Source organism: Ensifer sp. GW823-FHT05D09 (assembly GCF_058795755.1).
This window is the reverse complement of record NZ_JBXAIA010000010.1, coordinates 226,903-275,987: the sequence shown is the minus strand read 5'-3', so window position 1 is coordinate 275,987 and position 49,085 is coordinate 226,903. Positions and strand designations below refer to the sequence as shown.

At 62.7% G+C, this 49,085-nt stretch carries 36 protein-coding genes and 1 tRNA gene (1 of these 37 running past the window's edge); 19 read left to right on the top strand and 18 right to left on the bottom strand.

Annotated elements, in window-relative coordinates; translation table 11 throughout:
* On the bottom strand, positions 1–7,631 hold a 7,631-nt coding region (locus AC1Q80_RS25480), incomplete at its 3' end, for a peroxidase family protein (RefSeq protein WP_492362220.1).
* A gap of 445 nt (positions 7,632–8,076) precedes the next feature.
* Between AC1Q80_RS25480 and AC1Q80_RS25475 the strand changes: the two genes are divergently transcribed.
* Positions 8,077–9,570, top strand: coding sequence for a sensor histidine kinase (locus AC1Q80_RS25475; RefSeq protein ID WP_492362219.1), 1,494 nt, complete (start codon positions 8,077–8,079; stop codon positions 9,568–9,570).
* 139 nt (positions 9,571–9,709) lie between these two features.
* On the opposite strand, the gene AC1Q80_RS25470 is transcribed toward AC1Q80_RS25475, so the two are convergent.
* From AC1Q80_RS25470 to AC1Q80_RS25460, 3 genes are all read right to left on the bottom strand, one after another.
* The gene (locus AC1Q80_RS25470) at positions 9,710–10,390 is read right to left on the bottom strand and encodes a response regulator (RefSeq protein ID WP_173423536.1); all 681 of its coding nucleotides are present in this window, start codon (positions 10,388–10,390) and stop codon (positions 9,710–9,712) included.
* A gap of 451 nt (positions 10,391–10,841) precedes the next feature.
* Complete coding sequence (locus AC1Q80_RS25465; RefSeq protein WP_492362218.1) at positions 10,842–12,014, bottom strand: CobW family GTP-binding protein; 1,173 nt, start codon at positions 12,012–12,014, stop codon at positions 10,842–10,844.
* Positions 12,015–12,026: 12 nt separating this feature from the next.
* The gene (locus AC1Q80_RS25460) at positions 12,027–13,103 is read right to left on the bottom strand and encodes a D-alanyl-D-alanine carboxypeptidase family protein (RefSeq protein WP_173423538.1); all 1,077 of its coding nucleotides are present in this window, start codon (positions 13,101–13,103) and stop codon (positions 12,027–12,029) included.
* A 185-nt stretch (positions 13,104–13,288) separates the two neighbouring features.
* On the opposite strand from AC1Q80_RS25460, the gene AC1Q80_RS25455 reads away from it, so the two are divergent.
* A complete protein-coding gene (locus AC1Q80_RS25455) occupies positions 13,289–14,452 on the top strand; it encodes a M20 aminoacylase family protein (RefSeq protein WP_115421169.1) in 1,164 nt (387 codons plus the stop codon).
* Between the two features lie 22 nt (positions 14,453–14,474).
* Positions 14,475–14,939, top strand: coding sequence for an Lrp/AsnC ligand binding domain-containing protein (locus tag AC1Q80_RS25450; protein WP_077502818.1), 465 nt, complete (start codon positions 14,475–14,477; stop codon positions 14,937–14,939).
* Positions 14,940–14,996: 57 nt separating this feature from the next.
* Here the strand turns inward: AC1Q80_RS25450 and AC1Q80_RS25445 are convergent, their stop codons facing one another.
* Positions 14,997–16,046, bottom strand: coding sequence for an NAD(P)-dependent alcohol dehydrogenase (locus AC1Q80_RS25445; RefSeq protein ID WP_492362217.1), 1,050 nt, complete (start codon positions 16,044–16,046; stop codon positions 14,997–14,999).
* A gap of 219 nt (positions 16,047–16,265) precedes the next feature.
* On the opposite strand from AC1Q80_RS25445, the gene AC1Q80_RS25440 reads away from it, so the two are divergent.
* Positions 16,266–17,207, top strand: coding sequence for an AraC family transcriptional regulator (locus tag AC1Q80_RS25440; RefSeq protein WP_492362216.1), 942 nt, complete (start codon positions 16,266–16,268; stop codon positions 17,205–17,207).
* An 11-nt stretch (positions 17,208–17,218) separates the two neighbouring features.
* Here AC1Q80_RS25440 and AC1Q80_RS25435 read toward each other — a convergent pair whose 3' ends face one another.
* A complete protein-coding gene (locus AC1Q80_RS25435; RefSeq protein ID WP_077502819.1) occupies positions 17,219–17,701 on the bottom strand; it encodes an Lrp/AsnC family transcriptional regulator in 483 nt (160 codons plus the stop codon).
* An 80-nt stretch (positions 17,702–17,781) separates the two neighbouring features.
* On the opposite strand from AC1Q80_RS25435, the gene AC1Q80_RS25430 reads away from it, so the two are divergent.
* Positions 17,782–20,838 (top strand): aminotransferase class III-fold pyridoxal phosphate-dependent enzyme, encoded by a 3,057-nt coding sequence (locus AC1Q80_RS25430; RefSeq protein ID WP_492362215.1) that lies wholly within the window; start codon positions 17,782–17,784, stop codon positions 20,836–20,838.
* A 212-nt stretch (positions 20,839–21,050) separates the two neighbouring features.
* Entirely contained in the window at positions 21,051–22,061 is a 1,011-nt protein-coding gene (locus AC1Q80_RS25425; RefSeq protein WP_209791731.1) for an amino acid ABC transporter substrate-binding protein, read from the top strand.
* Between the two features lie 477 nt (positions 22,062–22,538).
* Here the strand turns inward: AC1Q80_RS25425 and AC1Q80_RS25420 are convergent, their stop codons facing one another.
* From AC1Q80_RS25420 to AC1Q80_RS25405, 4 genes are all read right to left on the bottom strand, one after another.
* Complete coding sequence (locus AC1Q80_RS25420) at positions 22,539–23,426, bottom strand: branched-chain amino acid ABC transporter permease (RefSeq protein ID WP_173423542.1); 888 nt, start codon at positions 23,424–23,426, stop codon at positions 22,539–22,541.
* Between the two features lie 26 nt (positions 23,427–23,452).
* Positions 23,453–24,190 carry an ABC transporter ATP-binding protein gene (locus tag AC1Q80_RS25415; protein WP_234903143.1) on the bottom strand — a complete coding sequence of 246 codons (738 nt, stop codon included), beginning with the start codon at positions 24,188–24,190 and terminating at the stop codon, positions 23,453–23,455.
* A gap of 91 nt (positions 24,191–24,281) precedes the next feature.
* A complete protein-coding gene (locus AC1Q80_RS25410; protein WP_209791729.1) occupies positions 24,282–25,445 on the bottom strand; it encodes an ABC transporter substrate-binding protein in 1,164 nt (387 codons plus the stop codon).
* A gap of 34 nt (positions 25,446–25,479) precedes the next feature.
* Positions 25,480–27,357, bottom strand: a complete 1,878-nt coding sequence (locus tag AC1Q80_RS25405) for a branched-chain amino acid ABC transporter ATP-binding protein/permease (RefSeq protein WP_492362214.1) — start codon at positions 27,355–27,357, stop codon at positions 25,480–25,482.
* A 179-nt stretch (positions 27,358–27,536) separates the two neighbouring features.
* Here AC1Q80_RS25405 and AC1Q80_RS25400 point away from each other — a divergent pair, with 179 nt between their 5' ends.
* Genes AC1Q80_RS25400 through AC1Q80_RS25380 form a run of 5 tightly spaced genes read left to right on the top strand, consistent with a single transcriptional unit; the run spans position 27,537 to position 32,663 of the window.
* Complete coding sequence (locus AC1Q80_RS25400) at positions 27,537–28,418, top strand: MurR/RpiR family transcriptional regulator (RefSeq protein WP_492362213.1); 882 nt, start codon at positions 27,537–27,539, stop codon at positions 28,416–28,418.
* A gap of 43 nt (positions 28,419–28,461) precedes the next feature.
* A complete protein-coding gene (locus AC1Q80_RS25395) occupies positions 28,462–29,124 on the top strand; it encodes a cysteine hydrolase family protein (RefSeq protein ID WP_492362212.1) in 663 nt (220 codons plus the stop codon).
* A gap of 36 nt (positions 29,125–29,160) precedes the next feature.
* On the top strand, positions 29,161–30,507 hold the full coding sequence (locus AC1Q80_RS25390; RefSeq protein WP_492362211.1) for a glutamine synthetase family protein: 1,347 nt from the start codon (positions 29,161–29,163) through the stop codon (positions 30,505–30,507).
* 15 nt (positions 30,508–30,522) lie between these two features.
* Entirely contained in the window at positions 30,523–31,344 is an 822-nt protein-coding gene (locus tag AC1Q80_RS25385; protein ID WP_492362210.1) for an N-formylglutamate amidohydrolase, read from the top strand.
* Entirely contained in the window at positions 31,344–32,663 is a 1,320-nt protein-coding gene (locus AC1Q80_RS25380) for an aspartate aminotransferase family protein (protein ID WP_492362209.1), read from the top strand. Before AC1Q80_RS25385 ends, AC1Q80_RS25380 begins: the two co-directional genes overlap by 1 nt.
* A gap of 21 nt (positions 32,664–32,684) precedes the next feature.
* On the opposite strand, the gene AC1Q80_RS25375 is transcribed toward AC1Q80_RS25380, so the two are convergent.
* Together AC1Q80_RS25375 and hutC are read right to left on the bottom strand one after the other, a co-directional pair.
* Positions 32,685–35,612 (bottom strand): aminotransferase, encoded by a 2,928-nt coding sequence (locus tag AC1Q80_RS25375; RefSeq protein WP_492362208.1) that lies wholly within the window; start codon positions 35,610–35,612, stop codon positions 32,685–32,687.
* A 62-nt stretch (positions 35,613–35,674) separates the two neighbouring features.
* Positions 35,675–36,418: a histidine utilization transcriptional repressor HutC gene (gene hutC, locus AC1Q80_RS25370; RefSeq protein WP_173423801.1), complete on the bottom strand. Its 744-nt coding sequence runs from the start codon at positions 36,416–36,418 to the stop codon at positions 35,675–35,677.
* A 138-nt stretch (positions 36,419–36,556) separates the two neighbouring features.
* On the opposite strand from hutC, the gene hutF reads away from it, so the two are divergent.
* The 6 genes from hutF (at position 36,557) to AC1Q80_RS25340 (ending at position 42,893) form a co-directional block, all read left to right on the top strand.
* Positions 36,557–37,930, top strand: coding sequence for a formimidoylglutamate deiminase (gene hutF, locus AC1Q80_RS25365; RefSeq protein ID WP_492362207.1), 1,374 nt, complete (start codon positions 36,557–36,559; stop codon positions 37,928–37,930).
* Between the two features lie 35 nt (positions 37,931–37,965).
* Positions 37,966–39,000 (top strand): ABC transporter substrate-binding protein, encoded by a 1,035-nt coding sequence (locus AC1Q80_RS25360; RefSeq protein WP_492362206.1) that lies wholly within the window; start codon positions 37,966–37,968, stop codon positions 38,998–39,000.
* A 154-nt stretch (positions 39,001–39,154) separates the two neighbouring features.
* Positions 39,155–40,012, top strand: coding sequence for an ABC transporter permease (locus AC1Q80_RS25355; protein WP_077502802.1), 858 nt, complete (start codon positions 39,155–39,157; stop codon positions 40,010–40,012).
* A complete protein-coding gene (locus tag AC1Q80_RS25350) occupies positions 40,005–40,832 on the top strand; it encodes a quaternary amine ABC transporter ATP-binding protein (protein ID WP_492362205.1) in 828 nt (275 codons plus the stop codon). Before AC1Q80_RS25355 ends, AC1Q80_RS25350 begins: the two co-directional genes overlap by 8 nt.
* Complete coding sequence (locus AC1Q80_RS25345) at positions 40,825–42,312, top strand: HAL/PAL/TAL family ammonia-lyase (protein WP_492362204.1); 1,488 nt, start codon at positions 40,825–40,827, stop codon at positions 42,310–42,312. The genes AC1Q80_RS25350 and AC1Q80_RS25345 overlap by 8 nt, the downstream gene beginning before the upstream one ends.
* Positions 42,309–42,893: a HutD/Ves family protein gene (locus tag AC1Q80_RS25340; protein ID WP_492362203.1), complete on the top strand. Its 585-nt coding sequence runs from the start codon at positions 42,309–42,311 to the stop codon at positions 42,891–42,893. Before AC1Q80_RS25345 ends, AC1Q80_RS25340 begins: the two co-directional genes overlap by 4 nt.
* A gap of 30 nt (positions 42,894–42,923) precedes the next feature.
* Here AC1Q80_RS25340 and AC1Q80_RS25335 read toward each other — a convergent pair whose 3' ends face one another.
* Positions 42,924–43,364: an acetyltransferase gene (locus AC1Q80_RS25335; protein ID WP_492362202.1), complete on the bottom strand. Its 441-nt coding sequence runs from the start codon at positions 43,362–43,364 to the stop codon at positions 42,924–42,926.
* Between the two features lie 264 nt (positions 43,365–43,628).
* Positions 43,629–44,084 carry an SgcJ/EcaC family oxidoreductase gene (locus AC1Q80_RS25330; protein WP_492362201.1) on the bottom strand — a complete coding sequence of 152 codons (456 nt, stop codon included), beginning with the start codon at positions 44,082–44,084 and terminating at the stop codon, positions 43,629–43,631.
* A gap of 791 nt (positions 44,085–44,875) precedes the next feature.
* Between AC1Q80_RS25330 and AC1Q80_RS25325 the strand changes: the two genes are divergently transcribed.
* Positions 44,876–45,034, top strand: coding sequence for a hypothetical protein (locus tag AC1Q80_RS25325; protein ID WP_173423559.1), 159 nt, complete (start codon positions 44,876–44,878; stop codon positions 45,032–45,034).
* A gap of 211 nt (positions 45,035–45,245) precedes the next feature.
* On the opposite strand, the gene AC1Q80_RS25320 is transcribed toward AC1Q80_RS25325, so the two are convergent.
* Positions 45,246–45,683, bottom strand: coding sequence for a hypothetical protein (locus tag AC1Q80_RS25320; protein ID WP_492362200.1), 438 nt, complete (start codon positions 45,681–45,683; stop codon positions 45,246–45,248).
* 214 nt (positions 45,684–45,897) lie between these two features.
* Between AC1Q80_RS25320 and AC1Q80_RS25315 the strand changes: the two genes are divergently transcribed.
* Positions 45,898–46,959 carry a DMT family transporter gene (locus AC1Q80_RS25315; protein ID WP_492362199.1) on the top strand — a complete coding sequence of 354 codons (1,062 nt, stop codon included), beginning with the start codon at positions 45,898–45,900 and terminating at the stop codon, positions 46,957–46,959.
* Positions 46,960–47,141: 182 nt separating this feature from the next.
* On the opposite strand, the gene AC1Q80_RS25310 is transcribed toward AC1Q80_RS25315, so the two are convergent.
* The 3 genes from AC1Q80_RS25310 to AC1Q80_RS25300 all read right to left on the bottom strand — a co-directional run.
* Positions 47,142–47,218 (bottom strand) — tRNA-Met (locus tag AC1Q80_RS25310).
* 134 nt (positions 47,219–47,352) lie between these two features.
* Entirely contained in the window at positions 47,353–48,549 is a 1,197-nt protein-coding gene (gene mnmA / locus AC1Q80_RS25305) for a tRNA 2-thiouridine(34) synthase MnmA (protein WP_173423562.1), read from the bottom strand.
* Between the two features lie 289 nt (positions 48,550–48,838).
* Positions 48,839–49,085: the 3' portion of a helix-turn-helix transcriptional regulator gene (locus AC1Q80_RS25300; protein ID WP_492362198.1), read on the bottom strand. 503 nt of this gene lie beyond the right edge of the window; 247 of the gene's 750 nt are visible here — the last part of the coding sequence; the start codon falls outside the window, past its right edge; the stop codon is at positions 48,839–48,841.

Sequence of the window (49,085 nt, the reverse complement as noted above, 5' to 3'; positions counted from 1 at the left end):
CCGCGCCCGTCGCCGACCACATAGTGATCGAGCAGCTTGATGAAGGGGTTGGTGTCGAGAAGCAGCGCATGGGTGCTGCCCATGAAGTTGGACGTCATGGCCGGCAGCATCGCTTCGTTGATGACCCCGTTGGTCACCAGCCCGGCAAAGTAGGTCTGGAACGCCACCTGCCCGCCCGGCAGCGAAGCCGAATGGAACACGGTGTTGTTCTGCCAGTGATGCAGGATCAGTTCGCGCAGCGTCGGCAGCAGCGAGAAGTCGTCGTTCGACGGGTCGGATGCTCCCTTGAACAGATGCGAGCCGAGACCGCCCGAACCGTTGCCTTCCCGCAGGAACTGACCGACCAGCTCATTGGAACCATAGGCCTGGTTCTGATCCACGAAGGGCGAGGTCTTGTTCAGGTGCTGCGGTACGCCGTCGACGATCGAGTTCACCGTCCCGCGGGTAAGATCGGCCGGGTTGCCCGATCCCGGTGCGCCGTTGCCCGGAGCGCCGATCTGGATCGTGCCGTTGCCGCCCTTGCCGAGGAAGTCGAGCCCGTGGTCGAAGTACTGGCCGAACGCCATGAAGAAGATGTTGGCGTCCTTATCGTTCTTCGGCAGATCAAGTTCCTGACTGCCGAGGATGTTGCTGATGTTGCGCGGGTCGAGCCCCGAGAAGATCGGATTGATGTTGTTGTTGCCGGTCGTCGGGTTGTAGGCACCGTAGTGCGCATCGGTGATGCGAATAAACGGCGTGTCGGCCGAACCCCAGGTTGGATTGTCTTCGTTGTTGCCGTGACCGGAAAGTGTCCGCACGCCGGAGAAGTCGTTGGTGTCATCGTCTTCGTCGAAGGCCGGAAGCCCGTTGACCAGGTTCTTGAGGCCGGCAAGGTCGTTCGCGGTGTATTCGAAGCGACCCGAGACACCTTCGTCATTGCCAGGTGTCGGCGGTGTATTCTGGAATTGCGGCGGCACCGCACCGGCAAACGTGATCGAGTGCGTTCCGTTCGAGAACGTCTTCGTGCCGTTCGCATTGGTGGTCATCGTGTAGTCGGAAATGTTGCTTCCCGGCGCCAGTTCCACCACGTCCTGTGGCCTGAGGTTGCCGACGATCGTATCGTTGCCGCCATTGGTGCGGAACAGGATACGGTGCGAAGACTGCAGCGCGCTGAAGTCTACGGTGTCGTCGCCTGCATCGCCATTGATCGTGATCGTGTTGACGCTGAGGCCGGTCGGCGAGAAATCGCCGATCGTCTGCACAATGTCCGGGCCAACACCCGTATTGATGACGATCTCTTCGATGTCGTTGAGTTCGGCAATGACCGAGGCGTTGTTCGTGCCGTTGCGGGTAATGACGATTTCCGTCGCCGCGTTGAGGGTGCCCACGGCGTTACCGGCGGCAAACCATTCGGCGCGGGTGTAGATCCGGAAGGTTTCGTTGGAAGTGTCGCCGTTGATGACCACGGTGTCGCCGCCGGCATCTTCGCTTTCGCCGTTGATGACGTCGCGACCCTCGAGAACATCGACGGTGATCGTGTCATCGCCCGCACCGGCATTGATGGTGTCGTTGCCGCCCTGGCCGTTGATCTGATCGGCAAAGGTCGACCCGGTCAGGGTATTGCCTGCAGCGGTGCCGTTGATGGCAGCGGGAGCCGGCGTATCGGCGAGGATGAAGTCGGCGATGCTGATGTCGTTGGGATCAACGGCATCGACGAGGATCGTACCGATCGTGGTCGTGCCGGTGGCATCCCGAATGGTCAGCAGCGTGTCGTCCGTTCCAACAACAACAACACGGGTTTCCAGCACACGGGTCGCAAAGTCGGCTGCCGTAATGCCCAAAGCGCTCAGATCGATGAGGTCCTGGCCCCCGGCAGGGTTGGCATCGAACGCGTTGATGACGTCATTGCCGAAATCGATCGTGTCATAAACGTAGATATCGTTGCCGTTGTTGTCGTTGAAGGTGTCGTCACCGGCACCGCCACGCAGCTTGTCATTGCCATCGTCGCCGTCGATCGTATCGTTGCCGTCACCGCCCGAAAGCGTATCGGCTCCGTTGTTGCCGAGCATGGCGTTGGCGAGCGCATTGCCGACGCCGGTAATAGCACCGGCACCGTTCTTGGTGAGGTTCTCGACGTTGGCACCGAGTGTGTAGTTGGCGAGCGTCGTCTGGACCGTATCCGTTCCGGCGGAACCGACAGCGGTTTCGTCGACCGCGTCACCGACATTGTCGACGACGTAGGTGTCGTTGCCGGCACCGCCGCTCATGGTGTCGGCACCAGCGGCGCCGTCGAGCGTGTTGTTGCCGGTATTGCCGACGATGATGTTGTTCGCGGCGTTGCCGGTACCGTTGATGTTGCCGGCGCCGGTCAGGGTGAGGTTCTCGACATTGGCGGCCAAGGTATGGGTGACCGAACTGTTGACCGTGTCGGTACCCCCGTTGACTGCTTCAATCACGGTGTCGCCGGCCGCGATGACGTAGGTGTCGTTGCCGGCACCGCCCGTCAGCGCATTGGCGCCGGCACCGCCGGTGATCGTATCGTCAAAGGCGCTGCCGATGACGTTTTCGATGTCGATCAGCGTATCGTTGCCGTCGGCACCGGTGGCCGTTCCGGTCGTCAGGTTGACGGTGACCGCACCACTGGCCCCGGCATAAGACGCCGTGTCCGTATCGCCGGTCCCCCCGTGCAGCAGGTCGTTGCCCAGCCCACCTGAGAGTACGTCATCCTCGTCCTGACCGAAGAGCGAATCGTCGCCTGCGCCGCCGGCGAGCGTATCGTTGCCGTCGTCGCCGTACTGAACGTCATCACCCGCCGTCGCAAAGGCTGTCAAATTGTCGGCGACGTTGCTGCCCGTCCTGATGGTGAACGTCTCGTCATAGGTGTTGAGGAAGTCGTCGGTCGAGCGGATGACCAGCGTGTAGGTGGTGTTGGCCGCCATCGCACCGACGCGGCTGACAACGCCGGCCGGTGAAACGGTGAAGCCAGCACTGCTTCCGGCCTGCAAGGAATAGGTCCAGGCCGTGCTGTCATCATCAACCGTCGCCAGGTTCGCGATCGCTCCCGTGGGCAAGTCGGTGTTGTTCGGGTTGATGGCGTTCCAGCGAATGTCTGTCGGCGCTTCGTTGGCGAGAAAGATGCGCGTACCGTCGGCGAACTCCGCCCATTCGACATTGCGCAGTCTGTCGATGCCGTCCGAGACGAGATTGCGCTCGGTCAGCGGATCGATGACGTTGCTGACGTTGATTTGCGAGATCGTCGTCGAGCCATCGGCATTGCGGACAACCGTATAGTTCGCGTTGCCGTTGGCGTCGAGGAACGTGTCGTTGAAGAAGGCGGTGTCGACATCGCCGATACCGTCGTCCTCAACGATCTCACGAACGATGTGCAACTGCGTCGGCACGATCGTGCGGGAGATCATCAGGTCGAACAGCGACTTGCCGATCCAGCCCGCCGGAACCGGCGAACCACCGGGGTTTTCCGTGCCGGTAAAGACATGCTTGAGGCTGTCGACAGTGCCGATCTGGTTCAGCGGCGTGTTCTCGGCACCAGCCGCAGTGATGCGAATACGCACGTTCAGCCAGGCATCGCCGTCGAGGAAATCATCCCCGCCATTGCCGCGCAGACTGTCGGAGCCCCCACCGCCGAGCAGGATGTTGCCGGAGTTGAAGGCCGTCAGCGCCTCAAGTTGGGCTGCCGTCGCGCCAACCGGCGCGGCAGTGATGAGGTTGCCGAGCAAGGCGCGCAGACCTTCGATGCGGTTGACGCCCGCCTGAGACAGCTCGTCGTTGAAGAAGATGCCTTCCGTGGTCGCAACCGTGTCGCCCGGCAGGATGTCTCCTTGAACGCGGTCGTCACCAAGCAGCGTGTCGTTGTGGTCCCAACCGGAGAGAGCCTCGGTCTTGTCGAAGCGGTTGCGCAGGATGTCTTCCGCCTCGGTGGTGAAGATCGGGATGCGCATGTCGGCGTAACCATTGAGCGCCATGCCCTTGAAGATCGCCCAGTCGAAACCGAACATGCCCTCATTGCGCATGACGCTTTCGCCCTGGACCATGATGTCATCGCCGGATTCACCGTCGAAGTCGTGTTCCTCGTTGCCGGAGAACATGACGTCGTGACCCTTGATCGCCGAATTGAAGAACAGTTCGGAGTTGTCGCCGGCCGTAGTGTCGAAGCCGCCACCGGCCTCGATCCAGTCGTCGCCCTCGTTGCCCATCAAGAGGTCGACGCCTTCGCCACCAAGGATGAAGTCGTCACCCGCGCCGCCGAACACTTCGGTATCGTCAACACCGACGAAGACGACGTCCTTGCCATCGCCGCCCATCAGGATGTCGATGCCGTTGGAGTTGGCGATGACGTCGTTGCCTTCCTCGCCCTTGATGAAGTCGCCGGTGTCGCCGCTGTCGGTCAGGATGTCGTCGCCGCCGCCGCCATTGACGAGGTCGACGCCGGCGCCGGATTCAACGCGGTCATTGCCGTCGTCGGCCCAGATCGCATCGTCGCCGAAGTCTGTGATGATCGTATCGGCGCCATTGGTGCCGCCGACAACGATATGTTCGCCACCGGTGAAGCGCAGGTAGTTCGTTTCGATTGCCGCCGTGCGGGGATCATCACGCACGACCTTGCCGAGCCCGATCGCCTCGAGCGCCGGGTCGTTGCCTTCCGGGTCTGGCCCGGCCTGGTTGGCCTGGTTGACCTCGAGCACGAAATCATACTTCGCAAAGGAGTCGACGCCGATGTGGCGTTCGATGATGTCGTCGGCTGTGCCGCGGATGCCGTCGGCCCCAGGCTGCGCCAGTTCGGTGTTGGCCATCATCATCTTCGAGAAGGAATTCTGCTCGAGCTGGTTCAGCATGTTCTGGCCCTGCGTGCGACTCAGGTAGTAGAACCGGTCGCCGTCCTGCAGGTTTTCCATCTGGGCTTCGAAAATCGCATTGAAGGTCGAGCCAAGCATGCCGCCAAACGGCATCTTCTTTTCGGCCAGACCGCCGATCCACAGATCGATCAGGTTCAGACCGCTGTTTCCGATGGTCCATTCGCCGGTGCTGTTCAGGAAGTCGAGGCGATCGGCGGGCACGAGGATCGTGCGCGTTCCGCCCGGTGCGTTGGCATCCGCAATCACCTGTTCTTCGCCAAAGACGATTGCCATTGCAGCGGCACGCTTGCCGGCAAGTGTTGTTTCATCGTCCACCAGATCATGCAGGCCGTATGCCGCGATGAAGTTGACCACCGAGATCGGGTTCTTGAGGTTGGCGGCAAAGTCCACCCAGCTGTCATAGGGCGTGAGGAAGGTCGAGCCGGTTGCCGCATAAAGCTGGGCGCGGGCTTCGTTCAACGAAGGTATGCCGGTGTCTCGACCGCGGGCGATGTTGATCGTCGCCAGGTCGAGCGGAAGACCGAGCAGATTGTTGCGCAACGATCCGACGATGAATTCGTCGATTTCGTTGCCGCGCTCGACAGTCATGCCGCGCACGACCGCCGCGGCGGCCGCATCGTGCGAAATCGTGCCGTCGAGGTCGAACTCGACAGGATTGAGGAAGGCTTCGATAAGCCCGACTTCCGGATTGATGACAACGCCATTTGCATCAAGACGCGGCATTTCGTCGGTCAGCATCGAATGGCCGAAGCGATAGACAGTGTTGGCGAATTCGGAGAAGATCGCCGGGTTGATGTCGGTGACGCTGTTGAAGACGAAGGGGTCGATCGCCGGCTGGATCTTGCGTGCGAACTCTTCGAACACCAGGTGCTGGTACTGCATTTCCGTGGCGAAGCGGGCGGCCTGGAAAATACGCTCACCGTCCCAGCCGAAGGAATCGAGAAGTTCCGCCCGCTCAAGCGGGTCGGCCGGGAATGTGGCCGGCAACGCGTCAAGGTCCGCCTGAGTGATATCGACAGACAGCCACTCGTTGATGAAGGCGAGATCGCCACTTTGCAGAATGGTCATCTTCTGCATGTCCGTCTGGCGATTGTGCTCGGAATGGAAGATGTGGTGCACGGTCGTCAGACCGATGTTTTCGTTGCCGCGGCCGTCACCGGTGATGAAGTGGCGGTTGAGGAGTTCGTCGTCATACTCGGTATTGCGGCCGGTCTGGGGATTGAACGCCACGTCATTGCCGGTTTCGCCGTCGGCATCGGCGACCAGATTGCCCTGAGCATCAAAAACGGGGACGGCATTGTGGGCGATATCGTCCAGGAAGGCATGGCCGATACGCAGCGCGCCTGCCGCAAAAGTGTTCACAGGATTTAAGGGATCGCCCTGGATGACGATGTCGTCGGACGTATTGGGGATTCCGTCGCCGCCGAGACCGGTGACCAGCAATGGGTATCCGTTCGGTCCGCGAATGAACTCGCCATAGGCATCAGTGCGAATGAGCGGAATGTTGAAGATATCGGCATCGGTCAGCTGGATGCCGAGCACGTTTGCTGCCTGCGCCTTGATGTCGGCCCAGGTGGGCAGCCCGTTTGCCGACCCGTCAAGCAGGCGACCAGTTGCGTGTGGCGGTGCACCGACGACACCACCGGCAGGTTCATACTCCCTCAGGAAGAACTGATGCGAAGCATGCGACGTATAGGTCTGGTTCTGATCGACGAACGGGGTCGTGGTATTGGTATGAGAATCGCCGTCCGGCGTTGCGCGGGTCAGGACCATGAAGCGCAGGTGTGCCGGCAGGTCGTCGGCGGTTCCAGCCACGCCATCCGTTCCCAGCACCAACGGATCGTCAGCCTGTAGCGGTATGTAGACGGTCGCTCCACCCTTGGTGATCAGGTCGAGACCATGGTCGAAGAACTGACCGAAGAAGGTCATCCAGGCGTTGAAGGGCGCGGAAAGGCCTTCGTCCGGTGCAACGTTGGGAATGGACAGGTTGCCTTCATCACCGATGACCAGCCCCAGCTCCGTCGCAACGGCCTCCAGCGCCGCGGACGGATCCGCGGCAACCACTTCCGCCAATGCCAGCGCTTCCTCGGCAACCGTCACGGCATTCGCTGCGTCCTGAATGGCGTCGATGCTGGCGGGGTTGCCCGGCGTGTAGTTGGCGACAGCCAGATCGAGGGCGGCGTTCGCGGCATCGAGGTCACCTTGCGCAGCAACAAGGGCGTCATCGGCCTGCTGTTGGGTAACCCGGGCGGCAAGCAAACGCTGCATGTCACCTTGCGGGTCTTCCGAACCGGCAAAGGTCAGGGCCGCGATGATGGCTGCCGGATTGTTGATCGACATGTCGACGATGAGATTGGAGATGATGCGCGGATCGGCATCAACCACATTGGCGTTGGGTGCGCCGTAGTTGCCGCCGGTCAAGATGCCGCCGGGCGCTGGCCCGTTGACGTCGATGCTGTCGCCATCGGTGTCGTTGCGATACTCGGCGTCCAACAGCCGCGGCATGGCCTGGTCGGCGGAACCCCAGGTCTCGCGGCCGGGCACGATGTTGTTGTAGGTGCCGTCGACGGTGCGAAGGCCGTTCGGAACATGCGGGTCGGGGATCGCGAGCTGCGCACCGGGCGTGCCTGCCGGAACGACATTGCCGGCCGCGTCGACGTAGATCTCCCTGAGGTCCAACGCATTTGCGCCTGAATGCGCGGTCGAGTTGCCTTCTGCGATCTTGATCTGGCGCAGAATGAACATCATGTCCTGAAGATTGAGCTTGAACGCGGCCATTTTCCCCTCCGTCGAGACACAGCGATCCCCCCGGAAGGACACATGTCTTTCCGCCAACAGAGGTCGCGTCACTGATACTGGCCGGCATTAACGCATCGAAGCCTCGGCCGGCGTAGAGAACAAGGTCGCGTGATTTTCGCGACTAAAGGACGGCCCAACCGGAATACTTTGGTCCCCACCGTTCTCGGACCTTAGTCTGAGCAAGATTTCGCATGCCGGCGTTGCGCGAATGTCTGCAACGCTTTGGCAGCCGGCTCGGGCAGTCCTGCCTGTGCCGCGGGTCCTTCCCGGTTGGAAAGTTAACCGTAACCATTTGATTGACTACAGAATTCCCTTGCCTCAATTGCGACTTTTGGCTTCTTTTGACGGACGATGCCGGAATTGGCGGAGGCATTTTTAAGGAATAGAGCATATAAGATCGCAGAAACGCGATCGGACAAGTCTCATGGATGCCGGCGGGAACAACACCGAAATGGCCAAGCGCATCTTTCCGCTGAACCTGAGCAGTTCAGCCACTCTGCAAAAGCTGGCGTCGACATTCCAACGGCTCCGGCTTGAAGTTCGGTTCATCATCATCGCCTCGTTTATCGTCGTGGCGCTGATGATCGCGCTCGCGATCTGGACGACAAGCCGCCTTGAGAGAACCGTGTTCAACAGCGTCGGCTCGCTCGGCGCCGCCTATCTTCAGACGTTCGTTGCACCGCTGATCTCCGAGGAAGACATCAAGAGTGGCGTCCTTCCGCCCGTCGTAGAAGACAAGCTGAAGCAGCTTCTCGGCACCAGCGCTCTCGGTCAGCATGTGCACGAACTGAAAATCTGGGGCCCCGACGGGGGCCTGATGTATTCGACGTCAGGCAAGCAGATCGACGAAGAGGTTGTCTTTGAAGAGCTGCAGCGTGCCTTGGCGGGAGAAATCGTCGTCTCTCGCACCATGATCGAGAAGCATGAATATACCGGCGAAGAGCAGCGCGGCATGTACATCGAGGTCTACGCGCCCCTCGTGCGCGATGAGGCCGGCAAGGTGCTGGTGGTCGGCGAATTCTACGAGCGCCCGGATTTCCTGAGGGGTGAGCTGTCAACCGCCTGGCGCGAGACGGTCACCATCGTTCTCCTCGTTTCGGTGCCGATGCTGGCGCTGCTCTTCCTGATCGTGCGTAGCGGCAGCCTGCTCATCGATCGGCAACACGCTGCCATCCGCCACAGTCTTGGACGGGCACTTGAACTGTCCAACCAGAACCGTCGGCTGCGCGCAGCGGCAGAAACGGCCCGGCTCGAGGCCGGCAAGCTCAATGAGATGATCCTCGACCAGATCGGATCCGATCTGCACGACGGCCCGGTCCAACTGCTGACCTTGCTCAAGTTGAAGCTCAGCGACATGGCCTCGCCGCCGACCGGCGGCCAAACCGCAGCGGCCATCAAGCCGCAAGAAATCGACAGGCTGGTCAGCACGGTTACGACGGTTCTTGAAAATCTGAGGAACATTTCCTCCGATCTCGTGCTGCCGGAACTCGACGACATGTCGCTGAACGATACGATCCTGCTCGCGGTAAGGCGGCATGTGGATCTCATAGGCCGCGATGTCGATGTGGTCGGGCTGATCGCATCGCAGAAGGTGGATGCACACCTGAACATCTGCGTCTATCGCTTCATCCAGGAAGCGTTGATGAACAGCGAACGGCATGCGCCGGGCAACGGCCAGCATCTGCGCTACGGCACGCGCCACAACCGTCTGTTCATTACAGTGGCCGATGTGGGCGACGCACCATCGACATCAGTGACCCCGCGCAGCACGGCGCGGACCGGGCTCGGTACCATCACGCAGAAACGCCGCATTCGCGCCTTTGGCGGCCGCATGCGGATGATCCGCCGGCCAAACGGCATGGTGGTGACCGCGGTTCTGCCGCTCGATCACAGCGGCGGCCCGTTCGATCGTCCATAGATTTGGTTGATTGTTCGTCGACTTGCACAATCGCCGTCACGGCTCAGAACGCCGCATTCGCGCGGAATGCGGCGTTCTGGTGCTTTGTTTCTGCAGCGTCTTGTCCGCCTTCGGTGAAACCACTCGAAGGCAGGATGCTCTAGTTGATGCGCCGTGATGCGCCGCGCTCGGCAGAGCCGTCGGGCAGGACATCCAGGCGCTGCGCTGCCAGCACCACTTCCACACGGTTCCTGACATCGAGTTTCTGCATCAAGACCGTCATATAATGTTTGACGGTCTTTTCGCTGATATCAAGACAGGCCGCTATCTCGCGGTTCGTGCTGCCACGCATGAGATGGCGAACGATCTGCTCCTCGCGCAGGCTCAGGCGTCGTTGTGCCTGAGACCGCCGGCGGATTTCCGCTGTTTTCATGGCCATGATGACCTTGGTCGCGAACCCCGCCGTGATGAACGTCTCGCCGTCATAGACGGTGCGTATGGCCTCGTGAAGGTCGCTGGCGCTGCTGCCTTTCAGCACATAGCCAGAGACTCCGTAATTCAGGACTTGTATCGCGGTTTCAATGCTTGAATTTGCGGTGAAGACGATGATCCGCGTGTCTTTGTATTTTTGCGCAACCAGCTCGATAGCCGCAATGGCGTCGCCGGGCATGCTCAAATCGAGCACGAGAACTTGAGGTGAAAATTCTTCAACTATTTTCAAAGCATCGACCGCGTTTTCGCCCTTCGCGACGATCTCGAGGTCACTTTTTCCAGAATATAAACTGACCAGCCCTTCCAGAAGGATCGGATGGTCGTCAACAAATGCAACTGATATCGACATGGTCGTTGCTCTCCCTCCGCAACGAACATGCTAGTTCATCAGGTTCGCGTTTAAAAGAACACACTTAACTTCTAGTTAATTTAGAAAGTGAACGGATACCGCGGCGGCACGAACGAAGATACGGGTGGTACGTCTGAAACACAGCCGAAATATTCGCGTTGTGATCTAAGAAATAGACAAGCACCCTTTAGACGGGAACCCGTAAAATCCAGACTATTACAATCTTTACAATTGCTTATGCGACCAAAGGGTCACTCGGCTGGGCGCAACCCGGGAGGAGGGAAACGCGAGGCAGCGTTTTCTGGAGAATCTCGGTACATTTTAAGTAACGCCAGAATATTAGCCCAAAAATGTTTGCCGTCGCCGCCAATGATCACCCGAAAGTACTACGGATTTTAACCTTATTGCACAGCATTGGCAGAAAGACGCCGCCGACTGCAGCGTTAAAATCCTAGAACTTCATGCCGGGGACAACCAAGGGATTGTCCGAAAGCGCCTGGGCATCGGGACGATCGATTCGCGGCTTTCCGGTGAAGGCATCGAAAAGGTCGCGCACGAAAGCTTCGCTCAGCCCCTTGGTGATCAAGACCATGCGTGTCCGCCGATCGACCGGATCCGGCCAGGCGGTCAGCCGCTCCGGGGTATGAAAGACGTTCTGCACGCCGTGAAGCACCAGCGGTCGCTCCGGGTTGTCGGAAACGGAGACGATCGCCTTCATCCGCAGCAGTTTTTCGCCATGGGCCGAGCGCAGGAGATCGATGAACATGTCGAGCGCCATCGGTTCGATCGGCCTGTCATGCAGGATGCTGAACGAACGAATGTCCGCACCATGACGGGTCACATCGTGGTGGTGGTGGTGGCCATGGTCGTGGTGATGGTGATGGTGATGGTGATGGTGATCCCCACCATGGTGATGGTGGTCGTGACCATGGTGGTCGTGGTCGTGATCCGCCTCGTCCTGCAGCCAGCGGCCGACATCGGCGATCTTCGAGGCCGGGTCATAGAGGCCGCAGGCAAAGAGTTCGCCCTTGCCCGCCTCGGGACCGTCTCCGTCGATGAATGGCGCACGCGGATTGATCCCGCGCAGGCGCGACCGCAGCTCGTCCAGTTGCTTGCCATCGGCGAGGCCAGCCTTGCTGATGACGATGCGATCAGCGACCGCGACCTGCTTCAGCGCTTCCTCGTGGTTGGCAAGCGTCTGCAAGCCATTGACCGCATCGACCACCGTCACCACACCGTCGAGGCGGAAACTCTGGGCGATTATCGGATTGCCGATCACCGACTGCAGCACCGGCGCCGGGTCGGCAAGCCCGGTCGTTTCGATGACGACGCGCTTCAGCGGCTTGATGCGCCCCGTCTGCATCCGGTCCATGAGGTCGGCAAGCGTATCCACCAGTTCGCCGCGCACCGTGCAGCACAGGCAGCCGTCGGAAAGCTCGATGACGCCGTCGCTCGAGGCTTCCACCAGGAGGTGATCGATCGAGACATCGCCGAACTCGTTGATGATCACGGCCGTGTCCGAGAGATCCGGATCCTTCAGCAGACGGTTCAAAAGCGTCGTTTTGCCCGCACCGAGAAAACCGGTCAGGATCGAAACCGGCACCGCCGGCAGTGGGCTAACCATGGAAAACTCCGATCAGAGGCTCGGCCGCGGCACCGGGATCGGCACATTGGCGACGTCGCCCTGGCCGGCCGGATCAGAGCCGGCCTTGGCCAGTTTGTCGCCGCTGCCGGGGATGAGGCCGGCAAAGGCCAGCTTCAGCGGGCGGTTGATCTCGTGGATGAACGGCGAAAGCAGCTTCTGCCGTCCAGCTTCGTCGCGACCTTCGCTGCGCACCTTGGCGGCGGCCTGCGAGCAGATCTGCTTGCTGACGTCGGCAACCAGGTCGCGCGTTTCTCCATAGGGCGCTATCTGCACCAGCGATGGCTTGGCCGCTCCCGAGGTCGTCAGCGCCATCTGCAGCAGCCGCGCGGATTCATCGGCGCGGGCGCCGAGGCTGTCCTCGCCAAGCACGACCGAAACGACGCTGCGGCCGTCGCGCGTCGCCGAGGAGACCTGGTTGAAACCGGACGCGCAGATGAAGCCGGTCTTCATGCCGTCAGCGCCTTCGAAGCGGCCGATCAGCATGTTGTAGTTCGGGTAGTCCTTCTTGCCGGTGGTAAATCCTTCCAGCGAGAAATAGGACGCGTATTCGGGAAACTCGCGCTTCAGCGTAATCGCCAGCACCGCAAGGTCGCGCGCTGTGGTGTACTGGCCCGGCCCCGGCAAGCCGTTGGCGTTGACGAAATGCGACGACGTCATGCCGATGCGGCGCGCCTCGGAATTCATCCGGTCGATAAAGGCGGGCTCGGAGCCACCAACGGTTTCGGCGATCGCCACCGCCACGTCGTTGGCCGACTTCACCAGCATCATCTTCAGGGCGCTGTCGAGCGTCATCGCCTGGCCGGGCTTGTAGAACATCTTGCTCGGCGGCTCGGAGGCGGCGTTCTTGGTCATCACGACCGGGCTCGTCAGCGCCAGCTGTCCCGATTTGATCGCCCGGAAGGCGGTATAGGCCGTCATCAGCTTGGTCAGCGATGCCGGATACCATTTCTGGAAGATATCCTGGTGCTCGTAAACCTTCAGTGTATTGACGTCGACGACGAGCCGCGGATTGGCAAATGCCGGCAAAGCCATGAGAAGGCTCGCGCAGGTGCCAGCCACGACACCCATTGCCTTTGCCTTGCCACGCGTGAAAAATCCTGCTGTCACTACCATAGACCTCGAAATTCCGCTGTTGCCTCGTCTCGTTCGGCTATTTAGCCTATATGGCGAGGAGATGGCAAAGCCCATTCATTGGCTGCTGCGCCAATCCACCGCAGATAGATGTGATCGAACAGACCGACAGGACGTATCTCATGCCGATTCTCAACCGTGCCGCCGAACTGCAAAACGAAGTCACCGAATGGCGGCGTCATCTGCACAAGAACCCCGAGCTCCTGTTCGCGGTGGAAAATACGGCAGCCTTCGTCGAAAATAAACTGAAGGAATTTGGCGTTGACGAAATCGTGACTGGCCTTGGCCAGACGGGCGTCGTCGGCCTCATCAAGGGCAATCTCGGTCCCGGCCGCACCATCGGCCTTCGTGCCGACATGGATGCGCTGCCGATCACCGAGACCACCGGCAAGCCCTGGGCGTCGGAAACATCCGGCAAGATGCACGCCTGCGGCCATGACGGCCACACCGCCATGCTGCTTGGCGCGGCCAAGTACCTGGCCGAGACCCGCAACTTTGCCGGCAGCGTCGCTGTGATCTTCCAGCCCGCCGAAGAAGGCGGCGGCGGCGGCCACGAGATGGTCAAGGACGGCATGATGGAGCGGTTCGACATCGCCGAAGTCTACGGCATGCACAACATGCCGGGCATGCCCATTGGTCATTTCGGCAGCCGCGTCGGCGCGATCATGGCCTCGACCGACGAATTCACCATCACCATCAAGGGCCGCGGCGGCCATGCGGCCCAGCCGCACAAGACGATCGACCCGATCGTCATCGGCACCCAGATCGTCACTGCGCTACAGACCATCGCCTCGAGAACCGTCGATCCGCTCGCATCCGTCGTGGTCTCGGTCACCACGTTCAACGCCGGCTTCGCCCACAACGTGATCCCGGAGGAAGCTGTGCTCGGCGGCACCGTGCGCACGCTGAAGCCGGAAGTGCGCGATATCGGCGAGACCCGCATCCGGCTGATCGCCGAAGGCATCGCCGACGTCTATGGTGCCACCGTCGACGTCTGGTACAGCCGCAACTATCCCGTGACCGTCAATCATGAGGACGAAACGGCCTACGCGCTGAAGGCGGCAGCCGAAATCGCCGGCGAAGGCAACATCAGGCCGTCGCTCGACCCGATGATGGGCGGAGAAGACTTCTCCTATATGCTGCTCGCCCGCCCGGGCGCGTTCATCTTCATGGGCAACGGCGACACCGCCGGGCTGCACCACCCCGCTTATGATTTCAACGACGAAGCGATCCCGCACGGGATCTCCTATTGGGTGAAACTCGCGGAAACGCGACTTGCCGCCTGAGGCGCGGGCGGGAGGCGGCACCATGCATCAGATCGACAAGATAGACCGTAGAATTCTCAACATCCTGCAGGCGGACGGCCGGATCACCAATCTGGAGCTTGCCGATCGCATCGGCCTGTCGCCAACGGCGACCAGCGAGCGGCTGCGCCGGCTGTTGAAGGAAGGCTATGTTTCGGGCTTCGGCGCCCGTCTCGATCCGCAGAAGCTCGGCTTCGGCCTGCTCGTCTTCATCGAGGTGATGCTCGACAAGACGACGCCCGATGTCTTCGACCAGTTCGCGACCGCCATCAAGCAGGCGCCGGCCGTGCTCGAATGTCACATGGTCGCCGGCGGCTTCGACTATCTCGTCAAGACCCGCTTCGAGGATATGGCGGCCTACCGCAACTTCCTCGGCCAGGTGCTGTGGACGCTGCCGGGCGTCAAGGAGACCCGCACCTACGCCGTCATGGAAGAGATCAAGAACGACGGGCCGCTACCGCTCGTTTGAACAAAAACAAGAATGGTCCCGGGACCCGATCGGCTCCCGGGACCATTTCCGACAAGCTTATGCCGCGCTAAGCGAAGCCATGTCGATGACGAAGCGGTAGCGCACGTCGCTCTTGACGACCCGCTCATAGGCTTCATTGATCTCTTGGATCTTGATCGTTTCGATCTCCGAAACGATGTCGTGCTCGCCGCAGAAGTCGAGCATTTCCTGGGTTTCCTTGATCGAACCGATCATCGAGCCGGAAATGCTGCGGCGCGCGGGCACCAGCGAGAAGGCATGCACCGGCACGGCATTTTCCGGGATGCCGACCAGCACGAAATTGCCATCGACCTTCAGCAGGTTGACATAGGCGTTCCAGTCGATCTCGGCCGCCACCGTGCAGATAATGAGGTCGAACGTGCCCTGCAGCGCCTTGAAGGTTTCCGGATCATTGGTGGCATAGTAGTGGTCTGCACCGAGCTTCAGCCCGTCTTCCTTCTTGGAAAGCGTCTGGCTGAGAACGGTAACATCAGCGCCCATGGCGTGGGCAAGCTTGACGCCCATATGGCCGAGACCACCCATGCCGACGATCGCGACCTTCTTGCCGGGACCGGCCTTCCAGTGACGGAGCGGCGAGTAGAGCGTAATGCCGGCGCACAGCAGCGGTGCCGCCGCATCGAGCGGCAGGTTTTCCGGGATCGACAGCACATAGCCTTCCTTGACGACGATGCTGTCGGAATAACCGCCCTGCGTTGCCGTCTTGCCGTCCGCCTCGACGCCGTTATAGGTCACGACCAGACCCGGCATGTAATGCTCGAGATCGAGGTCGCGCGTCGCACAGGTAGTGCAGGAATCGACGAAGCAGCCGACCCCGGCGCGGTCGCCCACCTTGAACTTGGTGACCTTGGAGCCGACGGCGGTGACGATGCCGACGATTTCGTGCCCAGGAACCATCGGGAACACCGAGTTGCCCCATTCGTTGCGTGCCTGGTGAATGTCGGAGTGGCAGACGCCGCAATATTTGATGTCGATCACCACGTCGTCGTCGCGCGGCTCGCGACGTTCGAAGGTGAAGGGCGTAAGCGGTTTCGACGCGTCGGTCGCCGCATATCCTCTTGCAATGGCCATCAGTCTGTCCTTCAATTTTGGGAGATGCGAAAAACCGAGCGTTACCGGCAGATCGCAGGCAGGGACTATGCGTTCGCCATCGACAAAAGCGTTATCGCGATCCTGCAAAGTTTTTGCCCGATCCTGCAAGAATGAAAAATGCATAATGGCAAGTACGCTCCGAAGCCCTATCTGAGCATAACCTCACACAATGCTAAGCTGCTGGAAAGAACAAAGAATATGACAGCCACGCGACAGACTGCGAGACAGGACATGATCGACGTCATTGCCCGGATCACCGGGAAAGACGGCGATCACCGGACTGCGATCCCTGGTTTGAGCATTCATCGTCATTCCGGCGATGCGCCGGTCAACTGCGCCGCGTACAAGCCGAGCCTTGCGGTCATCGTGCAGGGCGCCAAGCGCGTGGTGCTGGGCGACGAGACGCTGATTTATGGCGCATCCGATTATCTGCTGACGTCGATCGACCTGCCGGTGTTGTCGCAGGTCTGCAAGGCTTCGGCCGATGAACCCTATCTCAGCTTCGCCTTCCAGATCGATACGGCCAAGATCCCGGCATTGCTCGATTTTCTGGCGCAGGGGCCACTGCCAACGACCGCCTCGCCGCGGGGAATGACGGTCAGCAAGATCACGCCTGACCTCGAGGACGCAGCCCTCCGGCTCCTGCGCCTGCTCGACCGTCCCGACGACATTCCGGCACTGCTGCCGCTGGTCGAGCAGGAGATCCTCTATCGCCTGGTCACCGGCCCACACGGCTATCGGCTTCGCCAGATGGCAACCGCCGAGAGCCAGCCTCACCAGGTCGGCCGCGCCGTCGCCTGGCTGAAGGAGCACTACTCCCGGCCATTGCGCATCGACGACCTGGCAAGCCGCGTCTCGATGAGCGTCTCGTCGCTGCACCACCATTTCAAGGCGATCACGGCCATGAGCCCGCTGCAGTACCAGAAGCAGTTGCGGCTGCAGGAGGCGCGCCGGTTGATGCTGGAGGAGAGCCTCGATGCCGGAGATGCCGGCCATCAGGTCGGCTACGAAAGCCAGTCTCAGTTCAGCCGCGAATATGCCCGCCACTTCGGCGAGCCGCCACTGCGCGACATCGGCCGTGTGCGCCGCACCCTGGTCGAGCGCTTCTCCGGCGGAGCGGAGATGCTGAGCGAAGGCTGAGCACCGGAATATCAGCTCCGCTCGATATCCCGCCTGAGCACGATCGACGTGGTCAGATCCTCGACATTGTCCATGGTCGCGACCTCGTTGCGCAGCTCGTTCAGCGCGTTGATGGATCCGACCTCGACTTCGACGACCAGATCGAGCTGGCCGCTGACGGACGAAACCTTGCGCACGGACGAGAAGCCTGCAAGCCGATCGAGCACGCCGATCGATGGCGTGCGCTGCAGGGTGACGAGCAGAAACGCCTGGATCTGCCCCTCATCCAGCTGGCCGATATCGGCGCGGTAGCCGCGGATGATGCCCGCCTTTTCGAGACGAGTGACCCGCTCCGTCGTCGCACTTCTGGAAAGCCCGATCCGGCCCGCCAGCGACTTCATCGGGATGCGCGCCTCGCGCGACAGGATGCTCAGGATCGTCCGGTCGATCGCGTCGATGTCCTGCATGATTTCCGCCTCCGAGCGCGCCGACAAGATGACGGTTATTATAAACATAATGCCGGTGCAACCGGCATATTGCCGGATGCATGCCTGGGCCGCTCGTGCAACTCTGCCTGCAAGACAAAGGGCTCCCAATGAACGACATGCTGAAGACGACACCAGACTTTTCCATCGACCAGGCATCGGCGCTGCTGAAGCAGCACTATGGCCTTTCCGGCACGCTCTCGCTGCTCGCGAGCGAACGGGACCAGAACTTCAAGGTCGAGGCAGAGGGTGGCGCCACCTATATCCTGAAGATCGTCAATGCCGCCGAGCCCGAGCTCGAGAGCGACTTCCAGACGGCGCTGCTGAGCCACGTCGCAACCTTCGCCGGCGAATTGCCGGTGCCGCACATCCGGGAGACCCTGGCCGGCACCAGCCTTGCCGAAACCACCAGCCAGCACGGCGTGCACCACCGGCTGCGTCTCGTCAGCTGGGTATCGGGCGTTCCGCTTGCCGAAACCGGCCGCAGCGCCGCAGCGCTCCAGTCGCTCGGCCATATGCTCGGCCGCTTCGACGCTTCGCTGAAGGGCTTCATGCATCCGGGCGCGCTGCGCGACCTCGACTGGGACATCCGCAACGCCGGCCGTTCGAGGGACAGGCTCGCCCATATCTCCGCCCCTGAAGACCGGGCGCTGCTGGAACGTTTCCTCGCCCGCTTCACGCAATCGGTTGAGCCGAAGCTGGCGACGCTGCGCTCGGCCGTCATTCACAACGACGCCAACGACTGGAACGTGCTGGTCGACAAATCAGATCATGACCGTATCTCCGGCCTGATCGATTTTGGCGACGCGCTTTATGCGCCTGTCATCGCCGAAGTCGCGATCGCAGCCGCCTATGCCGGGCTCGACCATCCCGATCCGATCGGCGCCACTGCGGCCATCGCCCGCGGCTTCCATGCAGAATATCCGCTGCTCGAAGAAGAAGTCGATCTGCTCTTCGACCTCATCGTCATGCGGCTCGTGACGTCAGTGACCATCTCGGCTTCGCGCCGCGCGCACACGGCCGACAATCCCTATCTCGCGATCAGCGAAAAGCCGGCCTGGACACTGCTGCGCAAGCTCGACCGGATGAACCGTCGCTTCGCCACCGCGATCCTGCGCAAGGCCTGCGGTTTTGAGGCAGCGCCCGGAACGCGCGGCGTTGCCGCCTGGATCGCCGACAACCGCAAGACGCTTGCCCCGCTTCTGCAACGGCCGGCCGCCACCTATCCGGCAGCGCTCGTGCCCTATGGCGATCCTGATCATCCGATGACGGTCAAGTCCGCTGGCGAACAGCCGGATGAAGCCCAGTCCATCTGGGAAGACTATTGCCACGAAAACGGCATCGACCTCGGCATCGGCCCCTGGGGTGAGGCCCGCACGGTTTATGCCGGCGAGATGTTTGTCTCGCGACTGATCGAAAACACCCGCCGCACCCACCATCTCGGCCTCGACCTGTTCATGGCCGCCGGCACCAAGGTCTTCACGCCAGTGGCCGCCACTGTCGTCAGCGTCGAGATCGAACAGGACCCGCTCGGCTATGGCTGCCTGATTGCGCTTCGCCACGAGCCCGAGGGCTGCCCGCCCTTCGTGTCGCTCTGGGGCCATATGGCGCATGAGGCGATCGGCCGGATCAAGGCCGGCGACCGGCTCGAAGCCGGCGCGCTTGTCGGCGAAATGGGAGCGCCGAAGGAAAACGGCGGCTGGGCGCCGCACCTGCACCTGCAGCTTTCCATCGACCCCAGCCTCTCGGCCACCGAAATCCTCGGCGTCGGTGAACCGCAATATCTCGACGTTTGGGCCGAGCTCTTCCCCGACGCGCGCACCTTCGCCGGTATTGCCGAAGAGTTTTACGCGAAAACCGGTCGCGCGCATGACGAGATCGTCAAGCTGCGCAAGGAATTGCTGCTGCCGAACCTGTCGATCTCCTACGAAAAGCCGATCAAGTTCGTGCGCGGCGAAGGCGTCTGGCTGATCGACGACAGCGGCCGCGCCTATCTCGACTGCTTCAACAATGTCTGCCACATCGGCCATGCCCATCCGGCCGTGGTCGAGGCCATGGCGAAGCAGGCAGCGACCCTCAACACCAACACCCGCTACCTGCACGACAACATCGTCGCCTATGCGGAACGGCTGACAGCGACGCTGCCCAAGGAATTGACAGTTGCCGGTTTCGTCAACAGCGGCTCGGAAGCAAACAGCCTGGCACTGCGCCTGATGCGCGCCCATACCCGCCGCGAAAATGCCATCACGCTCGACTGGTCCTATCACGGCACCACGCAGGAGCTGATCGACATCAGCCCCTACAAGTTCCGTCGCAAGGGTGGCAAGGGTCCGAAGCCGCATGTGCATGTGGCTAATGTTCCCGACAGCTATCGCGCGCCAGCGGACTGGCCGGCCGAGGAACACGGCAAGCGTTTTGCCGAAAGCGTTGCCGAGCAGATCGCCGCCATGCAGGCCAAGGGCGAAGGTCCCGGCTTCTTCATCGCGGAATCGATCCCGAGCGTCGCCGGCCAGGTGTTCCTGCCCGACGGCTACCTGAAGGAAGTCTACCGCCTGGTGCGCGAAGCCGGCGGCGTCTGCATCGCCGACGAGGTCCAGGTCGGCTTCGGCCGCGTCGGCAGCCATTGGTGGGCGTTCGAGACGCAAGGGGTGGTTCCCGACATCGTCACTATGGGCAAGCCGATCGGCGATGGTCATCCGCTCGCCGCCGTCGTCACCACCCGCGAGGTCACCGACAGCTTCAACAACGGCATGGAATACTTCAACACCTTCGGGGGAAACCCGGTTTCCTGTGCCGTCGGTCTCGCCGTGCTCGACGTCATCGAAAGCCAGGACCTGCGCGGCAACGCCCTTGCCGTCGGCAATTACCTCATCTCCTCCTTCAAGGCGATGCAGACGCGCTACGAGGTGATCGGCGACGTGCGCGGCATGGGGCTGTTCCTCGGCATCGAGCTGGTGACCGACCGCAAGACCAAGGCACCCGCCACCGAATTTGCCCGGGCGGTTTCCAACGGCGCCCGCCAGCGCGGCGTGCTGATGGGAACCGAAGGACCGCATGACAACGTCTTGAAGATGCGCCCGCCGATGATCTTCTCGAAACGCGACGCCGATCATCTGCTCGCCGTGCTCGAAGAGACCTTTGCGGATGTGAGCAAAAGGCTCGGCTAAAGCATTTCCAGGAAAAGTGCGGAGCGGTTTTCCGTCAGGAAATGCGTAGAAACAGAGACATAGAGCGTTTCTGTATTTCCGTCTAAATCGGAAACGCTCTAAAGGCCGAGCTCGATACCGCCGAAAAGACTGCCAGTTGGCCGGGATGCACACGCGCCCCGGCAGCGAAGACGCATGCCTTCATAACAGCATAACAAGAGGAGAACAGGACAATGAAATCAGCAATTCTAGCGCTTGCGAGTGCGGCGTTTCTCGCCGGAACGGCTGCCAGCGCCACCACACTCGATGTGGTCAAGGAACGCGGCGAACTTCGCTGCGGCGTCAGCCAGGGCGTGCTCGGCTTTTCCGCGCCGAACGACAAGGGCGAGTGGAGCGGCTTCGACATCGACTTCTGCCGCGCGGTCGCAGCCGCCACACTCGGCAACCCGGACAAGGTCAAGTACGTGCCGCTCTCGACCAAGGAGCGTTTCACCGCGCTGCAGTCGGGCGAAGTCGACCTGCTTTCGCGCCAGACCACCTGGACACTGTCGCGCGACAGCGATCTCGGCATGAGCTTCGTCGGCGTCAACTACTATGACGGCCAGGCCTTCATGGTGCGCAACGACCTTGGCGTGAAAAGCGTCAAGGAACTCTCGGGCGCCTCAGTCTGCACGGAAACGGGCACGACCACCGAGCAGAACATGGCCGACTATTTCAGCTCCAACAACATCCAGTACCAGGTCATCGCCTTTGAAAAGCCCGACCAGACGATCCAGGCTTTCAACACGGCACGCTGCGACGTCTACTCGACCGACGCCTCGGCGCTCTACGCGCAGCGTCTGACGCTGAACGACCCGGACCGCTTCGTCGTCCTGCCCGAAGTCATCTCCAAGGAACCGCTTGGCCCGGCCGTGCGCCAGGGCGACGAGCAGTGGTTCAAGGTCGTCCGCTGGACCTTGTTCGCGATGATCGAAGCCGAAGAGCTTGGGATCACCAAGGAGAATGCGACGAAGATGCAGGAAAGCGGCACGGTCGGCCAGAAGCGCTTCCTCGGCATCGACAACGAAGCCGGCAAGGCTCTGGGTCTCGGCCCGACCTGGGCCTTCCAGGCGATCTCCGCCGTCGGCAACTACGGCGAAGTGTTCGAAAAGCATCTCGGCAAGGACAGCGCGCTCAAGATCGACCGCGGCCTCAACAAGCTCTGGAACCAGGGCGGCCTGATGTACGCGCCGCCGGCGCGCTGATCCAAAGCAAATCCGGGGAAGGCCTTTCCCCGGAACTGCGCCAACCAACAGACCAGCCAACCAACTCGCCGCGGCCCTCACCGCGGCGTTTTTTGTTTCCGGAATTTGGCGAAAGACGACAGTATTCTGCCTTTCCAGAGCAAGGCCTTGGCGTAACGTCCCAGCGGCAGCGTTCCAAGGGCGCTGGAGGGCCGGACCGCGCGGCGACGATCGACAAGTATCCCTCGTCACGGCAAGATCGGGAAATCAGCAGTCGGACCACAAGACCCCTCATTTCTGTGCTTGTGACAGAAATCTCTAGCAGTTCCATAGGAACTGCGGGACCAGCCCAAGTCCTTGGGCTGGAAAGTCCTTCAGCCCGACCGACGTCGGGCCACTGGATTCCGGCACAAGGCCGGAATGAGGGAGTGGGACGGTCTTGTTCAAACAGCGGGGTCCGTGATCCGCGGCGTTTCCAACCAGTAGGCCGCAAGCCCTTCAGAGCTTGACGATTGTCTTGCGTGCAAGCAGGCCCTGCGGCGCGAAGAGAAGCACACCGATGACGAGCAGGATGGTGAAGGCATCGCGGTAGCTGAGCAGGCTTTCCGGCAGATAGGCCTGCAGGAACACCTCGATGAAGCCGAGCAGGAAGCCGCCGGCAACGGCACCGGAAAGGCTGCCGAGCCCGCCGATGATCGCGGCGATGAACGCCTTGAGAACCGGCAGGAAGCCCATCAACGGATCGACGCTGCCGCGCTGCGCCACCCAGAGAATGCCGGCAACACCCGCAAGCAGGCCGGAAATGGCAAAGGCGGTTGCAACCACGGCGTTGGCGCGAATGCCCATCAGCCGGACGATGGCGAAATCCTCGGATGCCGCGCGCATAGCCCGACCGAGAACGGTGGTGCGCAGGAACAGATTGAGCCCGACGAGCATGATGACGGTAACGAGGATCGACGTGCCCTGGATGAGGCCGAGATGTAGGCCGCCGATCTCGATCGTGCCGGAAAAGCTCTCCGGCATCGGCACGGGCTTCGGCCGCGCAGAGATGAAATTCTGGAAGATGACGCGCAGGATGGCGCTGACTGCAAAGCTGGTCAGAAGCAGCGTGGTGCCGCTGGCACCGCGCACCGGCCGGAAGGCGACGCGCTCCATCAGCATGGCAAGCACGACGGCGATCATCAGCGCGCCGAAGACGGCGAGCGGGAACGGCAGGCCGAGCAGCAGCGCGAAGCACAGGCCGTAGCCGGCTGCCGTCATCAACTCGCCATGGGCGAAATTGATCAGCCCCATGATCGAGAAGACGACCGCAAGCCCGAGCGCGAGAAGCGCATAGGTGCCGCCGAGGCTGAGCGCATTGACCAACTGCTGCAGGAACATGTCCATTGTCGTGACCTCTTTGCCCCCGGGCCTCAGGCGCCGAGATAGGCGCCCTGGATTTCGGTTGAATTGCGAAGCTCGGCGGCGGTGCCGGAGAGCACGATGCGGCCATTCGCCATGACGTAGCCGGCGTCAGCGATTTCAAGCGACAGCGCGACGTTCTGTTCGACCAGCAGGATGGTCAGGCCCTTCTGGCGCAGGCCGGCGATCAGGTCGAAGATCAGGTCGACAACCTGCGGCGCGAGCCCAAGCGAAGGCTCGTCGAGCAACAAGAGGTCGGGCGAAGACATCATCGAACGCGCGATCGCCAGCATCTGCTGCTCGCCACCGGACAGCGAACCGGCCTTCTGGCTGAGACGTTCTTTCAGGATCGGGAAGCGCGAAAGCATGTCTTCGCGCACTTCGGAGATAGCACCCCGCGCCTTGTGCATGGCGCCGCCGAGCAGCAGGTGCTCGTCCACCGTCAGGCTCGGAAAGATGCGCCGCCCTTCAGGCGTCAGCGTCATGCCGAGCCGGACGATCTGTTCCGGCGGCAGGCCGGAAATGTCCTGGCCATTGAACGACACTCGCCCTGCCCTCTTGGCTGCCAGCCCCACCAGTGCATTCAAAGTCGAGCTCTTGCCGGCGCCATTGGCGCCGAGCAGCGTAACGATCTGGCCCTTGCCGACGGTGAGGTCGACACCCTTCAGCGCCTCGACGGCACCATAGGCGACCTTGAGGCCACTGACTTCGAGCAGCGGTTTCTGCGCGGGAATTTCACTGTGCATCATCGGGGCAAAGTCCTTGCCATGGATTGCGAGACGGCCGTCTCCGGCCGATCGATCTCCGGCACCCTCGCCGGAGATCGCAAGCGGCGACAGTTCAGGGAGCCGGGATGTCGGCTGCGGCCGGAACACCCTGGCTGATCAGCTCGCGGTTGCCGCCTCCGATGCGCACCAGCGACACCGAGCGCAGCGGCATGCCCTGCGTGCCGGCGTAGCTGATCGGACCGGTGACGCCCTGGACGTTTTCGAGCGAAGCGATGGCATTGCGGATAGCGACCGGATCAGTGCTGTTGGCTTCGGTCACCGCTGCGTCGATTACTTTGCCGAGATCGTAGCCGTTGGCGATGTAGACCGTATCCGGCTCCTGGCCGAACTTCTCCTTGTACTTGACGTTGAAGTCGGCAAGCGGGCTGCCCTCGCTGGCAAAGCCGGCGGTGGTGAACACCACGCCGTCGACGGTGGCGCCAAGGCCAAAGGTCGTCGGCGAATCGATGCCGTCACTGCCGAGGATGGGGATGGTGACGCCGGCGCCACGCAGCTGACGGATGAAGGCCGGGAAATCGGGCTCGTAGGCAGCCGTCATGATCACGTCGGGCGCCGGGTTCATCGCCTTGATCTTGGTGACTTCAGCACCAAAATCCTGCTGGCCCATGCTGAAGGTACCTTCGCCCAGAAGCTCGCCGCCCTTGGCCTTGAAGGCTACACCGAAGTATTCCGGAAGCTTCAGCGTATAGGCGCTGTCGGGAGACTTCAGGATATAGGCCTTCTTGTAACCCTTCTCGACGGCGTAGGTTGCAAGCACCGAGGCCTGGACGTTGTCGGCCGGATAGTTGCCGAACATGTAGTCGCCGACAGCAAGCGGCATGGTCGGGGTCGTCGCGCAGAACGAGAAGGCCGGGATCTGGGCAGCCTGCGTCACCTGGCCGGCAGCGATCGACGGATCGGCGTCGCAGGGGGTGATCATGATCTTGACGCCCTGGTCGACCAGTTCCTGCGCCACCAGCGCGGTCTGTGCAGCATCAGAGCGGGTGTCCTTGGCAACGAGCTTGATCGGGAACTTGCCGGCAGCACCGCCGGCCGCATTGATTTCCTCGACCGCCATTTCCAGGCCCTTCAGCGACGGCTGGTCATAGGGTGCAAGGCCGCCGGTCTGGGCGGTGGCAAGGCCGATCACCAGATCCTCGGCGAAAGCCGGCAGCGGCGACAGCGCGAAGCCGCCAAGAACGGTGGTAAGGCACAATGTCCTGAGACTGGATTTCATCGGTAAGCTCCCTCTTTCTGATTTCGTTTGCTGATCAAGCTGGATTTTGAAGACCGCTTGCACTTGGCTGGAGGCCTCCGGCCTCGACAGCTTCGCGTTTTGCCTGCCCCGCCGAGCGGCGACGGCCAATATAGGCTTCGATCACGGCCGGATTGGCCTGGATTTCCGCCGGCGTGCCGATGGCGATCTGTTGGCCCTTGTTGAGGACCACGACGATATCGCAGAGCCGCATGATCAGTTTCAGGTCGTGCTCGACGACGAGCAGGCCGAGGCGGTACTTCGTGCGGATGCGGTCGAGCACATGCATCAGCTCCTGCGTTTCGGCCGGGTTCATGCCGGCCGCCGGCTCGTCGAGCAGCAGGTAACGCGGCTTCAGCGCCAGCGCGCGGGCAATCTCGAGACGACGCTGCGCACCATAGGAGAGCGTGCCGGCGAGTTGATCGGCAAAGCCGTCGAGCCCGACCTCGGCCAGCACCAGCCGCGCGCTTTCCATCGGGTCCTCGCCGTTGCCCTTCAGCGCGCTTGCCGCCACGGTGACGTTCTCAAGCACGGTCAGGTTCTTGAACAGGCGGATGTTCTGGAACGTGCGCGCAAGCCCGGCGACGGGAACGGCGTAAACAGGCAGCGACGCGATATCCCGGCCGTCGATCAGCACGCGTCCACTCGAGGGCGGCACGACGCCGGAAACGCTATTGATCAGGGTCGACTTGCCGGCGCCGTTCGGGCCGATCAGGCCAGTGACGAGGCCAGGCTTGATCTCGAAATTGGCATTTTCCAGCGCAACGAGGCCGGCGAATTTCTTGCCGAGATTTTCGACCTTGAGCGTTCCACCTGCCGGGATCGGCGCAATCTTTTGCGCACCGTCAGACGATACCGCAGGCTTGGCGGCGAAGCGCTTCAGCCAGCCGAGACGCTCGTCTAGCTCCCGGACACCGAAAAGCCCGTCCTGCAACCGGTACATCACCACCAGGATCGCGACGCCGATACCGATATCGGTCAGGCCGAAAACGGTCGGCAGCGTGACGAAACCGAGGTCGACGCCGCCTTCGAGTTTGCGCAGAAGCTCGACGATCAGCATGATCACCGCCGTGCCGCCGACGGCACCCGATACGGTGGTGACGCCGCCGAGGATCAGCATGGCGAGCAGCACGAAGGTCAGGTTGAAGTAGAAATCCTTGGGTGAGAAGGCGCCGAGGAAATGCGCCAGCAGCGCGCCGGCGGCCCCCGCCAGAATGGCGCCAAGCACCCAGCCGATGAAACGATGGAGCTTGACGTTGACCCCGACAGCCGTCGAGGCGATCTCGTCCTCGCGTGACGCCCGGAGCTTCAGGCCCGCGCTCGAGTCCCGATAGAGACGCGCAACGGCAATTGCGGCGATGGCAAAAGGCAGCGCCACCCACAGGTTGACCGCGCGCGGAATGCCGAAGAAGGTCTGGCTGCCGCGAGTGATGTCGGTCGATGCAACCAGCACCACATGGACGATGACAAGAAAGCCGAGCGTCGCGATCGACGCCGATGAACCGGCAAGGCGCGCAACGGGTATGCCGATCAAAACGGCGACCAGCGCCACCACCACCAGCGCCACGGCGAGAGCCGGCAGGAACGACATGTCGATGCCGGCCAACCATTCCGGCAGGTGCGGCAGTGCCGTCTTCTGGACGATCGGGTTGATGGTCAGTAGTCCGGACGCATAGGCACCGATCGCCATGAAGCCGACATGGCCGAAGGAAACGATGCCGGAATTGCCGGCATACATGCCGATGCCGAGCACCGCGATCACGTTGATCATGAACAGCGTCACGAGGCGCTCGCCGCTGCCCGGAAAGACCGACGAGGCGACGGCAGCAGCCACCAGCAGCGGCAACGACGTTAAAAGGATACCGACGACGGTTTCTCGCCTGACGCGAACCATCTGCATTCCCCCGATTTGTCGGCCCGCCGTTCATTTTTGGCTCGGGCCAGTTCCCGAAATGAAAGTTATCCCATCTCGATCAAATGTCAATCTTGTTTCAAAAAACATTCTCTGCTAGCGTTTATGTAACAAAAATTAGAAATCGGGGTTCAAGCCATCGTTTTTGGGAGGCGGAAATCGTGGCAATCCGGGATCGACTGACAGACGGGACCATCACCTTCACGCGATCGGAACTGAAGATCGTGCGACAGCTGCTGGCGAACTATCCGGCAGCGGGACTGAATACCGTTGCCTATCTGGCCTCCTCGGCGGGGGTCAGCAATCCGACCGTCGTGCGCTTTGCCAACACGCTCGGCTTCGAGGGTTATCCGGAATTTCAGAAGGCATTGCTCAGCGAAGTTCAGGAGCGCATGAGCTCGCCGCTGTCGATGCTCGACGAGCGACGGCCGTCGCTGGAGCAGGAGAATTTCTACCAGTACTTCCTGCGCGCCAGCATCCATGCGCTCGAATCCTCGATGCAGATGCTGCCGTCGGAGGATTTCGAGGCAGCCGTCGACGCAGCCGCCGACACAAGCGCGCGAGCACATTGCCTCGGCGGACGGTTCAGCGGCTTTCTCGCCGGCCTGCTCTGGTCGCATATGAAGCAGCTCAGGGGCGACACCCGCTGGATCAACGGCAGCCAGGCCGACCAGGTCGATCAGCTCGTCGATCTCGGCAAGCGCGACGTGCTGTTCGTCTACGATTACCGCCGCTACCAGAACGACACCATTCGCTTCGCCCGGCAGGCGGCCGCACAAGGCGCCCGTATCGTACTGTTCACCGACCGGTGGCTTTCGCCGATCGCCGATTTTGCCACCGTCACGCTGACGGCGCCGGTCGATACGGTCTCGCCCTATGACACGATGGTGCCGGCAATCGCCCAGACGGAAGCGCTGATCGCGGCGCTGACGGCCCGTCTCGCCACCCAATCCCGTGCCCGCATCGAGAAGATGGAGGAGCTGCGCCGCGGCTACGCCATCACCGAAGACGCTCTCAACCCGAACGTCGACGACGGCCGCTGACACGCCTGCCGCAAGGCCACAACCACAACCGAGGAGAATCCGAATGAGTGCCGTTACAGTGAAGGTCGGGGACGACATGCTGAGACGCGACAGCGACTATGAGCGCGGCCGCACGTCCGTGCTGTTCGTCGACATGCAACGCATCTGGTGCGAACCCAATCTCGACCCCACCCACCCGCAGGACGCCGACAGCTACTATCACAAGCGGCTGCGCCAGACGGTGATCCCCAACCAGGTCCGCATCTTGGAGGCCGCCCGCGCTGCGGGCTGCGAAGTGCTGCACACCATCATCGAGAGCCTGACGCTTGACGGTCGCGACCGCTCGCTCGACCATAAACTGTCCGACATGCATGTGCCGAAGGGCTCGCCCGAAGGTCAGGTCATTCCGGAGCTGGCGCCTATCGACAACGAGATCGTGCTGCCGAAGACCTCGTCCGGCGTCTTCAACTCCACCAACATCGATTACATCCTGCGCAATCTCAACACCCGCTACCTGATCATCGCCGGCGTCATCACCGACCAGTGCGTCGACATGGCAGTGCGTGATGCGGCCGATCGCGGCTACCTCGTCACCGTCGTCAAAGACGCTTGTGCGACCTACAGCCCCGAGCGCCACGAAGGCGCCCTTCGCGCCTATTCCGGCTACTGCTGGACCACCGATACCGACACTGTCGTCAGCCGCATTCAGGGCCTGCGCCAGGCCTGAGCCATCGCCGAAGATCTTGAGACAAGAGGGGAATTCATGACCGAGACCAACAACGGCAAGGCGCACTCCGCACTGACGGAACTCGCAACCTTCGTCACCACCGATATCGCCGGCATCACCCGCGGCCGCAGCTTCGCCGCCTCGCAGATCGACGACTATCTGCGCAAGGGCGTCGGCTGGGTCCCGGCCAATCTGGCGTTGACGCCGTTCGACCAGATCGCCGAGAACAATCCCTGGGGTTCTTCCGGCGACCTCCGATTGATGGCCGACCCGGCGAGCAAGGCGCGCGTCACCTGCCTGCCCGACGTCACGCCGCTGCACTTCTATCATTCCGATATCACCGACCTCAAAGGCGACCCCTGGGAGTGCTGCGTGCGCAGTTTCCTCAAGCGCACGCTTGAGGAGTTCGAGCGCGAGGCGGGGCTAAAGGTCATCTCCGCCGTCGAGCAGGAATTCCAACTTCTCGGCGTCGATTGGCCCGACGCGCCATCCTTCGGCCTGCGCGCCGAGCGCCGTGCCGACCCCTTCGGCCCGCTGCTGATGACGGCGCTGCAAGAGGCGGGTGCCGAGCCGGAAATGTTCCTGCCGGAATACGGCAAGGACCAGTTCGAGATCACCTGCCGGCCTGCGGATGCACTGACGGCGGCCGACCGCGGCGCGACGATCCGCGCCATCACCAAGGAAGTGGCAGCGCTGTTCGGCTGGAACGCGAGCTTTGCGCCGAAGACGAGCGCAAATGGCGTCGGCAACGGCGTGCACCTGCATGTCAGCTTCACCGACGTTGACGGCAATCCCGTCACCTTCGACGCATCCCGCCCAGGTCGCTTGTCGAAAGTTGCCGGCTCCTTCGCCGCCGGCGTCATCCTCCATCTGCCGGCATTGACTGCCTTCACCGCCCCGTCGGTGCTGTCCTACATGCGGCTCGTTCCGCATCACTGGAGCGCGGCCTATACCTGCCTCGGCGAGAAGAACCGCGAGGCGACGCTGAGAATTTGCCCGACGCTGGATCTTCCCGGCAGCAACCCGGCCAAGCAGTTCAACATGGAGTACCGCGCCGCCGACGCCTGCGCGAGCCCGCATCTGTCGTTGGCGGTGCTGCTGAAGGCTGGCCTCGAAGGCATCCGCGCCGGGCTCGAACAGCCGCCGCTGATCAACTCGGACCCATCGGATTTTTCCGACGCGGATCAGAAGAAGCTCGGCATCCGTCGCCTGCCGTCCAGCCTGCCGGAAGCACTCGAAACGCTTGCCGAAGACAAGGTGGTGACCGGCTGGTTCGCCAAGGACTTCCTCGATTGCTACGTCGCGATGAAGCGCAAGGAAATCGAGATCGTCGATGGCCTCTCGCCCGATGAACTCTGCGCCCGCTACGCGGCCGTCTACTGATACGGATAGGCTCCCATGACTTCGACAACGGCCATCAAGAGCCCCGACGCCCGACGCGGTCGGCACGACCCTCGCCAGCCGCTTCTGGCAATCGACGAGCCGCCGCCCTATGCGGTGTTCAACCCGGACGGCACGTCGCCGTTCCTTTTGCTCTGCGAGCATGCGTCCAACCGCATGCCGCGCGCGCTCGGCGACATGGGCCTGCCCGAATACGAGCGGCGCCGCCACATCGCCTGGGACATCGGCGCGCTGGCGCTTGCCCAGCACTTAAGCCTCAGCCTCGATGCACCGCTGTTCTTCACCAACTATTCGCGGCTGGTGATCGACTGCAACCGCCCGCTTTCGGCACCGTCCTTCATCCCGGAAGTCAGCGAAACGACGGAGATCCCGGCCAACCGAGATCTCACGGAGGCTGAGCGCAGGCAACGCGTGGACACGCTGTTCAGACCCTTCGCCGATGCGGTAACCCGACGCCTCGACCTGCTCGAAGCGAAGGGCGAGAAGCCGTTCGTCGTCGGCGTGCACAGTTTCACGCCCGTCTATTTCGGCAAGCCACGGCCATGGCAGGCGGGTATTCTCTATCGCGACGCCGAGGCTTTCGCACAATCGATGATCCGCGGCTTGAGCAGCGAAGAGCAACTGACGATCGGCGACAACGAGCCCTACAACATTCACCCGGACGAAGATTATACCGTGCCGGTGCATGCGGATGCGCGCAAGTTGCCGGGTGTGCTGATCGAGGTCCGGCATGACCTGATCGACACCGACACAGGCGTTGCCGCTTGGGGCGAGCGTCTCACCCGTTGTCTTCGGGCGAGCCTTGAGGAGTGCCGCTAGTGACTGAAGGCCTCTACGCCAGAGACGGACAGGCAATCGCCAACCTGCAGAAGCTGCGCTTCTTTCCGCTCGCCATCGCCGGTGGACATGGGGCACGCCTCATGGAAGAGGACGGTCGCGAGCTAATCGACCTCTCCGGCGCCTGGGGGGCTGCAAGCCTCGGCTATGGCCATCCCGCATTCGTGGAGGCCGTGTCGCGCGCCGTCGCCAATCCGGCTGGCGCAAGTGTGCTGTCGGCCGCCAATGCCCCGGCAACCGCTCTTGCCGAAAAACTGCTCGGCCTCTTCCCCGGCGAGGGACGCAACAAGGTGTGGTTCGGCCATTCCGGTTCGGATGCCAACGAGGCGGTCTTCCGGGCGATCGCTAAAGCGACCGGCCGCACCGGCGTCATCTCCTTCGTCGGCGCCTATCACGGCTGCACCACGGGTTCGATGGCCTTTTCCGGCCACAGCGTCCAGGCGGGTGCGACCAAGGCGGAAGGCCTGATCCTGCTGCCCTTCCCCGACCCCTATCGACCCTACCATGGCGATGCGAGCGGCGACGCAGTCCTCGACCTCCTGAAACAGCAGTTCGCAACCACGGCACCGCCGGAGAAGATTGGCTGCGCCTTCATCGAGCCGATTCAGTCGGACGGCGGCCTGATCGTGCCGCCAAAAGGATTCTTCCAGAAATTCGCCGATCTCTGCCGTCAGCACGGCATTCTCGTCGTTTGCGACGAGGTGAAGGTCGGGCTTGGCCGAAGCGGCAAGATGCACTGCTTCGAACACGAGGACTTCGTTCCCGATATCCTGACGATCGGCAAGGGCCTCGGCGGCGGCCTGCCACTGTCCGCCGCAATCGGCCCGGCAGAGATCCTGGACTGCGCCACAGCCTTCGCGATGCAGACCCTGCATGGCAACCCGGTCTCGACGGCGGCCGGCCTGGCCGTACTAGAGACCATCGAGCGAGAGGGGTTGGCGGACGCGGCCGAGCGTAAGGGCGAACGGCTGCGCGAAGGTCTGCGGCAACTTGCCGGACGCCACGCCCTGATCGGCGATGTGCGCGGACGTGGCCTGGCCACGGGTGTGGAACTGATTACCGACAGCAGCAGCCGGGAACCGGCATCACAAGAAACGGCCAAGCTGATCTATCGCGCCTATGAGCTCGGCCTCGTCCTCTATTACGTCGGCATGAACTCCAACGTGCTGGAGATGACTCCACCGCTGACGATATCGGACACCGAGATTGACCAGGCGCTCGACATTCTCGACCGCGCCTTCGGCGATGTCAGAGCTGGCCGGGTTTCTGACGCTGCGCTTGCCGATTTTGCCGGCTGGTAAGATCGGCACGGGGGGCGTTGCCTACCAGCCCTCGTCCAGCACCCGCGTCAGCATGTCGGCGAAGAAGTCGGTGCTCTCGCGGCTGAGGCAGAGCGGCGGCTTGATCTTCAAGACGTTGAGGTGATCGCCGGTCGGCTGCATGATGACCCCGAGCACCAGCAGGCGGTCGCAGATGGCGGCCGTCTCCTCGCTCGCCGGCTCCAGCGTGTCGCGATCGCGCACGAATTCGACACCGAGATAAAGCCCCATGCCGTGCACCGCACCGACGATCGGAAACCGTTGCGCAAGCGCTTCGAGCCTCGTTTTGAGATAGCCGCCGACGACACGGGCGTTTTCCTGCAGCTTCTCTTCTTCGATGAGATCGAGCACCGTCTGGCCGACGACGGAGCTGACCGGGCTGCCGCCGGAGGACGAGAAGAAATAGCCTTCCTTCTCCAGCGCATCGGCAATCTCGCGCCTGGTGATGACGGCACCGAGCGGGTGGCCGTTGCCCATGCCCTTGGCGATGGTGATGATATCCGGCACCACGCCCTGCTCCTCGAACCCCCAGAAATAATCGCCGAGCCTGCCATAGCCGACCTGCACTTCGTCGGCGATGCACACGCCACCGCGCTGGCGAACCATGGCATAGACGGCATCGAGATAGCCTTTCGGCAAGGGAATGCCGCCGGCGTTGCCGTAGACCGGCTCGCAGATGAAGCCGGCAAGCCCTTCGCCTGCGTCCTCCAGTTCGCGCAGCTTGGTCGCCACCGACCGCACGTAAGTGTCGGTGGTGTCGGCGCCCCGGAATTGTCCACGATAGGTATTGGGCGCGACGACAGCATGCACCCAGTCGGGACGGGTCTCAAGCGCCCGCGGGTTGTCGGCGATCGAAGTCGAGACCGCGTCGCTCGCCACCGTCCAGCCATGATAAGCCTCGAGCAGGCTGACCACATTGCGCTCACCGGAAAATGCCCAGGCGAGACGCAAGGCAAGGTCGTTCGCCTCCGAGCCACTATTGACCAGGAACACCGTGTCGAGACCGTCAGGCGCAAGCGCTGCAAGCCTTTCGGAAAACTCGGCAACTGACGCATAGTGAAAGCGAGAATTGGTGTTGAGCAGCGACCATTGCCGACCGACCGCTGCCGCCAGCCTTGGGTGCCCGTGGCCAAGGATCGTCACGTTGTTGACCATGTCGAGATAGGCCCTGCCCTCGACGTCGAACAGGTGCTCCTTCCAGCCGCGCTCGATCTGCGGCGGCTTGCTGTAGTAGTTCTTCTGCGGCCTGGCGAAATGCTGCTGGCGGCGATCAAGCAGGTCTGTCGAATGCGGCGCCGGCGCATCGCAGTCGAAACCAAGAATGCCAGAGGGTGACGGGCAGAGCGCGCGCCAGGCCTCGGCCTGACGAGCCGGAACAAACAGCGGCGGGATCAACCCCGGTTCGCGGCAGAGCTGTACCCGCATCAGCCCAAGCCCGTGGCCGGCCTCGACCACCGTGCCGATCGGCGCACCGGCGGCAACCGCCTCCTCAGCGTCCTCGGGCGGCTCCAGACCGGTGAGATGGAGAACGACTGCAGGACCGTTCAGCACCACCCGTCCGTCATGCCATTCGGTTCCGCCGGCAAAGGGCGCTCTGACGACAGTGCCGACAGGCAGGCACAGATCGACATGCAGCGCAAAGGTCGAAGTCGGTCGCGACGCGCGAAGCGCACTCTCGGTCAGCCGATATTCGCCGTAACGGGTGGACGCCATGCCGATCGCATGCGCAGCCGTCTGCAACAGTGACGCCGGAAGGCCCTGGTGCTGCCACCGTTCCTCGGGAAGCAAGGGGCTGAGGATGGAAAGGTCGATCTGGCGCACGCCGGCCGGCTCGATCTCGACGAGCAACCCTTCGCCGATCACCGGCAGCGTTTTTTCAGGCGCGGCATCGACAGCGCGCAGGATCGCCTGCTGCATCAGCGCCGGCGGCACGGAAACGGCGACGTCGAAGATCTCACGTTCATGGGCGGCATTGCCCTGAACGTATGCATTGTCAGGGTCGATGGTCAGCTGCTGTTCGGAACTGGCGACCAGCACCGCGGCGCGCGCAACGACCAGCGGCCACAATGCCTTCAGTTCGCTTTCCTCGAGCGGGCAAACCGCATGAAAAGCCCTGATGGCCGGCAGGATGAAGAACGGATCGCCATCGGCATGATGCAGCAGCGAGGCACAGGTCACCGCCAGTTCGGCGACGAGCCAGCCTTTGAGAATGTCGCCGAAATCGATGACACTGTCCGGCACCGTTCGACCCGCGGCATCCGGCTGCCCGACGACATTGTCGTCGGTGACGTCGTGGTGGATGGCTTGCACGCGCAAGTCGGCGGTCAGCGGATGAAGCCGGCGCATGGCGCCCACCATGGCCTCGGCAATCCGTTTCTTCAGCCCCTCGTCGTTCATGGCGGCAAGCAGGTGAAGCGCGACAGGGGCGGCATGCCTCAGGTCCCATTGCAGCTCGCGGTCAAGGCCCGGATGGTCGAAATCACGCAGCGCCACCGCCAACCGTCCGGCGATATCGCCGAGTGTTGCCACCGTTTCCGCGCTCAGATGCTTGCGGCGGGTCAACGGCACGCCTTCGAGATAGGTCAGCAGGCGAACGCGATAGGCCTCGCCGCGCACCGTCGTCTCGACAATGTCGTTGCCGTCGAGCGCACGCACCACCTGCGGCGCACGCACCGAACCTGCCTGGCGGGCGAGATGCAGCAAGGCGGCGTTCTGGGCCTGCAGTTCCTGCAGGTCATAGGCTGCCCGGCAGATCTTGAGGACAAAACGGGCCTCGCCCGTGTCGATCCGGTAGTTGCGGTCCTGCTGGCTGCCGAGTTCGCTCAAGGTGCCGGAGAGGCCGAAATGCTCCAAGAGGATGCGCGCAGCGTCGTCAGGCGCGACATCGGGCCTTGGCAATTCCGTGCGAAGCTTCAGCGCGTCTTGAACCATATGTCGCCTCCATCACATCCGGCACCATGCCGACTTCCGAATCGACCGAACGGGTCTCCTGACTATTGCGACATACCTTCAAGGCGATAGCGCGTCCCGGGATAGAGCAGGCGCGCCGTCGTCACATTGGCGGTGTCCGACCAGGTACGACGCCGGATCATCAGACAGGGCTCGTTGCGGTCGATGCCGAGCAGCTTGCATTCCCATGGTTGCGGCGAAACCGCCTCGACGATCTGTTCGGTACGGGTGATCGGCGCCACCGCCGTCAGATAGGCGTTCGGCGTCATGTCGCGGAAATCCTGCTCCATGTATTTCGGGCAGATCGACGGGTTGACGAACCGGTCCTCGATCTGGATCGGCAGGCCGTTTTCCGAATGCACCATGATCGAGTGGAAAACCCGCGCACCGGTCGCAAGCCCGAGCGCATAGCCGATCTCCGACGGTGCCACCTCTTCCTGCATCAGCGTCATGCGCGAGGTATGCGCATGGCCGCGCTCGCGGATTTCATCGGCGATATTACGCACTTCCAATAGCGCGGTGCTGCCCTTGTGGGCCGCGACGAACGAGCCGACCCCTTGGACGCGGGTGATCGCGCCTTCGGTCGCGAGTTCGCGCAGCGCGCGGTTTGCGGTCATGCGGCTGACGCCGAGATCGGCAACGATCTCGTTTTCGGAAGGGATGCGATGATGTGCCGGCCATTCGCCGCTGTCGATGCGGGTGCGGATGAACTGCTTCACCGCCTCGTAGCGTGGCACCGGTCCGTCCTCGAATGCCGCCATGTCGATCCTTCGTCTGAGTGCCGTTATCGGCATTTTCCCCGCCCTTTCCGGATCACGAACAAATCATGCGTATCCGGCAATGATTCTTTTCGTTCATTTCGCGCTTGCGCGCCACAGCAAAATATCTATAGTTCCATATACAACTACGTACAGGAAAATCGCAACATGGCAACTTTTCCCGTCAACCGGCTCTTCGCCGACCATGCGCTTCTGCCGACCGGCTGGGCGCAGAACGTCGCCATTGCGCTTGATCAGACAGGCGAGATCGTCTCCATCAAGACCGATCAGCCCATCGCCGATGGCGACGAACGCGTTGCCGGACCGCTGGTTCCAGCCCTTGCCAACCTGCATTCCCACGCCTTCCAGCGCGCCATGGCGGGCCTTGCCGAAGTGGCCGGCAGCGGTGATGACAGCTTCTGGACCTGGCGGGAAGAAATGTACCGCACTGTCGGCCTCGTGAACCCTGACGACGTCGAGGCGATCGCCGCCAAGCTCTACATGGAGATGCTGAAGGGCGGCTTCGGCCATGTCGCCGAATTCCACTACCTGCACCACACCGCCGATGGCACGCCCCATGCAGACCCGGCCGAAATGTCGCTGCGCATTCTCAATGCTGCCAAAGCGACCGGCATCGGGCTTACGCATCTTCCGGTCTTCTACGCCCACGCCAATTTCGGCGGCGTCGCCCCGAATGCCGGCCAGCGCCCCTTCCTGCATGATCCCGATCGCTTCCTGGCGCTGCTCGAACGACTGGCGCCGCTCTGCCGCAACAACGGCCAGACGCTCGGCTATGCCATCCATTCGCTGCGCGCCGCGACCCCTGAAGAAATGCGCACGATCCTCGAACGCGCGCCGGTCGCAGGCCCGATCCACATCCACGTCGCCGAGCAGACCAAGGAAGTGGACGACAGCCTTGCCTGGAGCGGCCGTCGCCCGGTTCAATGGCTGCTCGACGAGATGCCGGTCGATGAGCGCTGGTGCCTGATCCACGCCACCCACCTGACGGACGACGAACGGCAGCGCCTGGCGCGATCCGGCGCGGTTGCCGGTCTTTGCCCGGCAACCGAAGCCAATCTCGGCGACGGCATCTTCCCGGCCGTCGACTACATGGCGGAAGGCGGGCGCCTCGGCATCGGCACCGACAGCCACGTCGCGACCAGCGTCGCCGAAGAATTGCGGCTGCTCGAATACGGCCAGCGCCTGCGCGATCGCCGCCGCAACCGCCTTGCGGGCCCCGGCGCCTCCGTCGGCCACACGATTTTCGATGCGGCCCTCAGGGGCGGCGCCCAGGCCGTCGGCCAGAAGACATCGGGCATCGCCGTCGGTGCCCGCGCCGATTTCGTCGTGCTCGACGGCGCCAATCCGTACATCGCCGCGGCAAGCGGCAATCAGATCCTCGACCGCTGGCTGTTTGCGCTTGGCGGCGAGACCGTCCGCGACGTCATGGTCGCCGGACAGTGGAAGATCCGCAATGGACGCCACGACCGGGAGGAAGACATCGACCGCGCCTTCGCGCGGGTGCTCATGAAACTGAAGTAGTCGTCAAAGCCAAAATCAAAACAGGGAACAGCTTAATGTCGATCAACAAACTGAAACTCACGCTCGCCGCCACTGGCCTCATGCTCGCCGCCTCCACCGGCAACGCCAGCGCCTCCTATTGCGGCGACGGCAAGACCGTCACCTTCGCCGGCATCGACTGGGAAAGCGGCGCCTTCATCACCGAAGTGATGAAAACCATTCTCTCCAAGGGCTACGACTGCCAGGTGGATTCGATCCCCGGCAACTCCGTGACGCTGGAACAGGCAACCGCCAACAACGACGTGCAGATCTTTGCCGAGGAATGGCTCGGCCGCTCCGACATCTGGAACAAGGCCGTCGAGGAAAAGAAGGTCGTCGCCGTCGGCAAGACCTTCGTCGGCGCCAGCGAAGGCTGGTTCGTGCCGGAATACGTCATCAAGGGCGACGCCAGCCGCAACATCGAGGCGAAGGCACCCGACCTGAAGAGCGTGTCGCAGCTCACCGATGCGAAGATCGTCGAAATCTTCGCCGATCCGGAGGAGCCGACCAAGGGCCGCTTCCTCAATTGCCCGTCGGGCTGGACCTGCGAAGGCGTCAGCACCGCCAAGCTCGATGCCTACAAGCTCGGCGAGGCCTATGTGAACTTCCGCCCCGGCACCGGCACGGCACTCGATTCGGCCATCACGTCGGCTTACCTTCAGGGCGAACCGATCCTGTTCTACTACTGGTCCCCGACCGCGATCATGGGCAAGTTCAAGCTCGTGCAGCTGGAGGAGCCGGCCTATAACGAAGCCTGCTGGAAGGAGCTTTCGAGCGCCACCGGCAAGCGCGACGAGGGCTGCGCCTTCCCGTCCGTCGACGTCTCCTACGGCGTCAACAGCACGTTCGCGCAGGAAGCCCCGGAGATCATCGCGATCCTCGAAAAGGCGACCTTCCCGCTCGAAGACGTCAACGGCAGCCTTGCCTACATGACCGACCAGAAGGTCGATGCAGTGGCGGCAGCGGCCGAGTTCCTGAAGACCAAGGGCGATGTCTGGGGCAAGTGGGTCTCCGACGAGGCCCGCGGTAAGATCGAAGCCAGCCTGAAGTAAGTCCGTTCGGTCGGCCGACGCGGCTCTGGTGCGCCCCTGTCTGAGACAGGGCTGTCTCATCGGATCCGCGCGGCCCGACCTTCGACATCCCGAGGCAAGCGCCATCGGCCGCAGCGTTGCGCCCGCCCTTGGCCCGAGCAAGGAACGACATCCGATGTTTCCGGATACCCTCAATCTCTCCATCCGCGCGCCGGTGAACGAGTTCATCCAGACGCTGGTCAGCAGCTATGGCTGGGTCTTCAAGGCAATCAGCGCAGTGATCCTGAAAGCCGTGCTGTTCATCGAGTGGATCCTGCGCGGCCTGCCCTGGTGGGTCGTCATCCTCGCCTTCATGGCGCTCGCCTGGCAAAGCTCCAAGCGCTGGACGCTGACGGTCGCGGTCGGGGCGCTCCTGTTCTTCGTTGGCGTGCTCGGTCTCTGGGACCTCACCATGCAGACGCTGGCGCTGATGCTGATGGCAACGCTGGTATCGGTTGCAATCGGCGTGCCCATGGGCATCCTCGTCGCCAAGAGCAGGCTGGTGCGCAACATTACGCTTCCGGTGCTCGACGTGATGCAGACCATGCCGAGCTTCGTCTATCTGATCCCGGCCCTGATGCTCTTCGGTCTCGGGAAGGTGCCGGCGATCCTGGCGACGATCATCTATGCGGTGCCGCCGCTGATCCGTCTCACCGATCTCGGCATTCGCCAGGTCGATCACGAGGTCGTCGAGGCGGCGACCGCCTTCGGTGGCAGCCCCAACCAGATCCTCTTCGGCGTCGAACTGCCGCTCGCCACCCCGACGATCATGGCCGGCCTCAACCAGACGATCATGATGGCGCTGTCGATGGTGGTCGTCGCCTCGATGATCGGTGCGCGTGGCCTCGGCGAACAGGTGCTGAACGGCATCCAGACACTCGACGTCGGCAAGGGCCTGGAGGCCGGTATCGGCATCGTCATCCTGGCAATCGTACTCGACCGCATCACGCAAGGTTTCGGCAAGAGCCGGACGGAGGATCCCCGCAATGGCTGATATCGAGATCCGCAACGTCTACAAGATCTTCGGGCAGGACGCGAAGGCCGCCCTCGCCATGGCCAAGGACGGCCTCGCCAAGGCAGAAATTCTTGCCCGCTCCGGCTGCAGCGTCGGCCTCAACGACGTCAGCCTGACGATCGGCGCCGGCAAAATCTTCGTCATCATGGGCCTGTCGGGATCGGGCAAGTCGACGCTGGTACGCCACATCAACCGGCTGATCGAGCCGACGAGCGGAGAGGTCGCCTTTGATGGCAGCAACATCCTCGATCTCGATGCCAAGGCGCTTCGCACCTTCCGCATGCACCGCGTCAGCATGGTGTTCCAGAGCTTTGCCCTGATGCCGCATCGAACCGTCTTGCAGAACGTCGTCTACGGCCAGCGCGTGCGCGGCCTCTCCAAAGCCGACACCCGCGACATCGGCATGAAATGGATCGAGACCGTGGGCCTCTCCGGCTACGATGCCAAGTTCCCGCACCAGCTGTCGGGCGGCATGAAGCAGCGCGTCGGCCTTGCCCGGGCGCTTGCCGCCGATACCGACGTCATCCTGATGGACGAGGCCTTCTCCGCGCTCGATCCATTGATCCGCGCCGACATGCAGGACCAGTTGCTGCAGCTGCAGCAGAACCTGTCGAAGACCATCGTCTTCATCACCCACGACCTCGACGAGGCTTTGCGCATCGGCTCGGAAATCGCCATCCTCAAGGACGGTCAGGTGGTGCAGGTGGGGACACCGGACGATATTCTCGACAAGCCCGCCAACGACTACGTCGCCCGTTTCGTCCAACGTCGCCAGGGAAGGCCGGAAGCGCATGACTGAAACCATCACGCTTGATGGACCGGCAGACTGGACTGATATCGCCGCGGTCGCCAACGGCGCCCGGCTGACGCTTTCCGACGCGGCCCGCGAACGCATCGTCAAGGCGCGCGCCGTGGTCGAGGCGCTGGTCGATCGCGGCATTCGCGGCTATGGCATCAACACCGGTGTCGGCGCGCTCTGCGATGTCATCATCGACAGGGAAAACCAGCAAGCGCTGTCGCGCAACATCATCCTCAGCCACGCCTGCGGCGTCGGCGAACCGCTGGGGCGGGCGGAAGCACGGGCGGTGATGGCCGCGCAGATCGCCAATTTCGCCCATGGTTATTCCGGCGTGCGCGTCGAGACGGTCGAAGCGCTGCTTGCACTGCTCAATGCCGGCCTCATCCCCAATATCCCGTCGCGCGGCTCCGTGGGCTACCTCACCCATGCCGCGTCCATCGGCCTCGTCCTGATCGGCCGTGGCACGGTAAACGACGGCAGGGAAATCGTCCCTGGTGCAGAAGCGCTGCGCCGGCTTGGGTTCCAGCCTTTGCGCCTGCAGGCCAAGGAGGGCTTGAGCCTCGTCAACGGCACACCCTGCGCCACCGGTCTCGCAGCGCTGGCGCTGTCGCGCACGCAAAGCCTTTTTGCCTGGGCGGATGCGGCAGCGGCCCTTACCTATGAAAACCTTGGCAGCCAGGCCAATACCTTTGCCACCGGGCCCTTAGCGTTGCGCCATTCGCCAGGGCTGCAGGCAGTCGGCGAGGCGCTGCGCGATTTCCTTGCCGATAGCCCGATGCTGGCAGCCAGCGCCGGCACGCGCACACAGGATCCCTTGAGCCTGCGCGCCGTTCCGCATGTGCACGGTGCCGCCCGCGACGCCTTCGAGCATGTGGCCGAGGTGGTGAACCGCGAGCTCGCAAGCCTCACCGATAACCCCGCCGTCTCCGGCACGCCGGAAGCGCCGGAAGTGCACTCGCAGGCCCATGCGGTGGGCGCCGCGCTCGGCCTTGCCATGGACAGCCTCGCGGTTGCCGTCGCCGAAGTCGCGGCCATCTCCGAGCGTCGCATCGACCGGCTGGTCAACCCGCTGGTCAGCGGCCTGCCCGCCTTTCTCGCCGGCGACGGCGGCGTGTCTTCCGGCTACATGATCGCCCAGTATACGGCCGCCGCCCTTTCCGCGGAAAACCGCCGGCTGGCGGCCCCCGCAAGCCTCGACGGCGGCATCACCTCGGCGCTGCAGGAGGATATCCTGACGCACGCGACCCCCGCAGCCTTCAAGGCGCTGGCGATCGTCGACAATCTCGAGCGCATCCTTGCCATCGAGCTGCTCGCCGCCGCCCAGGCCTACGACCTGCAGCCGCGCCCAACGGCCAAGGCAAAGCGCACCGAGACGCTCTACCGACGCATCCGAACCGCCGTTCCCCACTATGCCGACGACAGACCGATGAACGAGGACTTCGAGCACATGCGCCACGTCATTCAGGAAGGAACGCCATGAAGCTCCTGCCCGCCTCCGGCCACAAGCGCATGCCCTGGAAAAACGGCGGCGGCGAAACCATCGAGATCGCGGTTTTCCCTGAGGGCGCGTCGCTTTCGCAGTTCGACTGGCGGGTGAGCATGGCAACCGTCGCCAGCGATGGCCCGTTCTCCGCCTTTCCCGGCATCGACCGCACCCTGTCGATCCTCGAAGGCAACGGCATGACGCTTTCGATAGAAGGCCGAGATCGGGCGCCATTGACGCAGGCAACTGCACCGCTCGCGTTCCCCGCCGACGTCGCCACCTCCGCCACCCTGATCGACGGCACGATCGTCGACCTCAACGTCATGACCCGCCGGGGCAGGCTCGCTCATCGTGTGCGCCGACTGGACGTCGAGGGCGAAGGCTCGCTTGCGAGCGAAACGGCAACCAGCCTCATCTTTTGCCATCGCGGCGCCGTGACGCTGGATCTCAAGGGCCAGACAGTTGCGCTCTCGGCCGGCGATGCCGTGGTGGTATCAGGGCCGCTTGCCGCAGCCTTGAAGACCCCGGCAAACTGCGCGCTGTTCCTCATCGAGATCGATACCGCAGAGAACGTCTGACGCCGGAATAGCCGGCAGCCTGCGTCCGGGTCAGGGTCGGCGCAGGTGCAGCAGAGGATAGGGCCTGCCGTCGTCATCGACAGGCGAGCGGCCGACGGTGGCAAACCCCAGGCGCGCATAGAACCCTGCACCCGAAGCATTCTGCTCGTTGACATCGACGGTCAGAACCGGATGCAGCCCGGCCGCATGGGCAACCAGCGCGCGGCCGACGCCACGGCCGTGGGCATCGGCATGGACAAACAGGGAATCGATCTGCGCCCCGGTCATGCCCATGAAGCCGAGCGCGACATCGTCTGCATCGGCGGCAATCCAGAGCTCGGCTTGCGGCAGATAGTGGGTGGCAACCATCTCTTCTATGGCGGCGAAATCCTCGGCCGAGAGAAAGTCATGCGTCGCGACGACGGCGCTGCGCCAGATGTCGAACGTGCGCTGGAAATCCGACAGGCGGGAAGGACGAATGGGAATAGTCATTTGAGAAGTCACTATATAAATTGCTGCTCGCGTCCGTGAGCCACCAACGAAGGCGACCAATTCCGAGAATGTCACCAGTGATAACGTCAATGGCAGACAATATCGCCGCCACTGAAAGCGGGCGCGACGGCTCGCCACAATAGCCACGAACACAAATTCTTCAAGCGGGCAACAGCTCCTGCCTTCAACAAAGACCGATTTCTGTCCCGACGAGCGACCTGCGCCGCGGCTTCCACCCGACCGACCGGCAGCAGTTGACGGGCGCTATTTTTCGTCGCCCGAGGTGATCTGGTTCTGCTGCGCCATGATCGCCTCCGTCTGCACCTTGGTGTTCTGGCCAACGGCGATCGTCCAGCGTTCGCCTTCCTTCACCAGGATATAGAGCGGGCTGCCTTCCGCCTCTCCGGGGATCGGAGATCCGTCGTCGAGCACTGGACGCTGGCGCACGTTGACGGCGGCCACATCGGGCCTCAGGAAGGAAATGTGCTCTGCCTCATAGCGCGCATATTGATTGCCGAGCGCCGGCGTCAGCACCTTGCGGGTAAACGTTGCGATCTCGTCGCGGCCGGTCAAGCGCCGCCCGAAGGCGGTCACCCAGACGGCATCGGGCATGAAATGTTGCAGAAAATCCTCCGGCGACCGCTCGTTCTGCGACCGCTCGACATCGGCGATCAACTGCCGGATGCCCTCGCCCTCGATCTCTTCACGTGTCTTGGTCATGTTTCGCTCCCCGTCAGACGCATGCCCACTGCATAGCAAGTTGCGAACCTATCGCAAAGCGCGAACGGCCGGACACCATTTGCACGGGAAAAGTGTCCCCAGGGCAGTGAAAATTTGCAATTCGACGTCGCACCGGCGGGCGAAAACTGATTTAGCGGTTGGTGCATCCATCATCAGGCCCGCCCGGACGCCCTCCCGTGAAAATACTTCTCCGTTTTCTTTGCGCCATCTCGATCATCGCCGGCACGCCACCCCTCGCCCACGCCGCGTCTTCGAATGCGGCCCAACATCAGGCACAGGAAAAGCGCAGCAAACGCAAACCCCTGACGACCGAAGTGCGCTTCTCCATCGGCAGGAACGGCGACCTGCTGTCGGTGGCGGTTCACCGCTCCTCCGGAAGCCGCAAGGCCGATGCCGGGCCATCGCCGCGGTCAGGCGGGCAGCCCCTTTCCCGAAGATGCCGGCCGGCAGCCCTGCCAGAATGGAAATGCGCATGAAGATCCAGATGGATGCCGATGCCGTCGGCCGGGCGAGAAAATAGCGCAGGGTCCTCAAGGGCCGCACGCGCAGAGGCGAAAGAGGCGAGCGCCACAAAGATGCCGTCCATGGCCGAGTGACGGCGCCGGCTGTTGGCCCGCTTTGCGCCACCTGAGCATCGCATTCCCTGTTCAGAATTCGGTAACCATACGGCGTGTTACCCGGGGAACAGCGCATTCGACGCCACACGATAGTCTCCATGTCACGGTTTGACAGTCTCTCAGCAACAAACACAAGGCTTGGAGGATACGGACATGATCAAGACCGGCTTCGGCGTTTCCATCACCGTTCTGGCCTTTTCGGTCGCAGTCATTGCCTTCATGCATGTTGCCTTGTCCCAATACCGGGCAGCCGAAATCGCCGACATCACCCTGCCAGACTACAGCACGATCACCTCGTCCATCCATCGCTAAGGCGCGCCGTCTCGTTTTCGACCGGGAAGGAAACGCGTGGCTTTCCCGACGCTGAGGGGCAAGAATGCTTCGTCAAACGATGGAGCCAGACATGATGTCCCTGCTCACCCTCCACACGTTGGCAGCCGCACGCGGCGACGGTCTTCGCCCCGAACTCCTCACCGCGATCGCCCAAGAAAGCCTGATGTCCGCGGCCGGCAGGGACGGCTTTTCACTTCACGCAGGCATTGAGCGCCTTGATGGCCTCATCGGCTCCCTCAAGATCGATCCTGGCTTGCGCAGCGCCGGCCGGTTGAAACGTCAGTTCAACGCTCTGCGCTAACGCCGATTGCAACGTTTCCCTGTCGGTGCCGACCTGAATAGTCAGAAGACGAGGCGAGCGGATTTCGGCTGCACATGCGGGAATAGCCTTGCCGTTGATCAAAGTTGCGTTCAGCCCACAACGGGAATGGGCGGTCCGCCAGCGCCTGCGCTGACAGCGGAGGATCCAGCGCACCGAAGCTTCGAGACCGCAGCCGACATACCGCGCATGACTTCGATCTGGGTACCGTTGATTACCATGACCAGCTTGGTGTTTTTCCCAGATCTCGCCAATAACCGCACTCTTGGCCGCAAGGCGACAGGCGAGCATAAGGACGGCGATCGCCATGATCGCCGCAACCGTTGCGCTGCCGGTCTGCGCTATTCTCCTGCGTCAGGCAGCGCTGACCGGTCTTCCTGAAAACGGCGAATTGCGCCGGTCGAGAAACCTCCCCCTCCCATTGTCGATGCGAACAAACCCTTCCCCTGACAAGGCTTTGCTGCTTGGATGGACCAAACCTGCCGCCTCATGGCCGATACAACGCATTGTCGGAAAGTCTTTGATGTCGAGCGATCATTCCCACCTCTGGCCCGGCGTTCCGCTGGCGCTCGGCTCCGCCGTTCTCTTCGGCGCATCGACACCGCTGTCGAAGCTTCTGCTCGGCACCATCGATCCCTGGCTGCTCGCCGGCATGCTTTATCTCGGCGCCGGGATCGGCCTGGCGCTCGTCCACCGTGCCCGCGCGCTTGTCGGGATCGATGGCGTCGAGGCGCCGCTGGCGCGTGACGACATTCCCTGGCTGATGTCAGTCATCCTGTTTGGCGGCGTGCTCGGCCCGCTTCTCCTGATGTTCGGGCTGTCGCAGACCACGGCCGCTTCCGGCTCGCTGCTCCTCAACCTCGAGGGGCTGGCGACGATGGCAATTGCCTGGCTGGTGTTTCGCGAAAACGTCGACCGTCGCCTGCTGCTAGGCGCTGCCGCCATCCTGAGCGGCGCTGTGCTTTTGTCGTGGAACGGTGCAGGCCTCAGCCTCGATCACGGCAGCCTGCTGATCGCAGGAGCTTGTATTGCCTGGGGCATCGACAACAATCTGACGCGAAATCTTTCCTCGGCCGATCCCGTCCAGATCGCCATGATCAAGGGGCTCGCGGCCGGCACGACCAACCTCGTGCTTGCCCTTTGGCTCGGCGCATCGCTGCCGCCCTTCGGCCTCACCGCCGGCGCCGCCCTCGTCGGCTTCTTCGGCGTCGGCATCAGCCTTGTCCTCTTCATGCTCGGCCTGCGCCATCTCGGCACGGCGCGAACCGGCGCCTACTTCTCGCTCGCCCCGTTCATCGGCGCCCTGCTCTCGATCGCCCTCTTCCGCGACGCCGTCACCCCGCAATTCCTCTCAGCCGGCCTGTTGATGGCCTTCGGCCTCTGGCTGCACCTGGCAGAGCGCCACGACCACGAACACAGCCACGAGGCGCTTGAGCACGAACACGCCCATATCCACGACGAGCATCACACCCACACCCACGACGGCCCGATCACCGAGCCGCATTCCCACTGGCACCGGCACGAACCGATGCGCCACAAGCATCCTCATTATCCGGACCTGCACCATCGGCATAGTCATGGGTGAAGTGAGCCGGGAGGATCACAATTCGTATTGCTTCCCGACGGTTTGACCGTGATCAGCTGGGAGATCCCGCGAAGATGGAAGCTGGCGGCATCGGTCCGCAATATACGGGACTGCGATCAAGTTCGGGCGACGCGCGCCAGAGACCGAACATTAATCTAATTAAGTTGTGTTTCAGGAAGAAATGGTAGCGGAGGAGGGATTCGAACCCCCGACACAAGGATTATGATTCCTCTGCTCTAACCTACTGAGCTACTCCGCCGGGTACCGCGTCAGCGCTTCGAAGAAGAAGCCGTCTTGACTGGACGGGCGGCTTATAAGGCCCGGTTCCGCCCAGTGTCAACCCAAGTCGCGGGGAAAATGTGAAGTTTTCCCGCGCGATCGGAAATGGGGGCCTCAGGCGGCAGCCGGCGCTGCCAGAAGCACCTTCAATGCGGCCTCGGCACCGGCCTCGCGCTCGGATTTGCGGATGAAGCCGCCGCCATAAACGCGGGCGTCTTCGCCGATGCCGGAATAGAGCGCGCAGGCCTGGCCCGGCGCGATGCCGGCCTCGCCCTCGGCAAGTTCGACATAGAGACCTTCCGCATCGCGCTTGAGGATCGCCGGCGCCGGCTGGCGGGTGGAGCGCACCTTGGCGAAACAGTCGAAGCCCGCGGCCGCCACGTCCTCGAGATCCTCGTCGCCCAGCCAGTTGACGTCGCGCAGGTACACGCGGCGCGTTTCCAGCGCTTCCTTGGGGCCGACGATGACGCGGCGCGAGCGGGCGTCGAGATAGACGACATAGAGCGGCTCGCCGGTGGCAATGCCGATGCCGCGGCGCTGGCCAATGGTGTAGTGCAGAATACCGTCATGGGTGCCGAGGATGCGGCCATCGAGATGGACGATCTCGCCGGCGAGCGCCGCGTTCGGCTTCAGCTTCGTAACGATATCGCTGTACTTGCCCTGTGGTACGAAACAGATGTCCTGGCTGTCGGCCTTCTGGGCAACGACGAGACCCATCTCTTCGGCCAGCACCCGCGTTTCGGCCTTGGAGAGATGGCCGAGCGGGAAGCGCAGATAGTCGATCTGCTCCTGCGTGGTGGCAAAGAGGAAATAGCTCTGGTCGCGATCGGCATCCGTCGGGCGATAGAGCGCCCGCTGGCCGGCATAGCGGGGGTTCGGGCTCGGCCGCGAGCGAATGTAGTGGCCGGTCGCCAGCGCATCGGCACCGAGCTCCTTGGCGGTCGCCAAGAGATCGGCAAACTTGACCGTCTGGTTGCAGGCAACGCAGGGGATCGGCGTTTCGCCGGCAACATAGCTTTCGGCAAACGGGTTGATCACGGTTTCGCGGAAGCGCGCTTCGTAATCGAGCACGTAGTGCGGAATGCCGAGCGTTTCGCAGACGCGGCGCGCATCGTCGATGTCCTGGCCGGCACAGCAGGAGCCGGCACGGTGCACGGCGGCACCATGATCGTAGAGCTGCAGCGTAATGCCAAGGACGTCGTAGCCCTCGCGTTTGAGCAGGCCGGCGACAACGGAACTGTCGACACCGCCGGACATGGCGACGACGACACGCGTATCTTCGGGCTTGCGGTCAAAATCGAGACTATTCACGGGATCCAATCCGGCCTTCGGGCGGTGGCAACAGCGCCCGCCCCTGTTTCACGCTTCATGCGATGCAATGCCGGGATAATAGCACACGGCACGCTGTCGGCTTCTGCGGCGCCGCACGCCCTGATCGGACGCGCAAAAAATCGCTGCAGCACTAAAATGTCCAGAACTGTTTCACCGCCTTCTGCGGTTCCGCTTCAAGGCGGGGTGCTCTGGTCGCCGACATATAGAAACTTGTCCGCTCCGCGGCAAGGGCGGCGCTATGGCGCCTGGCCGATCGAAGCGGCCTGTCTCAGATCAGTTTCAGCCGCATGGCGCGGGCGATCGCCTGCATGCGGTTGACGGCATCGAGCTTGCGGGTCGCGCTCTTGAAGTAGCTGCTGACCGTATAGGTGGAGATGCCGAGGATAATGGCAATCTCGTCGCTGCTCTTGCCGGCCGCTGCCCAGCGCAGACACTCGATTTCGCGGCTCGACAGCTTTTCGCGCGCCGAGCTGCCAGTATCGAAGGTGCGCTCAAGGCATTCGAACAGTTGCACG

Excerpts from the sequence above, each read along its gene's own strand:
- AC1Q80_RS25440 (WP_492362216.1), top strand. The coding sequence starts at position 16,266 with ATGACAGCCACGCGACAGACTGCGAGACAGGACATGATCGACGTCATT.
- AC1Q80_RS25395 (WP_492362212.1), top strand. The coding sequence starts at position 28,462 with ATGAGTGCCGTTACAGTGAAGGTCGGGGACGACATGCTGAGACGCGAC.
- AC1Q80_RS25385 (WP_492362210.1), top strand. The coding sequence starts at position 30,523 with ATGACTTCGACAACGGCCATCAAGAGCCCCGACGCCCGACGCGGTCGG.
- AC1Q80_RS25435 (WP_077502819.1), bottom strand. The coding sequence starts at position 17,701 with ATGTTTATAATAACCGTCATCTTGTCGGCGCGCTCGGAGGCGGAAATC.
- AC1Q80_RS25415 (WP_234903143.1), bottom strand. The coding sequence starts at position 24,190 with ATGATGCACAGTGAAATTCCCGCGCAGAAACCGCTGCTCGAAGTCAGT.
- AC1Q80_RS25355 (WP_077502802.1), top strand. The coding sequence starts at position 39,155 with ATGTTTCCGGATACCCTCAATCTCTCCATCCGCGCGCCGGTGAACGAG.
- AC1Q80_RS25410 (WP_209791729.1), bottom strand. The coding sequence starts at position 25,445 with ATGAAATCCAGTCTCAGGACATTGTGCCTTACCACCGTTCTTGGCGGC.
- AC1Q80_RS25350 (WP_492362205.1), top strand. The coding sequence starts at position 40,005 with ATGGCTGATATCGAGATCCGCAACGTCTACAAGATCTTCGGGCAGGAC.
- AC1Q80_RS25320 (WP_492362200.1), bottom strand. The coding sequence starts at position 45,683 with ATGGCGATCGCCGTCCTTATGCTCGCCTGTCGCCTTGCGGCCAAGAGT.
- AC1Q80_RS25450 (WP_077502818.1), top strand. The coding sequence starts at position 14,475 with ATGCATCAGATCGACAAGATAGACCGTAGAATTCTCAACATCCTGCAG.
- AC1Q80_RS25475 (WP_492362219.1), top strand. The coding sequence starts at position 8,077 with ATGGATGCCGGCGGGAACAACACCGAAATGGCCAAGCGCATCTTTCCG.
- AC1Q80_RS25315 (WP_492362199.1), top strand. The coding sequence starts at position 45,898 with ATGTCGAGCGATCATTCCCACCTCTGGCCCGGCGTTCCGCTGGCGCTC.
- AC1Q80_RS25375 (WP_492362208.1), bottom strand. The coding sequence starts at position 35,612 with ATGGTTCAAGACGCGCTGAAGCTTCGCACGGAATTGCCAAGGCCCGAT.
- AC1Q80_RS25330 (WP_492362201.1), bottom strand. The coding sequence starts at position 44,084 with ATGACCAAGACACGTGAAGAGATCGAGGGCGAGGGCATCCGGCAGTTG.
- AC1Q80_RS25460 (WP_173423538.1), bottom strand. The coding sequence starts at position 13,103 with ATGGGTGTCGTGGCTGGCACCTGCGCGAGCCTTCTCATGGCTTTGCCG.
- AC1Q80_RS25430 (WP_492362215.1), top strand. The coding sequence starts at position 17,782 with ATGAACGACATGCTGAAGACGACACCAGACTTTTCCATCGACCAGGCA.
- AC1Q80_RS25335 (WP_492362202.1), bottom strand. The coding sequence starts at position 43,364 with ATGACTATTCCCATTCGTCCTTCCCGCCTGTCGGATTTCCAGCGCACG.
- AC1Q80_RS25325 (WP_173423559.1), top strand. The coding sequence starts at position 44,876 with ATGATCAAGACCGGCTTCGGCGTTTCCATCACCGTTCTGGCCTTTTCG.
- AC1Q80_RS25425 (WP_209791731.1), top strand. The coding sequence starts at position 21,051 with ATGAAATCAGCAATTCTAGCGCTTGCGAGTGCGGCGTTTCTCGCCGGA.
- AC1Q80_RS25390 (WP_492362211.1), top strand. The coding sequence starts at position 29,161 with ATGACCGAGACCAACAACGGCAAGGCGCACTCCGCACTGACGGAACTC.
- AC1Q80_RS25470 (WP_173423536.1), bottom strand. The coding sequence starts at position 10,390 with ATGTCGATATCAGTTGCATTTGTTGACGACCATCCGATCCTTCTGGAA.
- AC1Q80_RS25345 (WP_492362204.1), top strand. The coding sequence starts at position 40,825 with ATGACTGAAACCATCACGCTTGATGGACCGGCAGACTGGACTGATATC.
- AC1Q80_RS25340 (WP_492362203.1), top strand. The coding sequence starts at position 42,309 with ATGAAGCTCCTGCCCGCCTCCGGCCACAAGCGCATGCCCTGGAAAAAC.
- AC1Q80_RS25465 (WP_492362218.1), bottom strand. The coding sequence starts at position 12,014 with ATGGTTAGCCCACTGCCGGCGGTGCCGGTTTCGATCCTGACCGGTTTT.
- hutF (WP_492362207.1), top strand. The coding sequence starts at position 36,557 with ATGGCAACTTTTCCCGTCAACCGGCTCTTCGCCGACCATGCGCTTCTG.
- AC1Q80_RS25445 (WP_492362217.1), bottom strand. The coding sequence starts at position 16,046 with ATGGCCATTGCAAGAGGATATGCGGCGACCGACGCGTCGAAACCGCTT.
- AC1Q80_RS25360 (WP_492362206.1), top strand. The coding sequence starts at position 37,966 with ATGTCGATCAACAAACTGAAACTCACGCTCGCCGCCACTGGCCTCATG.
- AC1Q80_RS25455 (WP_115421169.1), top strand. The coding sequence starts at position 13,289 with ATGCCGATTCTCAACCGTGCCGCCGAACTGCAAAACGAAGTCACCGAA.
- AC1Q80_RS25420 (WP_173423542.1), bottom strand. The coding sequence starts at position 23,426 with ATGGACATGTTCCTGCAGCAGTTGGTCAATGCGCTCAGCCTCGGCGGC.
- AC1Q80_RS25405 (WP_492362214.1), bottom strand. The coding sequence starts at position 27,357 with ATGGTTCGCGTCAGGCGAGAAACCGTCGTCGGTATCCTTTTAACGTCG.